The organism is Kaistia sp. MMO-174, assembly GCF_037147815.1.
Taxonomy (GTDB): Bacteria; Pseudomonadota; Alphaproteobacteria; order Rhizobiales; family Kaistiaceae; genus Kaistia; species Kaistia nematophila.
Genome location: NZ_JBBCUO010000001.1, coordinates 517,732 through 573,915, shown reverse-complemented (window position 1 = coordinate 573,915; position 56,184 = coordinate 517,732). Strand labels below are relative to the sequence as shown.

At 66.4% G+C, this 56,184-nt stretch carries 53 protein-coding genes (2 of these 53 cut by a window edge); 21 read left to right on the top strand and 32 right to left on the bottom strand.

Translation table 11 applies throughout. The features are described 5' to 3' along the window. From WFK98_RS02465 to WFK98_RS02435, 7 genes are all read right to left on the bottom strand, one after another. Positions 1-685, bottom strand: partial view of an NAD-dependent epimerase/dehydratase family protein gene (locus WFK98_RS02465; protein WP_336799164.1) — the 5' portion only. 146 nt of this gene lie to the left of the window's left edge; only the first 685 of its 831 coding nucleotides appear in the window; it begins with the start codon at positions 683-685; its stop codon lies beyond the left edge, outside the window. Between the two features lie 11 nt (positions 686-696). Further along, complete coding sequence (locus WFK98_RS02460; protein WP_336799163.1) at positions 697-1,659, bottom strand: mannonate dehydratase; 963 nt, start codon at positions 1,657-1,659, stop codon at positions 697-699. A 78-nt stretch (positions 1,660-1,737) separates the two neighbouring features. Beyond that, positions 1,738-2,745 carry an ABC transporter ATP-binding protein gene (locus tag WFK98_RS02455; protein WP_266339245.1) on the bottom strand — a complete coding sequence of 336 codons (1,008 nt, stop codon included), beginning with the start codon at positions 2,743-2,745 and terminating at the stop codon, positions 1,738-1,740. Position 2,746: 1 nt separating this feature from the next. Next, positions 2,747-3,778 (bottom strand): ABC transporter ATP-binding protein, encoded by a 1,032-nt coding sequence (locus tag WFK98_RS02450; protein WP_266339244.1) that lies wholly within the window; start codon positions 3,776-3,778, stop codon positions 2,747-2,749. 5 nt (positions 3,779-3,783) lie between these two features. Next, positions 3,784-4,692 (bottom strand): ABC transporter permease, encoded by a 909-nt coding sequence (locus WFK98_RS02445; RefSeq protein WP_266339243.1) that lies wholly within the window; start codon positions 4,690-4,692, stop codon positions 3,784-3,786. Positions 4,693-4,702: 10 nt separating this feature from the next. Then, positions 4,703-5,701, bottom strand: a complete 999-nt coding sequence (locus tag WFK98_RS02440; RefSeq protein ID WP_266339242.1) for an ABC transporter permease subunit — start codon at positions 5,699-5,701, stop codon at positions 4,703-4,705. 75 nt (positions 5,702-5,776) lie between these two features. Beyond that, positions 5,777-7,486 carry an ABC transporter substrate-binding protein gene (locus tag WFK98_RS02435; RefSeq protein ID WP_266339241.1) on the bottom strand — a complete coding sequence of 570 codons (1,710 nt, stop codon included), beginning with the start codon at positions 7,484-7,486 and terminating at the stop codon, positions 5,777-5,779. Positions 7,487-8,182: 696 nt separating this feature from the next. On the opposite strand from WFK98_RS02435, the gene WFK98_RS02430 reads away from it, so the two are divergent. Further along, positions 8,183-9,226 (top strand): mannonate dehydratase, encoded by a 1,044-nt coding sequence (locus WFK98_RS02430; protein WP_266339240.1) that lies wholly within the window; start codon positions 8,183-8,185, stop codon positions 9,224-9,226. A 137-nt stretch (positions 9,227-9,363) separates the two neighbouring features. Here the strand turns inward: WFK98_RS02430 and WFK98_RS02425 are convergent, their stop codons facing one another. Next, positions 9,364-10,083, bottom strand: a complete 720-nt coding sequence (locus WFK98_RS02425; protein ID WP_266339239.1) for a GntR family transcriptional regulator — start codon at positions 10,081-10,083, stop codon at positions 9,364-9,366. Between the two features lie 391 nt (positions 10,084-10,474). Between WFK98_RS02425 and WFK98_RS02420 the strand changes: the two genes are divergently transcribed. From WFK98_RS02420 to WFK98_RS02410, 3 genes are all read left to right on the top strand, one after another. Continuing rightward, positions 10,475-11,296 (top strand): alpha/beta fold hydrolase, encoded by an 822-nt coding sequence (locus tag WFK98_RS02420; RefSeq protein ID WP_336799162.1) that lies wholly within the window; start codon positions 10,475-10,477, stop codon positions 11,294-11,296. An 84-nt stretch (positions 11,297-11,380) separates the two neighbouring features. After that, positions 11,381-11,686 carry a UBP-type zinc finger domain-containing protein gene (locus WFK98_RS02415; RefSeq protein WP_266339237.1) on the top strand — a complete coding sequence of 102 codons (306 nt, stop codon included), beginning with the start codon at positions 11,381-11,383 and terminating at the stop codon, positions 11,684-11,686. 72 nt (positions 11,687-11,758) lie between these two features. Further along, positions 11,759-13,435, top strand: a complete 1,677-nt coding sequence (locus WFK98_RS02410; RefSeq protein WP_336799161.1) for an FAD-dependent oxidoreductase — start codon at positions 11,759-11,761, stop codon at positions 13,433-13,435. 85 nt (positions 13,436-13,520) lie between these two features. Here the strand turns inward: WFK98_RS02410 and WFK98_RS02405 are convergent, their stop codons facing one another. From WFK98_RS02405 to WFK98_RS02395, 3 genes are all read right to left on the bottom strand, one after another. Continuing rightward, positions 13,521-13,889: a response regulator gene (locus tag WFK98_RS02405; RefSeq protein ID WP_266339235.1), complete on the bottom strand. Its 369-nt coding sequence runs from the start codon at positions 13,887-13,889 to the stop codon at positions 13,521-13,523. A 92-nt stretch (positions 13,890-13,981) separates the two neighbouring features. After that, the gene (locus WFK98_RS02400) at positions 13,982-14,614 is read right to left on the bottom strand and encodes a response regulator transcription factor (RefSeq protein WP_336799160.1); all 633 of its coding nucleotides are present in this window, start codon (positions 14,612-14,614) and stop codon (positions 13,982-13,984) included. Next, entirely contained in the window at positions 14,614-16,125 is a 1,512-nt protein-coding gene (locus WFK98_RS02395) for a sensor histidine kinase (RefSeq protein ID WP_336799159.1), read from the bottom strand. Before WFK98_RS02395 ends, WFK98_RS02400 begins: the two co-directional genes overlap by 1 nt. A gap of 351 nt (positions 16,126-16,476) precedes the next feature. Between WFK98_RS02395 and WFK98_RS02390 the strand changes: the two genes are divergently transcribed. Then, positions 16,477-16,971, top strand: coding sequence for a Dps family protein (locus WFK98_RS02390; RefSeq protein ID WP_336799158.1), 495 nt, complete (start codon positions 16,477-16,479; stop codon positions 16,969-16,971). Between the two features lie 73 nt (positions 16,972-17,044). Here the strand turns inward: WFK98_RS02390 and WFK98_RS02385 are convergent, their stop codons facing one another. After that, positions 17,045-18,544 carry a CoA-acylating methylmalonate-semialdehyde dehydrogenase gene (locus WFK98_RS02385; protein WP_336799157.1) on the bottom strand — a complete coding sequence of 500 codons (1,500 nt, stop codon included), beginning with the start codon at positions 18,542-18,544 and terminating at the stop codon, positions 17,045-17,047. Positions 18,545-18,649: 105 nt separating this feature from the next. Here WFK98_RS02385 and WFK98_RS02380 point away from each other — a divergent pair, with 105 nt between their 5' ends. Then, a complete protein-coding gene (locus WFK98_RS02380; RefSeq protein ID WP_336799156.1) occupies positions 18,650-19,537 on the top strand; it encodes a LysR family transcriptional regulator in 888 nt (295 codons plus the stop codon). A gap of 3 nt (positions 19,538-19,540) precedes the next feature. Here WFK98_RS02380 and WFK98_RS02375 read toward each other — a convergent pair whose 3' ends face one another. The 7 genes from WFK98_RS02375 to WFK98_RS02345 form a co-directional block, all read right to left on the bottom strand. Continuing rightward, positions 19,541-20,167, bottom strand: a complete 627-nt coding sequence (locus WFK98_RS02375; protein ID WP_336799155.1) for an O-methyltransferase — start codon at positions 20,165-20,167, stop codon at positions 19,541-19,543. A 44-nt stretch (positions 20,168-20,211) separates the two neighbouring features. Beyond that, on the bottom strand, positions 20,212-20,511 hold the full coding sequence (locus WFK98_RS02370) for a DUF2218 domain-containing protein (RefSeq protein WP_336799154.1): 300 nt from the start codon (positions 20,509-20,511) through the stop codon (positions 20,212-20,214). Next, positions 20,511-21,110, bottom strand: a complete 600-nt coding sequence (locus WFK98_RS02365) for a PadR family transcriptional regulator (protein ID WP_266339227.1) — start codon at positions 21,108-21,110, stop codon at positions 20,511-20,513. The genes WFK98_RS02370 and WFK98_RS02365 overlap by 1 nt, the downstream gene beginning before the upstream one ends. Before the next feature lie 195 nt (positions 21,111-21,305). Further along, complete coding sequence (locus WFK98_RS02360; RefSeq protein ID WP_336799153.1) at positions 21,306-22,718, bottom strand: ABC transporter ATP-binding protein; 1,413 nt, start codon at positions 22,716-22,718, stop codon at positions 21,306-21,308. After that, complete coding sequence (locus WFK98_RS02355) at positions 22,709-23,473, bottom strand: energy-coupling factor transporter transmembrane component T family protein (protein ID WP_336799152.1); 765 nt, start codon at positions 23,471-23,473, stop codon at positions 22,709-22,711. The genes WFK98_RS02360 and WFK98_RS02355 overlap by 10 nt, the downstream gene beginning before the upstream one ends. After that, complete coding sequence (locus tag WFK98_RS02350; protein ID WP_336799151.1) at positions 23,473-24,072, bottom strand: hypothetical protein; 600 nt, start codon at positions 24,070-24,072, stop codon at positions 23,473-23,475. Before WFK98_RS02350 ends, WFK98_RS02355 begins: the two co-directional genes overlap by 1 nt. A 65-nt stretch (positions 24,073-24,137) precedes the next feature. Next, positions 24,138-24,569, bottom strand: a complete 432-nt coding sequence (locus WFK98_RS02345; protein WP_336799150.1) for a PPC domain-containing DNA-binding protein — start codon at positions 24,567-24,569, stop codon at positions 24,138-24,140. A gap of 381 nt (positions 24,570-24,950) precedes the next feature. On the opposite strand from WFK98_RS02345, the gene WFK98_RS02340 reads away from it, so the two are divergent. The 4 genes from WFK98_RS02340 (at position 24,951) to WFK98_RS02325 (ending at position 28,133) form a co-directional block, all read left to right on the top strand. Beyond that, a complete protein-coding gene (locus WFK98_RS02340; RefSeq protein WP_266339222.1) occupies positions 24,951-25,712 on the top strand; it encodes a FadR/GntR family transcriptional regulator in 762 nt (253 codons plus the stop codon). A 40-nt stretch (positions 25,713-25,752) separates the two neighbouring features. Next, positions 25,753-26,652 (top strand): polysaccharide deacetylase family protein, encoded by a 900-nt coding sequence (locus WFK98_RS02335; protein WP_266333464.1) that lies wholly within the window; start codon positions 25,753-25,755, stop codon positions 26,650-26,652. A 66-nt stretch (positions 26,653-26,718) separates the two neighbouring features. Next, complete coding sequence (locus WFK98_RS02330; protein WP_266339221.1) at positions 26,719-27,027, top strand: hypothetical protein; 309 nt, start codon at positions 26,719-26,721, stop codon at positions 27,025-27,027. Beyond that, a complete protein-coding gene (locus WFK98_RS02325) occupies positions 27,024-28,133 on the top strand; it encodes a CobW family GTP-binding protein (RefSeq protein ID WP_336799149.1) in 1,110 nt (369 codons plus the stop codon). Before WFK98_RS02330 ends, WFK98_RS02325 begins: the two co-directional genes overlap by 4 nt. A gap of 193 nt (positions 28,134-28,326) precedes the next feature. Here WFK98_RS02325 and WFK98_RS02320 read toward each other — a convergent pair whose 3' ends face one another. From WFK98_RS02320 to WFK98_RS02280, 9 genes are all read right to left on the bottom strand, one after another. Continuing rightward, entirely contained in the window at positions 28,327-29,307 is a 981-nt protein-coding gene (locus tag WFK98_RS02320; protein WP_266339219.1) for an asparaginase, read from the bottom strand. Between the two features lie 87 nt (positions 29,308-29,394). After that, positions 29,395-30,153, bottom strand: a complete 759-nt coding sequence (locus WFK98_RS02315; RefSeq protein WP_336799148.1) for an SDR family NAD(P)-dependent oxidoreductase — start codon at positions 30,151-30,153, stop codon at positions 29,395-29,397. Positions 30,154-30,167: 14 nt separating this feature from the next. Further along, positions 30,168-31,601, bottom strand: a complete 1,434-nt coding sequence (gene hydA, locus WFK98_RS02310) for a dihydropyrimidinase (RefSeq protein WP_336799147.1) — start codon at positions 31,599-31,601, stop codon at positions 30,168-30,170. Between the two features lie 45 nt (positions 31,602-31,646). Then, entirely contained in the window at positions 31,647-32,402 is a 756-nt protein-coding gene (locus WFK98_RS02305; RefSeq protein ID WP_336799146.1) for an SDR family NAD(P)-dependent oxidoreductase, read from the bottom strand. After that, on the bottom strand, positions 32,402-33,331 hold the full coding sequence (locus tag WFK98_RS02300) for an NAD-dependent epimerase/dehydratase family protein (protein WP_336799145.1): 930 nt from the start codon (positions 33,329-33,331) through the stop codon (positions 32,402-32,404). The genes WFK98_RS02305 and WFK98_RS02300 overlap by 1 nt, the downstream gene beginning before the upstream one ends. Then, a complete protein-coding gene (locus WFK98_RS02295; protein WP_336799144.1) occupies positions 33,328-35,001 on the bottom strand; it encodes an ABC transporter ATP-binding protein in 1,674 nt (557 codons plus the stop codon). Before WFK98_RS02295 ends, WFK98_RS02300 begins: the two co-directional genes overlap by 4 nt. Continuing rightward, positions 34,998-35,837, bottom strand: coding sequence for an ABC transporter permease (locus WFK98_RS02290; protein ID WP_266339213.1), 840 nt, complete (start codon positions 35,835-35,837; stop codon positions 34,998-35,000). The genes WFK98_RS02295 and WFK98_RS02290 overlap by 4 nt, the downstream gene beginning before the upstream one ends. Beyond that, positions 35,837-36,892: an ABC transporter permease gene (locus WFK98_RS02285; RefSeq protein ID WP_266339212.1), complete on the bottom strand. Its 1,056-nt coding sequence runs from the start codon at positions 36,890-36,892 to the stop codon at positions 35,837-35,839. The genes WFK98_RS02290 and WFK98_RS02285 overlap by 1 nt, the downstream gene beginning before the upstream one ends. Positions 36,893-36,965: 73 nt before the next feature. Continuing rightward, positions 36,966-38,666, bottom strand: a complete 1,701-nt coding sequence (locus WFK98_RS02280) for an ABC transporter substrate-binding protein (RefSeq protein ID WP_266339211.1) — start codon at positions 38,664-38,666, stop codon at positions 36,966-36,968. 844 nt (positions 38,667-39,510) lie between these two features. Between WFK98_RS02280 and WFK98_RS02275 the strand changes: the two genes are divergently transcribed. From WFK98_RS02275 to WFK98_RS02225, 11 genes are all read left to right on the top strand, one after another. Then, positions 39,511-39,684: a hypothetical protein gene (locus WFK98_RS02275; protein ID WP_336799143.1), complete on the top strand. Its 174-nt coding sequence runs from the start codon at positions 39,511-39,513 to the stop codon at positions 39,682-39,684. A 3-nt stretch (positions 39,685-39,687) separates the two neighbouring features. After that, positions 39,688-40,191 (top strand): RNA polymerase sigma factor, encoded by a 504-nt coding sequence (locus tag WFK98_RS02270; RefSeq protein ID WP_336799142.1) that lies wholly within the window; start codon positions 39,688-39,690, stop codon positions 40,189-40,191. Between the two features lie 104 nt (positions 40,192-40,295). Then, entirely contained in the window at positions 40,296-41,255 is a 960-nt protein-coding gene (locus WFK98_RS02265) for a FecR family protein (protein ID WP_336799141.1), read from the top strand. A gap of 147 nt (positions 41,256-41,402) precedes the next feature. Continuing rightward, complete coding sequence (locus WFK98_RS02260) at positions 41,403-41,918, top strand: RNA polymerase sigma factor (protein WP_266339207.1); 516 nt, start codon at positions 41,403-41,405, stop codon at positions 41,916-41,918. Positions 41,919-42,048: 130 nt separating this feature from the next. Next, complete coding sequence (locus WFK98_RS02255; RefSeq protein WP_336799140.1) at positions 42,049-43,065, top strand: FecR family protein; 1,017 nt, start codon at positions 42,049-42,051, stop codon at positions 43,063-43,065. Between the two features lie 112 nt (positions 43,066-43,177). Then, entirely contained in the window at positions 43,178-45,790 is a 2,613-nt protein-coding gene (locus WFK98_RS02250) for a TonB-dependent receptor (RefSeq protein WP_336799139.1), read from the top strand. 435 nt (positions 45,791-46,225) lie between these two features. Further along, positions 46,226-48,970: a TonB-dependent receptor gene (locus WFK98_RS02245; RefSeq protein WP_336799138.1), complete on the top strand. Its 2,745-nt coding sequence runs from the start codon at positions 46,226-46,228 to the stop codon at positions 48,968-48,970. Between the two features lie 48 nt (positions 48,971-49,018). After that, positions 49,019-49,621: a biliverdin-producing heme oxygenase gene (locus WFK98_RS02240; protein WP_266339203.1), complete on the top strand. Its 603-nt coding sequence runs from the start codon at positions 49,019-49,021 to the stop codon at positions 49,619-49,621. Positions 49,622-49,871: 250 nt separating this feature from the next. Then, positions 49,872-51,026 (top strand): tonB-system energizer ExbB, encoded by a 1,155-nt coding sequence (gene exbB / locus WFK98_RS02235; protein WP_442907357.1) that lies wholly within the window; start codon positions 49,872-49,874, stop codon positions 51,024-51,026. 5 nt (positions 51,027-51,031) lie between these two features. Beyond that, positions 51,032-51,511, top strand: coding sequence for a TonB system transport protein ExbD (exbD, locus tag WFK98_RS02230; RefSeq protein ID WP_336799137.1), 480 nt, complete (start codon positions 51,032-51,034; stop codon positions 51,509-51,511). Next, positions 51,508-52,443 (top strand): energy transducer TonB family protein, encoded by a 936-nt coding sequence (locus WFK98_RS02225; protein WP_336799136.1) that lies wholly within the window; start codon positions 51,508-51,510, stop codon positions 52,441-52,443. Before exbD ends, WFK98_RS02225 begins: the two co-directional genes overlap by 4 nt. Before the next feature lie 147 nt (positions 52,444-52,590). Here the strand turns inward: WFK98_RS02225 and WFK98_RS02220 are convergent, their stop codons facing one another. The 4 genes from WFK98_RS02220 to WFK98_RS02205 all read right to left on the bottom strand — a co-directional run. Beyond that, the gene (locus tag WFK98_RS02220) at positions 52,591-53,805 is read right to left on the bottom strand and encodes a trans-sulfuration enzyme family protein (protein ID WP_336799135.1); all 1,215 of its coding nucleotides are present in this window, start codon (positions 53,803-53,805) and stop codon (positions 52,591-52,593) included. A gap of 14 nt (positions 53,806-53,819) precedes the next feature. Further along, the gene (locus WFK98_RS02215) at positions 53,820-54,686 is read right to left on the bottom strand and encodes a carbohydrate ABC transporter permease (protein WP_336799134.1); all 867 of its coding nucleotides are present in this window, start codon (positions 54,684-54,686) and stop codon (positions 53,820-53,822) included. After that, positions 54,683-55,591, bottom strand: coding sequence for a carbohydrate ABC transporter permease (locus tag WFK98_RS02210; protein WP_336799133.1), 909 nt, complete (start codon positions 55,589-55,591; stop codon positions 54,683-54,685). The genes WFK98_RS02215 and WFK98_RS02210 overlap by 4 nt, the downstream gene beginning before the upstream one ends. Positions 55,592-55,688: 97 nt before the next feature. Continuing rightward, on the bottom strand, positions 55,689-56,184 hold the 3' portion of the coding sequence (locus WFK98_RS02205; protein ID WP_336799132.1) for an ABC transporter substrate-binding protein. 719 nt of this gene lie beyond the right edge of the window; 496 of the gene's 1,215 nt are visible here — the last part of the coding sequence; its start codon lies off the right edge, out of view; the stop codon is at positions 55,689-55,691.

Below are 56,184 nucleotides of genomic sequence, written 5' to 3'. Positions count from 1 at the left end.
CCGGCGCGACGATGTAGAACACCTCATGCCCGGTGAACGGCGCCTCGAGCGCCAGCAGGCATGCGCGCGCGGCCGCGTCGTAGAGGGTGTAGGCCCAGAGATGCTTCGACATCTCCTTGGTCACCGCCGAATAGACGCCGCTCGCCTTGGCCCGCTCGTCGACGACGAGATGGAACCGCATGCTGGCGATCCGGATGTCCTCGTAACGGCGGGCGAAGCTGTCGGCCTGCTGCTCGCAGATCCATTTCGAGAGGCTGTAGGGCTCCTCGCTATGGTTCGGGTGCTCCTCGTCGACGGGGAAATAGTCGAAGCGCCCTTCCCGGCTGAAGGAAAGGCCGATCGCGTTCACGCTCGACGCCTGCACGATGCGCCGGATGCCGACCTCGACCGCCGCCCTGAGCGCGTTGTAGCTGCCGACGACGTTGTTGTTGTGCACCACATGATCGGGATAGCCGATCGGCGCGGGGATGGCGGCCATGTGGATCAGCGCGTCGCAGCCCCGAAAGGCGGCGACCAGCGCCTCGTAGTCGCCGATGTCGGCCTGGACGAAACGGCAGTTCGGCCGCTCTTCCGGCTCGGCCGGCGCGACGCGATCGATCGTCACGACATGATGGCCCTGACGCAGCGCCTCGATCGTGATGGCGCGGCCGATCCTGCCCGTGGCTCCGGTGATGGCGATTTTCATGGGGCGTGATCCTATGCGGCGTAGACGGCCTGATGCAGGCCGCGGATGTAGCCAATGGCGTAGAGCCGCCCAAAGGCCGAGTAGCCGGCGTGCTCGTTGCTGTCGCCCTCGACCGTCGGGACATGGTCGGGACGCAGCACGCCCTCGAAGCCGATGTCGCGATAGGCCTTCATACAGGCGAGCATGTCGGTCTTGCCGGCGTCGTGCCACGCCTCCTCGAAGCGGGTCGGGACACCGATCACGTCGCGGAAATGCACGAAGGAAATCTTCTTGCCGAAGGAGCGGATGACGCCGGGCAGATCATCGGTCATCAGGGTGAAATTGCCCTGGCAGAGCGTGATCGTGCTCATCGGGCTCGGCACGAGCTCGACCAGCCGGCGATAGTTCTCGATCGAGCGCATGATGCGGCCGACGCCGCGGATCGGCGACAGCGGCGGATCGTCGGGATGCATCGAGATCTTCACTCCGGCCTTCTCGGCGACCGGCAGCACCTTCTTCAGGAAGTATTCGAGGTTGGCCCAGAGCGCCTCCTCGTCAATCGGCGGATTGCTCGTCAGATCCACCGGCACGTCGTTGATGTCGAAGCTGGTGACGACCGAGCCGCCGCGCGACGGGGTGGCGAGATTGGTGCGCACCCAGTTGAAGTCTGTCATCCACTCGTAGCACCAGACCGGGACGCCGAGCGTGCCCATGTTTTCGAGCAGCGTGCAGACGGTGGCGATCTCCTCGTCGCGACCCGGCAGGCCGCGCTTCGCCCGGTTGAGCGGCGGCCGCGCCTCGATCACGCGGAGTTGGAAGCCGTTCGCCTCGTAGTTCGCCTTCATCCGCTGCAGCGGCGCCAGGTCCCAGGGCGCCTCGCCGGGCCGGAGGTCGTCGGACGGCAGGCCGCCCACCGCCAGGTCAACGCCGGCCTGCTTCGCGAGCTTCCAGACCGGCGTCGGCGTCGGGCTGATGAATTCAGCAATCTCGAGCATCGTTGCAAAGTTCCTGTATTTCCAACCGGTCGCGCGACCGGCCTCATCGAACGGGTGGGCGTTGGGGGAAGAAGAGCGTCAGGCGGGCAGAAGCTCCGACAGGTTCTCCCGCGCGACCAGCGGCTGGCGGTCGTAGCGGAAGCAGGATGCGGTGTGACTGTCGCCGATCCGGTAGAGCGGCGGGTCGGTTGCGCAGATGTCCATCGCGACGGGACAGCGCGAACGGAAGCGGCAGCCCTCGCCGCCGCCGCCGCCGGCCTCGCGCACCTTGATCGGCTGCGCGCCCCAGCGCTGGTCGAGATTGGGCCAGGGGATCGAGTCGACCAGCAGCTGCGTATAGGGATGCTGCGGATCCTTGATAACCGCGTCGACGTCGCCCGCCTCCATCACCGCGCCCCGATAGAGCACGACGATCGATTTCGCGATGTGATAGGCAGTCGTCAGGTCATGCGTGATGTAGATGATCGAGACGCCATGGTCGCGCTGCAGGTTGCGCAGCGTTTCCAGGATCGTCGCGCGCAGCGACGCATCCACCATCGACACCGGCTCGTCGGCGATAAGCAGGCGCGGCTTCAAAAGCAGCGCGCGGGCGACGTTGATGCGCTGGCGCTGGCCGCCGGAGAGCTGGTGCGGGAATCGGCCGAGGATGTCCTCCGGCCGGAGGCCCACCGCGGTCAGCGCCTCTTCCATCTTGTCGCGGGCGTCGGCCTTCGATTTCGCCAGCTTGAAGTGCTTGATCGGCACGGAAAGCAGGTGGTCGACCGTATAGAACGGGTTGAAAACGGCGAACGGATCCTGGAACACGGCCTGCACCTCGCGGCGATAGGCCAGCCGTTCCTTGCCGTGCAGGCTGGCGACATTCTTGCCGCGATAGATGATCTGGCCGGCCGACGGCGTGATGAAGCCGAGCAGCAGCATGGCGAGCGTGGTCTTGCCGCTGCCGCTCTCGCCGGCGACGGTCAGGATGGTCGGCTCGTCTTCCTTCAGCGTCATCGAGAAATTGCGCAGCGCAATCGTCGAGCGCCCGCCGGTGAGCCCGCCCGTATAGACCTTGGAGACGTTTTCGAGCCGCAGGAGATCGGCCATGTCAGCCCTCGCTGTCATAGAGATGGCAGGTCACGCTGCGGCCGCTGGCCAGAACGCGCGGTTCCGGGCGCACGGAGCGGCAGGCGTCCATGACGCTGGAGCAGCGCGGATGGAACGCGCAGCCGGACGGCAGGCGCAGCAACGAGGGCGCGAGGCCCGGAATTCCCTGGAAGACACCCTTGTTGTCGAGGTTCGGCAGGCTGTCGATCAGCGCCCGCGCATAGGGATGCTTCGGGCTCGTGAACATCTCGCGCACCGTGCTGAACTCGACCAGCCGGCCCGCATACATCACCGCCACCTTGTCGACGAACTGCGCCATCAGGCCCATGTCGTGGCCGATCAGGATGACGGCGGCGTTGATCGCGTTCTTGACGTTGTCGATCGTCTCCATCACCTGGCGCTGGGTGACCACGTCGAGCGCGCTGGTCGGCTCGTCGGCGATGATCACCTGCGGATCGAGCAGGATGCCGATCGCGATGCAGACGCGCTGCTTCATGCCGCCCGAGAGCTCGTGCGGGTGCATGCGGAAGACCCCGGGATCGAGATCGACCGACTGCAGCGCCCGCCTGCAGCGCGCCTCGATCGCGCCGCGCGACTCGCGCGGCAGATGCGATTTCACCGCGTCCATCATCTGGGCGCCGATCCGCATCACCGGGTTGAGCGAGTTCATCGCGCCCTGCGGGATGTAGGCGATCTTGCTGAGGCGCGCCTTGCGCATGCCTTCCGAGTCGAGCGCCATCAGGTCCGTGCCGCCGACAACGACCGAACCGGCCTCGATCCGCCCCGGCGCCTTGATCATGCGCATCATGGCGAGCGCCATGGTGCTCTTGCCGGAGCCGGATTCGCCGACCATGCCGAGCTTCTCGCCCGGATTGAGCGTGAAACCGACATTGTCGAGCGCCTTGGCGCGGCCGGCATCGGTGTAATAGGTCACTTCCAGGCCGCTGACGCGCAGGACCGGCTCGACCTTGGCCGCGAGCGGCGGCATGGCGGCGCGCGCGCCGGGCGCGACCGAGAGGTTCGCGTAGTTCATGGCGGTCACTCCGTCCTCCGGATTCGGGGATTGGCGAGTTCGTCGAGCCCCATGTTGATGAGGGCGAGCGACCCCAGGATCAGGATCATCGCGACGGAGGGGATGATCGGCCACCACCACCAGCCATTGAAGAAGGCGCCCTGCGACTGCGCCGCCCAGATCAAATTGCCGAGGAGCGGCTCGCGCAGCGGGCCGAGGCCGAGAACGGCGAGGTAGAACGAGGCGAACACCGCCGCGAACACCTGGGCCACGAAGGCGGCCGCGATGAACGGCAGCAGGCAGGGCATGATCTCCTTGAAGATGATGCCGAGGTCGCTGACGCCGGAGAGCTTGGCGACGGCGACGAACTGCCTCTCCTTCATCGTCAGCACCTGCGACCGGATCACAAGCGTCGGGCCCATCCAGGCGAGCAACACCACGATCATCGCCATGGTCAGGATGGTCACGTCGCGTTTGTCGAGCGAGCCGGCGATGACGACCTGGATCATGAGGACCGGGATCGGCGTCAGGATCTGGCAGACGGTGCGTATCGTCGCGTCGACGCGGCCGCTGAAATAAGCCGAGATGAAGCCGAAGATGACGCCGATCACGGTGCCCACGCCGCCGGCAAGCAAGCCGATCACGGCCGTCTGCCACATGCCGACGACCATCGCTGCATAGAGGTCGCGACCGAAGAAGTCGGTGCCGAACGGATAGCGCCAGCTTGGCGGCTTCTTGAGCGCGGCCGAGAGCGGATAGGCGTGCTTCGGATTGATCGTCATCAGGCCGATGACGGTGAAGGCCGCCAGCCCGAGCAGGATCAGGACTCCGATCGCCAGGCCCTTGTTGCGGCGCAGGTAGCGCATGACGCGGATGGCGCGTCCCGGCTGTTCGATGCGGGTTGTCTCGGCTGGCGGCAGCGCGATGGTCGACATGCTGGCGCTCCTACGAATTCTTGATGCGGGGATCGAGCAGCGGATAGATGAACTCCACGAGCGTCATCAGCAGCGCGACCGCGATCGTGATGAACAGCACGATGCCGTAGATCGTCGGGAAGTCGTTGGCGCGGATGGCGAGGTTGAGCATGTTGCCGATCCCCGGCAGGCCGAACAGGCCCTCGACGATGATGGCGGAACCGATGACGGTGCCGAGCGCCAAAGCGAGGCCCGTGATCTGCGGCAGTAGCGCATTGCGGAGATAGTAGTCGCGGAAGATGCGGCCGCCGGTCAGCCCCTTGTGCTCGGCGAAGTTCACATAGTCCTCGCCCTGGATGGTGATGCCCATGCCGCGCATCGACAGTACCCAGCCGCCGACCGAGCCGAAGATGAGCGCCAGTGCCGGCAGGATCTGGTGCCTCAGCATGTCCAGGGCGAAGCTCCACGACCAGGTGGGCACGATGCCGACCGAATAGGCGCCGCCGAGCGGCAGCCATTTCAGGCGAAAGCCAATGAAGAAGATCAGCAGGATGGCCATGATCACCGGCGGCACGCCGGTCAGCAGGATGAAGGGCGTGGCGGTCATGCGCAGCCAGCGCGGCGCGCGCGGCCAGGCGGCGACGGCGCCGAGCAGATTGCCGATGATGAAGCTCAGGACGGTGGTCACCAGCAGCAGGCCGATCGTCCAGGGCAGCGACTGCGCGATCAGCTCCGACACGGTCGAGGGATAGCGGTACAGCGAATAGCCGAAGTCCATCCGCACGAGATTGCCCAAATAGGTCCAGTATTGATGCAGCAACGGCTGATCGAGGCCGAATTGCTGCTGCATCGAGGCAATGATCTTTTCGAGATCCTGCGGCGAGAAACCGCCGGTGCGGGCCAGTTCGCCGAAGCGCTCGCGGAGCGCGTTCCGGTTCGACAGGCGAGGGATGAAGAAGACGATGGTCGACGCGGCCCAGATAACCAGAACGAGGAAGAGCAGGCGCCGGATTGCAAGCTTAAGGGTCACTGGAAACGTTCCTGGGGGTCTCTTGCCAGCGGGAGAGCGCGCGCCCGGGGACGCGCGCCCTTGTGTTGCAAGCGGCTACTTCGCGCCGGTCGGCTGAAGCCCCGTGACGACCAGAAGGCCGGTATGCGCCCAGAACGCACCGTTGGTGCCGTCGGCGATGTTGGTCGAGCTCGGCCAGTTCTTCCAGTAGTGGTTGTTGTAGGGAATGCGGTGCAGCCACTGGATCACGGGCACGTCGATCACGTCGCGCCAGTAGATGCCGAGAGCCTTCGCGGCGCCTTCCTGGAACTTCGGATCGTTGGAATCGAGCGGCGAGATCTCGTCGAGGATCTTGTCGAACTCGGGGTTCTTGTACCGCGAGAAGCGGTTGTTGCCGGCAGCGGAACCGATGGTGCTGCTGTACTTGCCGTGGAAGAGGTTCAGGGCCTCGAACGGGTCGTACAGGCTGGCGCCATGGCCGAACAGATAGAAGCCCGGCTTGCCGTCGACCATGTTCTGGAAGGCGTCGGTGCCAAAGTTCACGTTCGAATCGAAGCCCGCCTGCCGCAGCATTTCGGCCAGCACCGGCGCCAGGTCGCCATGGATGGTGTCGAAAGCCTGGATGGTGGCGTCGAACGTCTTGCCGTCCTTCTCCCAGAGGCCGTCACCATTCTTGGTGAAGCCGGCTTCCTCCATGAGCTTGGCGCTCGCCTCGGGATCGAACTTGCCCGGCTCGTACTTCGCCTCTTCCGCCTTCACGGCTTCCGAATCCGCGAATTTCTGCAGATTCGGATAGAGCGGGAACGGATAGATGGTGGCGATCTTGGCGCCGTCGTAGAGCACCTCGTTGATGAGGTCGCGGTTGATGGCGAGGCTGACGGCCTTGCGGACGCGCGGGTCGTCATATCCGGGCAGCTGCGTGTTCATCCAGAGCGAGTTGGGCCACCAGTCGAGATAGCCAAAGGGCGACTCGTTGCCGGTCCAGGACTGGATGTCCTTGTTCTGCTCCAGGATGTTGCCGATCACCTGGGCGCGCATGTCGACCGAGGAATCGAACTCGTTGTTCACCAAGCGCTGGGCGACGGTGTCCATCGGCTGGTTCAGGATGTTGGCGACGATGACACGCTTCACCGCCGGCTCAGCCTTGACGCGGCCGGCCTTGACGGCCCACCAGTCCGGACGCAGGTCGAGGATCTTCTGGGTGGCGTTCCAGGCGACGATCCGGTACGGGCCGGAGCTCGGCATCTCGTCGAGGCCGACGGCGGCGACCGGATCAGGCTGGGCCGACATCCATTCCGCCGGAACGATCGGCAGGCCGGTGTCAAACTTCTCCGTCAGCACCTCGAACTTGAAGCGCGGTGCCGGCTGCTTGAACTTCATTTCGACGGTCAGGTCGTCCTTCGCCGTCACGCTCTCGACGAACTGCTGGAAATGCGCGTGATACGGCAGAGACTCCCGATTCATCTGGCCTTCGAACGTATAGATCACGTCCTTGGCGGTAACCGGCTTGCCGTCGCTCCACTTCGCATCCTTGTTGAGCTTGATCTCCAGCGAGGTGAAGTCCGGGCTGGTGTATTCCATGCTGTCGGCCAGCCACGGAATGAACTCGCTCTTGAAGATGCCGTAGTACATCAGCGGCTCGAACAGGAGATTGTTGCCCTCCTGGTGCGTGTAGCCGGGCAGCACCCACGGATTGGTGGTGCCGATCGACGTGCCACCAGAGACGCCCCAGCCGAGAACCAGCGATTGGTTGCGCGGAACTTCGGGCAGCGGGCCCTTGGGCTTGATCTCCTGGGCTGCGGGCAATCCCGCATTCTGCGCGAACGACGCAGAGGGCGCCAGAATCGCCGTGGCGATCAAAAGCGCGCCCGCAATACTTTTAAGATTTACCATATGACAGAATTCCTCCCTACTGCCGAATGGAACACTTTCAGTATTCGATTTCCTGTGCAGTCCCGCCCGGGCGTTTCTTTTTTTGCCTTGCGAGCGGCTTATTCTGTACGGACACAGTTCCTTTCCTGATTTTCCGCTTCGGAGACCTTGGCGCACTCCGGAACCGGCATCCGCATTCGATACAGCAATCCACCGCAACCGACGACCAGCAACGGCGCATGACAATTCTCGATCCAGATCGACCGGACCGAATAAGTCACAAGACGCCAATCCATGAAATCAGCGATAGAATGCTGACCTCAAAGAGAAATCTTTATAAATTTATCCAATTGTGAAATTTATATATTCCCTCCCGATGCGGACTTTTGTTTTTTATCTAGATCCGCCATTTATATATTTATTACCTTAGCGTTATGGCAGATTCTCCACCCGGTCAACCGCGAACAGGTCTTTGCCGCCTAAAACTTCCGAACGATTCCAGATTGCTGCGGACCGGTTCCTGGAGACCATTCGACGCCCCTTGCCGACCCTGCCCATCCATCTCCGGCCGACGCCCCGACGAACGGCGCCGACCGTTCCGATCCACGACAACAAGAGGAGGAAAGAGCCATGTCGGAACCCGCCATGCGCGTTGCCGTAGGCCAGTTTCACGAACTCTCGGACGAAAAACTTCGCTTCGCCGCCCAGATCGGCGTCACCGGCATCCAGATGAACAATCCGACACTTCCCGGCGACACCCATTGGGAAGAAGCGGACATCCGCAGGCTGGTCGAGCGGGTGGAGGCCGCCGGTCTCACCTTCGAGGCGATCGAGAACGTGCCGACCCATTTCTACAACAAGGCGATGCTGGGGCTGCCGGGTCGCGACGAGCAGATCGAGAACTACTGCCGCACGGTGCGCAATGTCGGCCGCGCCGGCGTGCCGATCCTCGGCCTGCATTTCATGCCGAACTCGGTCTGGCGCACCGAGCGCCGGGCGCCCGGTCGCGGCGGCGCCGGCAACACGCGCTTCGAGATGGCGAAGGTTGAGGCGGCGACGAAGACGGAATGGCGCGGCTTCATGCCGACGACGCTGGGCCGCGCCGATTCCATGCCGGTGTTCGACGCCGACGACGGCATCATCACCGCCGACATGATGTGGGACAACTACACCTACTTCATGGACGCCGTGCTGCCCGTCGCCGAGGAAGCGGGCGTCAAGATCGCCCTGCATCCCGACGATCCGCCGGTGCCGATGCTGGGCGGCGTCGCCCGCATCTTCAAGGAGCCGACCGACTTCAAGCGCGCCTATGCCCGCTATGCCGACAGCCCGTCCTGGGGTCTGGACCTTTGCCTCGGCTGCTGTTCGGAGATGCCGGGCGGCGCAGACAACGTGAAGGACTTGATCACCTTCTTCGCGCCGAAGGGGCGGATCTTCTACATCCACTTCCGCGACGTGCAAGGGACGGTGCCAGACTTCATCGAGTGTTTCATCGGCGAAGGCAATTTCAATCCTGCCGAGGTGATGACGCTGCTTTGGAAGAACGGCTTTACCGGCTTCCTGCTCGACGACCATGTCCCGCACATGGATGACGACACCGACTGGAACCATCGCGGCCGGGCGCACGCGATCGGCTACATGCAGGGCCTCCTGCGGATGGCGGAACTCGCCTGATCCCGGCGGCGCGGGGACGCGAACCATGTCCCCGCGCAAGCCGCTGGACGGCTGGGGCGCAACAGTGACGACAGCATTGACGCGTCTGGTCAATTCCAGCGGCAGGGCCGCATTCGTCATGGCGTTCCTCGACGGGCCTAGGTGTAGGGTGGCAATTCCGCCTTGCTGTTCTGGATATCGCGGCGCGCGGCGCGCATCTGCTCGATGATGTGACGGCCGGAACCTTCGACATGCCGCGCGATGATCGCGGCGGCGGCGTTCTCGTCCTGAGCCTTGATCGCTTCCAGAACCTCGGCATGCTCGCGCATCACGGCGGCCTGCCGTCCCAGCGAGATGCGGTGCCGGCGGCTGATCGCCCGCAGGATCTCGCGGTGCTTCCACCATAGATCGACGGCGTGGCGGTTGTAGTGGCGCTGGTACATGGTGTGGTGGAACTGCGTGTCGAGCAGGCCGTGCCGGACCGGGTCGGCATAGTTGAGCTCGATCATCTCGGCATGCAGCGCCTCGAGCGTCGCGATGTTCTCGTCGGTGGCGATGCCGACGAACCATTTCGTAAGCGCCGGTTCGATCAGCACCTCGATCTCGTAGATGTCGCGGATGAAGTCCTCGTCGATCGGCCGGACGCGGGCGCCGCGATTGGGCGCCATGATGACGAAGCCCTCGCCGCGCAGCTGATGCAGCGCCTCGCGGATCGGATTGGTCGAGGTGCCATGCCGCTCGGCGAGATCGGCGACGATCAGGCGGGCATTCGCGGGCAGCCGGCCGGAGATGATGTCCTCGCGGATCGCCTCATACACCGATGCCTCGCGGTCCAGCGTCTGCAGACCCGTCAAGTCGAGGCTCGGAACGAAGCTCATAGACCGCGCATCCCCCCGTTTTCGCTTGCACTTTCCGCCCACCGGCGGCCAGCGCACGCAATCTTTCGCAGATTATGTACGATTCATGCCGAAGTTTGCACGGAATGTCGAGTCGCATGGATGATCCGGGCGCCGTCTTTCGGCACGTGCCCGGCGGACGCCAGGATCTGCGCATCGCGGAGGCCACGAAGCCGTGACGGATCGGGGCCGTGGCTGCGGCATTGAACAGCCGTCCCGCCCTTCGCGGACGGCCCGGCATCAGATGCCCATACCCAAGTATGACCCGGACAACCCCACGTAGAATGGCTCGAAGGCGTGGCCTGTCCGATGTTGTGACCGTCAACCAGCCGGCAGGCGGCGGGGTTCCCCGAGATCACGATGGAGAGAGACGATGAGCACGTTCCAGGTCAAAGACGGCACCACGATCGCTTACAAGGACTGGGGCAAGGGTCAGCCGATCCTTTTCTCGCATGGCTGGCCGCTGGCGGGCGACGCCTGGGCGCCGCAGATGCTGTTCTTCGGCTCGCAGGGCTATCGCGTCATCGCCCATGACCGGCGCGGCCACGGCCTCTCCGACCAGACCTGGGATGGCAACAACATGGACCGCTACGCCGACGACCTGGCCGAGTTGATCGAGGCGCTCGACCTGCGCGACGTCGTGCTGATCGGCCATTCGACCGGCGGCGGCGAGATCGCCCATTATGTCGGCCGCCACGGCACCAGCCGCGTCGCCAAGATGGTGCTGGTCGGCGCCGTTCCGCCGCTGATGCTGAAGACCGAGGCCAACCCGGAAGGCACGCCGCTCGAGGTGTTCGACGGCATCCGCAAGGGTACGGCCGGCGACCGCTCGCAGTTCTTCAAGGATCTGTCGCTGCCGTTCTACGGCTTCAACAAGGAAGGCGCCAAGGTCAATGAGGGCCTGCGCGAGAACTTCTGGCGGCTCGGCATGATGGGCAGCATCAAGGGCGAATATGACTGTGTCCACGAATTCTCCGAGGTCGACTACACCGACGACCTGAAGAAGATCGACAAGCCGACGCTCGTCATCCACGGCGACGCCGACCAGATCGTGCCGATCGCCGCCGCCGGCCTGAAGACCGCCAAGATCGTCAAGGGCGCCGAGCTCAAGGTCTATCCGGGCGCGCCGCATGGCCTCGCCGAGACCGAGGCCGACAAGTTCAACGCAGACGTGCTGGCGTTCATCCGCGCCTAGGCGCGAAGTGCGAGGGCATCGCGGCCCCCCGCGCGGTGCCCTCGCACGCATTTCGTCCATTCCCCCCCCGCCAGGAGACGAGCCATGTCGATGCAGTGCCATCACGTAGACACCATCCGGGACGTCACCCCCGGCAGCCGGGGCTGCGAGGAATGCCTGAAGATTGGCCAGGCCTGGGTGCATCTGCGGCTCTGTCGCCAATGCGGCCATGTCGGCTGCTGCGACGATTCTCCGGGCCGGCATGCGACGGCGCATTTCCACGCAACACGCCACCCGATCATAGAGGGCTACGATCCGCCGGAAGGCTGGGGCTGGTGCTATGTCGACGAGATCATGGTGACGCTGCCGGACCAGACGCCGCAGCTCGGACCCATCCCGCGCTACTACTGACGCCCTCCTGTCGGCCCTTTTCCCCCCAGCAGACGGTGCGCTTGACCGGCGCCCTCACCCCATGAGGATGCGATGGCGGAGCCGCGCGATCTCCAGATGTTTCCCGCGCTCTCGCCGGCGCAGGTCAAAATTGCCGCGCGCTTTTCCGGCACGCCGGCCCAGCGCTTCGGCGCCGGCCAGTCCATCTTCAGCCTTGGCGCGCGAAATGCCCCGGCCTGGCTCGTCGTCGAGGGCTCGCTCACGGTCTTCAGCCGCGCCGGCCTTGCCGGCAGCGCCGCCATCACCACGCATGGGCCCGGCCAGTTCTCCGGCGAGATCAGCCAACTTGCCGGCCGACCGGCGCTGGCGGGCGGTCGCGCCGGCCCCGATGGCTGCCTCGCCATTCCCTTCGACGCCACCGAACTGCGCGCGCTAGTGATCGGCTCGGCCGAGATCGGCGAGATCGTCATGCGCGCCTTCATCCTGCGCCGGGTCGCCCTGATCGATGAAGGTTCCGGCGGCCCCGTGCTGATCGGCGCGCCGGACGGCGCCGAGATGGTGCGACTGCGCGGCTTTCTCACCCGGAACGGCTACCCGCATGTCGTCCTCGACGCGTCGCTCGACACCGAGGGCCACGCACTGGTCGAGCATCTCGGCGTCCAGCCTTCCGAGCTGCCGCTGATGGTCTGCCCGGCCGGCACGGTGCTACGCCATCCGAGCGAGGCCGAAGTCGGCCTCTGCCTCGGCACCGCGCCCGCCCTCGCGCCCGACAGGCTCTATGACGTCGCGATCGTCGGTGCCGGGCCTTCCGGCCTCGCCGCCGCCGTCTACGCCGCCTCGGAAGGGCTTGGCGTGCTCGTGCTCGACGAACGGGCCGTCGGAGGACAGGCCGGGGCCTCGGCGCGGATCGAGAATTATCTCGGCTTTCCCGCCGGCATATCGGGCCAGGCGCTTGCAGGCCGCGCCTTCGACCAGGCACTGAAATTCGGCGTCGAGATCGCCGTGCCGCTCGCCATCGCCCGGCTCGACTTCCCGCCAGCTACCAGCGGGACCCTCGCGCCCCTGAAGCTTGGCCTCGCCGATGGCCGCGAGATCCTGGCGCGCACCGTCGTCATCGCCTCGGGCGCGCGCTATCGCCGGCCCGATATCGCCAACCTTGCCGATTTCGACGGCGCGGGCGTTTCCTACTGGGCCTCGCCGATCGAAGCGAAACTATGCGAGGGCGAGGAGATCGCCCTGGTCGGCGGCGGCAATTCGGCCGGTCAGGCCGTCGCCTTCCTGGCGCCGCGCGTCAGGCGGCTGCATCTCGTCATTCGCCGCGACGGCCTCGAGGCGACGATGTCGCGCTACCTGATCGATCGCATCGCCGCCTTGCCGAATGTCGAGTTGCATGCGAATTGCGAGATCGTCGAACTGGATGGCGACCACGCCTCCGGGCTCACCGCTGCGGTCATCCGCAATCGCCTCACCGGAAAAGATATCCGCCACCCGCTCCGCCATCTGTTTCTCTTCATCGGCGCCGACCCGAATGCCGGCTGGCTCGAAGGCTGCGTCGATCGCGACGAACATGGCTTCGTACTGACGGGAACTGCCGTGCAAGGCCGTCCGGCGTCGCCGAAGCGCGCGGCCTTTCCGCTGGAAGCCAGCATCCCCCGCGTGTTCGCGATCGGTGATGTGCGGTCGGGCTCGACCAAGCGCATCGCGGCGGCGGTCGGCGAAGGCGCGGCGGTGGTGGCGCAGATCCACGCGGCGCTGGCGGACAACGCCTAGCGGCGCGGCCGCCCCCCCCGGCGAAAACAGACTTGCCAAGCAGAAGGACAAGGCCCGCACCCTGCGGGCTTTCGGCGTTGCGGCGTCAGGCCGTCAGCGCGATCTCGATGCAGTCGATCAGTGCCTGCCCCTCGAAGGGCTTGCCGAGGAAGCCTATGGCTCCCGCCGCCATCACGCGGTCGCGGATGCGGTCGTCCGGAAAGGCGGTGATGAAGATCACCGGCGTCGTGTCGCCGCGTTCGCGCAGGATCTGCGAGAGCTCGACGCCGCCGATGCCGTCCATCTGCACGTCCGTGATCAGGCAATCGACCGGCTGGGTTCCGAGCGCGGCGAGATATTCCTCGGCCGAGGGGAAGGTCGTCGCCTTCATGCCGAGCGAGCGGACGAGGCTTTCGGTGGCGATGCGGACGGAGGCATCATCATCGACGATGGCTATGGATTTTACGTGAGACACTGACGTTCCTTAGGAGCGGCACACGCCCCATGCGCCCGGTTCATGCTTTCCTTGATGCGCCGCGCCGCACCGGATTGGAATCATACTGGAGTTTAGCCGGGCTGAATTTCGAGCCCGGGCTGCAGCGCCTGGTACATCTTGACCAGTTCGGCCAGCGAGCGCGCCGCCATCTTCTCCATGACATGGCCGCGATGGATCTTGACGGTGATCTCGCTGACGCCGAGCTGTCCGGCCACCTGCTTGTTCATCAGCCCCGTGGTAACCAGCGCCAACACCTCGCGCTCGCGCGCCGTCAGCATGGCGTAGCGGGCCCGCAGCGAGGCGAGCTGCGCCTCGCCGGCGCGCCGCAGGCGGTCGTTGGCAAGCGCGGCGGAAACCGCGTCGAGCATGTCCTGGTCGCGGAACGGCTTGATCAGAAAGTCGAGCGCGCCGGCCTTCATCGCCCGCACCGACATCGGCACGTCGCCATGGCCGGTCATGAAGACGATCGGGATGTTGTTGCCGAGCTTCGCAAGCTGGCTCTGGAAATCGAGGCCGCTGACGCCGGGCAGCCGTATGTCGAGCACGAGGCAGCTTTCGCTGTCGACCGGGCCGCGGGCCAGAAACTCCGCTGAGGAGCCGAACAGTTCGACCCGCATGCCGACCGAGCGGAACAGGCTGCCGAGCGCTTCGCGCAGCGAGGCGTCGTCATCGACGACGAAGACCAGCGGGGCGATCTCGGGCATCAGGCGGCTTCCTTGTCGGCTGGCAGGTGGAATTCGAAGCTGGCGCCGCCGGAAGGCCGGGCGCTGGCGCGCAGCCGTCCGCCATGGGCCTCGACGATCGAGCGGCAGATCGAGAGGCCCATGCCCATGCCCTCCGGCTTCGTCGTGAAGAAGGCGGCGAACAGCCGGGCCTCGTCGGCCGGCGCGAAGCCCGGGCCGCTGTCGGCGATCTCCAGCGCGATGCCGTCCTCGGAGGCGCGGGAGAGGATGGCGAGCTGGCGCGCGCCCACCGGCATCGCGCCCATGGCCTGGATGGCGTTGACGATCAGGTTGATGATCACCTGCTGCAACTGCACGCGGTCGCCGGAAATGCGACCGAGTCCATCGGCAAGCGAGAGCCGCAGCGCCACGTGCTGGGACGCTATCTCGCGCTGCACCAGCGTCAGCGTATCCTGCACGAGGTCGTTGATGTCGACCAAGGTCGGCTGCGGCGTCGCCTTGCTCGACAGCGCGCGCAGCCGCTTGATGACCTCGCTGGCGCGGCGCGCATCGGCGATCATGCGCTCGATCGAGGCGGTGACTTCGCCGAGATCCGGCTCCGGCCGCTTCAGCCAGCGCAGGCCGGCCTCGCCATTGGTGACGACGCCGGCAAGCGGCTGGTTGACCTCATGCGCGATCGACACCGTCAGCTCGCCGAGCGTGGCGACGCGGGAGACATGCGCCAGTTCCTTCTGCGCCTGATGCAGGCCGTTCTCGGCCTCCCGGCGGGCGGTGACGTCCATGATGCTGACCAGCACGAGGTCGAGCGCCTTGCGATCGGTGGGCATCGCCACCGTATAGAGGATGTTGAGCCGCTTGCCGTCGATGGCATCCATGATCCCTTCCGCTTCGAAATGGCTTCGTCCCTGCCAAATTGCGTCGAGCAGCAGCAGGATCGAAGGCTCCATCTCGCGGGGGATCAGGCTTGGCAGCCGCGCCCGGAAGATATCGAGATCGGGCACCCTGAAGGTCGAGAAGGTGGTGTCGTTGGCATTGACCAGCTTCATCAGGCCGAGCGCCTCGCGAACAAAGCCCGGATCGCGACTGGCGATCTCCTCGATGCTGCCGAGGCCGTCGGACCGCCTGGCTTCGAGACGCGCCTTCAGCGCCGAAAAATCCATTTCGAGAATGGCGACACCGGTCGCCCGGAAGATGGTGCGATAGCGCCTTTCGCTCTCGCCCGTGATCGCGATGGTGGCGGCAAGGCGCAGCGCCAGGCCGGTGGTGATGGCGATCGCCGCGAGGCTGACGAGACAGCGCGCCACCGGGCCGGAACTCATGTCCGTGCCGTGCGTGACGCCGAAGCTGAGCAGAGTGAGGCCGATGCAGATCGCCGCCACCGCCAGCGTGCCGCGCCGGCCGGTGAAGTTCACCGAAAGCAGCACGACCGCGACGTAGAGAACCGCGATCGCCACGTCGAACTGCGTCAGCGTATCGAACAGGAAGATCGCGGCGGCGAGGAGGATCGCAGCAACCGGCGAATAACGCGACATGAGGCCCCCAGGCGCTTGATGCTGCATTGCCATATCAGATCGGCGCGATCCGCGAAGCCGGCACGCGAGAGCCCCGCGGCCGCGGCCGTGATCCCGATGGCGGAGACTAGCCGCGGCGATCCGTATCCGTCGCCCTATACCGACGTATGAGCCAACCGAAACATGCAGCCGATATTGCCGCAGCGGGCCCTGTGGCTAGATCAGCTCATCAGGAACCGATCCCCAGGCGGCCTTCCGTGACCACGACCGAAGCCAGATCCCGACACCTCCTCTCACCAGCCAGCCCGCTCACCCCGGCGCGCTGAAACCCGTCGTCCCCTGACCGATCCTTCAACCACGAGGAAATCCACCATGAGCCCACGCGCTGCCCTTCGCACCCCGACCGATCTCGGCGAAAACGCCACCAAGGACATCTCGGCCGCCCTGTCGGGCCTGCTAGCCGATACCTTCGCGCTCTATCTCAAGACCAAGAATTTCCACTGGCACATGTCGGGGCCGCATTTCCGCGACTATCACCTGATGCTGGACGACCAGGGCGACCAGATCTTCGCGATGACCGACGCCATCGCCGAGCGCGCCCGCAAGATCGGCGGCACGACGATCCGCTCGATCGGCCATATCGCCCGCCTGCAGCGTATCCCCGACAATGACGCCGAATTCGTCACGCCCGAGGACATGATCGCGGAACTGGCCAGCGACAACCGCGATCTCGTCGGCTTCCTGCGCTCGACCCACGCGACCGCCGAGGAACACAACGATGTGGCGACGACCAGCCTGATCGAGGTCTGGATCGACGAAACCGAGCGCCGCAGCTGGTTCCTTTTCGAGATCGGCCGCATGGCCTGAACCACCCTCGCCAGAAATGGAAAACGCGCCCGGCCATTCCCGGCCGGGCGCGTGCGTTTCGCGTCTCTGGAAATCAGCGCATCGTCGGCATGACGAAGTCGGCGCCGGCGCGGATGCCGGTCGGCCAGCGGCTGGTGATGGTCTTGAGCTTCGTATAGAAGCGCACGCCTTCCGGTCCGTGCATGTGATGGTCGCCGAACAGCGACGCCTTCCAGCCGCCGAAGGAGTGGAACGCCATCGGCACCGGGATCGGCACGTTGATGCCGATCATGCCGACCTGGATCTGGTGCGCGAACTCGCGGGCAGCGTCGCCGTCGCGGGTGAAGATGGCGGTGCCGTTGCCGAACTCGTGCTCGTTGATCCACTTCGCGGCGGTCGCGTAGTCCGGCGCGCGGGCCACGGCCAGCACCGGGCCGAAGATCTCTTCCTTGTAGATCTTCATCTCGGTGGTGACGTTGTCGAAGAGCGTCCCGCCGATGAAATAGCCGTTCTCGTAGCCCTGGCGCTTGAAGTCACGGCCGTCGACCACCAGCGTCGCGCCCTCGGCGACGCCGGCATCGACATAGCCGCGCACCTTGGCGAGGTGCTGGGAGGTGACCAGCGGGCCCATCTCGGCGTCAGGATCGGTGCCTGGGCCGATGTTGAGCGCGCGCACCTTCGGCTCCAGCTTGGCCATCAGCGCGTCGGCCGTCTTCTCGCCGATCGGCACCGCGACCGAGATCGCCATGCAGCGCTCGCCGGCCGAGCCATAGGCGGCACCCATCAGCGCATCGACCGCCTGGTCCAGATCGGCGTCCGGCATGATGATCATGTGGTTCTTGGCGCCGCCGAGAGCCTGGCAGCGCTTACCGGTGCGGGCCGCCGTCTCATAGATGTAGCGGGCGATCGGCGTCGAGCCGACGAAGCTGACGGCGGCGATGTCCGGGTCGGTCAGGATGGCGTCGACCGCTTCCTTGTCGCCATGCACGACGTTGAAGACGCCATCCGGCAGGCCGGCTTCCTTCAGCCATGCGGCAACCAGCAGCGAAGCGGACGGGTCGCGCTCCGACGGCTTCAGGATGAAGCAGTTGCCGCAGGCGAGCGCGACCGGGAACATCCACATCGGCACCATGGCCGGGAAGTTGAACGGCGTGATGCCGGCGACGATGCCGAGCGGCTGACGCAGCGAGTGGCTGTCGACGCGGGTGCCGACATTCTCGGTGACTTCGCCCTTCAGGAGCTGCGGCGCCGAGGTGGCGAACTCGACCACCTCCATGCCGCGCTGGATCTCGCCCTTGGCGTCGGAAAGCACCTTGCCGTGCTCGGCGGTGATGACAGCCGCGAGTTCGTCGGTGCGCTCTTCGAGAATGCGCAGGAACTTGTTCAAGATGCGGGCGCGGCGGAGCGGCGTGGTCGCGACCCAGCCGGGCAGCGCCTGCCGAGCGGCGGCGACCGCCTCGCGTACCTCGGCCGTCGAGGCGAGCGGCACGAGGCCGGTCTGCTCGCCGGTCGCCGGATTATAGACGGGCGACGTACGGCCGCTCTGTCCGGCGACCAGGCCGCCACCGATGAAATGGGAAATCAGGTTCGGCATTTCGCCCTCCACAAGCCGGTTCGGATGCCGGGTTTATGGGCTTCGCAGAATTGCACAGCAACGGCGATAATTGCGCTTCCGATGTGCGGAAATTATAGTCCAGCCATGGATTGGGATCGCATCCGCATCTTCCTCGCCGTCGCGCGCACCGGCCAGCTGGCCGGCGCCGCCAAGCGGCTCGGGCTGAACCACGCCACCGTCGGCCGCCAGCTGACGGCGCTGGAGGAGGAGCTTTCGACCAAGCTGGTCGAGCGACAGACGCATGGCTGCGTGCTGACGCCGGCCGGCGAGGCGCTGCTGGGGACGGCAGAACGGGTCGAATCCGAGTTCCTGCAGCTCGAGGCCGAGCTTTCCGGCACGGCGGAGGCGATCAGCGGCGCGGTGCGCGTCGGCGCGCCGGACGGGCTCGGCAATTATTTCCTCGCCGGCGCGCTCGGCGGCATGGCGGCGCGCTATCCCGACCTCGTCATCCAGCTGGTGCCGCTGCCCCGGACCTTCTCTCTGTCCCGCCGCGAGGCCGACATCGTCATCACGCTAGACCGGCCCAAGCAGGGCCGCATGCTGGTGCAGAAGCTGACCGACTACACGCTCAGCGTCTATGCCTCGGAGAGCTACCTCGCCGCGACCGGACCAATCGAGCGCGAGGCCGATCTCGCCGGCCGGCTGTTCGTCACCCATGTCGAGGACTTCGTCTACAGCCGCGCGCTCGACTATGCCGACAGGCTCGGCCAGCTGATGCATCGTCGCTTCGAATGCGGCAGCGTGATGGGGCAGATGGAGGCGGTGCGCGCGGGACATGGCATCGGCATCCTGCACGACTATGCCGCCCGCCCCTTCCCGGAGCTGAAGCGGCTGCTGCCGGAAATCCGCTTCACCCGCAATTACTGGCTGATCTCGCACCCCGACACGCACCGGCTGCGCCGGGTCGCCGAGGTGCAACGTCATATCGTCGCCAGCGTCCGCGCGGCCCGCCGCGATTTCGAGGCGGAATGAGCCTCAGTAGGCGCCGTTCGGCTCGTAGCGGCTGACCTCGATGCCCGAGCCGACCAGAAGCAGGACGCTGGTCATGCTGGGCAGAGCGCGGACGGCGCGGCCATAGCGGCGAATATCCTCGTTGCCGGGACGGATCATGTTGTCGGCGACGACGATCGCGCCGGGATTGAGCTTCGGATAAAAGGCCTCGAGGCAGGGCAGATAGAGATCCTTCCAGAGGTCGACCAGCACGAAATCGATCTTGCCGGCGAGGTCGCCGATCATCGCCACGGCGTCACCGACGCGGAAGTCGACATGCCCGGCCAGGCCCGCCTTCTCCACCATGTCGCGGGCATAGGCCGACTTGTAGCCATGCAACTCCATGGTGATCAGCCGGCCGCCGGTCGCCCGCGCCGCTTCTGCCAGCCAGATGCCGGAATAGCCGAACGACGTCCCCAGTTCGAGGATGGTCGGCGCTTCGAGGCTGCGGGCGAGGACGTTGAGCAGCCGGCCGGTGTTCGGGCCGACGGCGCGCATGCGCTGGTCCTGGCCGCCATCGCGACCGCCCGGCGCTTCCTCGCGCGGACTGTTCCGCTCCTCATCCATCCGCTCGTGATAGGCGTCGAGAACCAGGCTGATCCGGTCGTCCATGCGATTGTCTCCGTGGCGGTGGATGGTGGAGGAGCGTCCCCGCCTCAGGCGGGGCGCCAGTCGATGGCCAGTTCCTCGCGGAAGGCGAAGCGCACAAGGTGGCGCACGACGACATCCTGCAATTGCGGCATCTCGCTGCCGTCCGGCGCGGTGAGCGTCATGGTCAGCACGCCGTCCGCGGCCGCGAGCCGGCAGGAGCCGATCGAGAAATCGATCAGCCCCGCCGTCTCGTCGAAGGTGACGGGCAGCTTGTGAGCGAAATGCTTGCAGAGCTGCTGGAGGTAGCGGCTCGCATGCTCCGTCGCCACGGTGGCGACGGAAGTCTGCGGGTTCGGGCTGGTCATCAGCTGCGCTCCACGGTCTGGGCGGCCGCGTCGAGGGCGGCGGCGATGGCTTCGGCGGCAGCGGCATCGATCGAGCCGCGCTGGATGCGAAGGCGAAGGGCGAGCTTGAGGTTTTCCATGGCGCGAACCATGGGTGCGGGAACCGCATCGCCGCCTTCCCGCCTGCCGGCCGGACCGACGCGAGCCAGAAGCTCATCGGCGGCGGCGCGGTTGGCGGCGAGAAAGGCCTCGCCCTCGGCGGTGATGCGATAGCGCTTGCGGCCGGCCTCGACCGGCTCGATCGCCGCATAGCCCATGTCGTCGAGCCAGGCGAGCGTCGGATAGATGACGCCGGGGCTGGGCGAATAGGTGCCGCCGAAGCGCTCCTCGATCGCCTTGATCAGCTCGTAGCCGTGCCAGGGGCGCTCGGCGATCATCGCCAGCAGCAGCAGGCGGAGCTCGCCATAGTCGAAGAGCCGGCCACCGCCATGGCGCCCGCCGCCGCGACCATGCCGGCCCGGACGCTCGTGATGCGAATGCGGATGGAAGTGGGGGTGAGAGTGGCGATGCCCCGAGAAATCCTCGTGGGCGGCGAAGTGACGGTGATGGCCGTCGTCCATATGTCTGTTTTTCATACTGCCGATATAGATCACGATATATCGTAAATCAAGATATATCGAAAACTATCTTGATATGTATCGGAAGCCACGAAAAGGCGAGCGGCCAGCGCGCGATCCGGCGCGGATCGGCGTTGATGTGGGTGACAGGAAAGAGAGAGCCAGCCCGGCTCCCGCATTCGTGAAGGCGCAGACGAGCTAGCGGATGCCGAGATCGAGGATGGCGGTGGCGTTGCGGGCGACGAATTCGAGATCGTGGCTGATGATCACCGTCGCCGTGCCGGTTGCCCGTTCCGCCGCCAGGATCGTTTCCAGCCTTTCGGTATGGAGGGCATCGAGCCCGCGCTGCGCCTCGTCGAGCAGCAGCAGCTTCGGCGCGTTGGCGAGCACCGAGGCGATGGCGACGAAGCGCTGCTGCGCATGGATCAGGTCGAGCGGATGCCGCCCGGCCGCGGCGGCGAGCCCGGTTCGGGCGAGAACCCTGTCGCGCCGGCTGTCGATCTCGGCCCGGGCGAGACCGAGCTGCCTCGGGCCGAACTCGACCTCGCGCCGGACCGTCGGTTCGAAGATCTGGTATTCCGGCTCCTGGAACACGGTGCCGACATGCTGCGCCAGTTCGTCGACGCGCAGTTTTCGCGTGTCGCGGCCGTCGATGGCGATCCGGCCGCCTTCCGGCTTCAGCAATCCATTAATCAATCGCAGCAGCGTGCTCTTGCCGGCGCCGTTCGGACCGATCAGGGCGAGAACCTCCCCTGCACCTACGCGAAAGCTGAGATCGGCCAAAAGCCGCGGCGCGCCGGCATAGCCGAAGGACAGGTTCTCGACAGCCAGAATCGTTGGCGCCGCCGCAGCACCGAGCGACACGGCCGCAGGCTCCGTCGCAGCGGCGCGGAACGTCGGCAACGCGGCGAGCCTTTCCTCGGTCGCAACGCTCCCGGCGTCCGGCGCCAGCTCGCCGGGTTCGACCTCGTGCAGCCTGCCGCCCTCCAGCCGCATTTGCCTTCCGCCGAGCCGGCGCAGCAGGGCCAGCGAGGTGTCGAGCCAGACCAGAGTCACCCGCCCGGCCAGTTCGGCGAGGATATCGAGCACCTCGCCGCGCGCCTCGGGATCGAGATTGGAGACGGGCTCGTCGAGCACGAGGATTTCCGGCTCCATCGCGAGCGCGGCCGCCAGCACCAGCCGTTGCTGCTCGCCGCCGGAAAGCGTGAACGGATCGCGCGCCGCAAGGGCGACGAGCCGCGTCCGCACCAGCGCCGCCTCGACGCGGCGGGCAATTTCCTCGCGCGGCAGCAGCAGGTTTTCCGGGCCGAAGGCGATCTCGTCGCGCACGCTGAAGGCGCGGCCGGAGAGATGCCGGCCCGGCACCTGGCCGACATACTGGATCAGGCTGGCGCGCTCGGCGATCGAGCGTTCGGCGAGCGCCCTGCCGTCGATCCTGACCGCGTCGCTGCCGCTCCAGCCGGAGAGATGGCGGGCGAGTGTCGTCTTGCCGGAGCCGTTGCCGCCCAGAACGGCGAGCGTCGCGCCTGCCTCGACGGAGAGATCGAGCTGGTCGAGGACGGGGGCATCGCCGAAGGCGGCGGAAAGCCCCCGGATTTCAATCAGGGCCATAGGCGGACTGCGATCTGGAGAAAGGCGAGCGCGAGGAGGAACGGGCGAAGCGGACGCTCGAACGGCGCCTCGGCGACCGGCTCCAGCGTGGCCCGCCGGTTGTGCGCGCGGAAGCCGCGGCCGGCCAGCACATGGGCGCGTTCGTCCGCCTCGATCAGCGCGGTCGTGACCAGGGGCGCCACCAGCGCGGGAAGGCTCTTGAAGCGAGCGAGGAAACGGCCCTTCAGCCGCAGGCCACGCGTTGCCTGCGCGTCGCGGATCGCCTTGGCGCGGCTGCCGAAGGTCTCGATCATCAAGAGCGGGCTCGCAAACAGATAGGCGAGCGCCGGCGGCCAGCCGGCGGCGTCGAAGGCGCGCAGCAACCGCGACGGATGGGTCGAGGCGACGAAGACCAGCGAGGCGGCGATGATGGCGGCGACCCTGCCGCCAATCGAGGCCGCATGGGCGAGGCCGATATCGCTGATCGACAGCGGGCCGATCAGCGGCCGCGCGTCGGGATGGACGATGAAGAGCGCCTGCACGATCGAGATCGAGGCGACGAAGGGCAACGCCGTCGCCGCGAAGCGCGTCAGCACTGCGCGCCCCATGCCGAGCGACCACGCCCAGAGCAGGATCAGCCCGACCAGTCCCCAGACCCAGGCGGGCGACAGGACAAAGGTCAGGCTGACGATCCAGACGAGGCCGGCGAGCTTGGTCAGCGGATTGGCCCGGTGGGGCCACGACTCCACCGGGCTGTAGAGAACGCCTGTAGCCATCAGGCGCGGCTGAACTTCAGATACTCATAGCCCGAAACCAGGCGCTGCGGCAGCTGGCGGACCAGCAGCCAGACGACCAGGGCGGTGACGACCTTGTCGATGATGTTGGAGCCGAACACGGTCAGCGCGACGGAGCCGAACAGCGACTGGCCGACCTGCGACAGGTAGGCGACGGCGAAATCGGACCCGGCGCCGGTGACGCCGCCGAACAGGTAGACCTGGATCGGCACGGCGACGAGGGTCAGGAAGAAGGCGATGACGACGCCCGAGATCGCCGCCTGCCAGATCGTGCGGAACCAGCCGAGGCGGGCGAGCACGCCGGCGACGACGCCGATCACCAGCGCCACCGGCGCGAAGGCGGCGGCGACGGGATTGGTCAGAAGCCCCCAGATCAGGTTGGTGAGAAGACCGGCGAGGCCGCCGGCGATCGGCCCGGCCAGCACGGCGACCAGCACCGTGCCGATCGAATCGAGGAAGATCGGCAGCCGCAGCGCGTCGTTGATCTGGCCGCCGACGATGTTGATGACGATCGCCGCCGCGATCAGGACGAGGACGCGCGTGCTGATCAGGCTCGCGGTATTGGCCGTTTGGGTCGACATGGTTGGATAGCCCCCAGCTTGGTGGTGGGACCGGCGCCCGATCGCCCGATCCCGTTCAATGCGGTTCAGCCGCGCGGCTTGACGATCAGTTCCTCGTAGCCGGAGAGCGCACAGGGCTCGCGGGTGAAGTCGAGATCGGTCAGCTCGGCCAGCACGATCTCGGCGGTGGTGTAGACCGAGGAGCCGGGGCCGAAATGCGCGCCGGTGGTAACACCGTGCCGGTCGGAAAGCGCGATATGCAGATGGTCGCCCTTGGCGTCGACGGTGCCGACCAGCGAGACGATCTCGAAATGGCCCTCGCGCTCGACCCAGACGCCGGTATTGGCGAAGCGCAGCGACGCCTTGGTCAGGCTGCCGACGACGGTGACGATGCTGACCGCCTTCAGGCCGTTGTCGTCGACGAACTTGCGCAGTTCGAGCGCGACGTCCTGGCCGGGCTTCAGCCGCAGCGCATAGAAACGGGCACCGCTCGAAGGGGCGACAGTGGAAGAGCTCATGGGAATGTCCTGTTGACTGCGCGTTCCGGGGCTCGCGATGGCGTCGCGGACCTCCTGCGAGCAGGCGTAGGAGAGCGCCAAGGCGGCTGTCAATTTAAACCCGACAAGATCGGTAGAGTATTTCTCTTGCCGTATTGGCCTGAGAATGACGTGACGCCGAGGGCTCTCCCGCAGCAATGACTTACCTCGCGAAATGGATCGATCCGGCCGCCCTGCGGCATGTCCGGCCACGCGCGGGCGGACTTGGCGCGCCCCTTGACCGTGCCGTCAATCGCGGCAACTGCACAGGCGGATGCACAAAGGAAAGTCTGGTCGGACCAATCCGAAGCTGCAATGATCGCTCCAGACGGCAAGACCGCTGAAATCGACCAAAACGCGCCCATGACTGAGCAATCCCAGGACACTCCCCTCGCCTCCGGTCAGACCGGAGCTCCGGCCGAAGACAGCGCCGGTTCGGTCGCGACCGTCGCCCAGACGGCGGTCGAGCGCCTGCGCAGGATGATCGAAGCCGGTGAATTCGCCGTCGGCGAAGCGCTGATGCCGCAGCGCCAGCTGGCGCGCGAACTGAATGTCAGCCGCGCGACCTTGCGCGAGGCGCTGTCGATCCTGGCGACCGTCGGGCTGGTGTCGATCGAGCCTGGGCGCGGCACCTTCGTGCGCGACCCGAGCGCGGTGGCGGAATCCGGCTCGGCGATGTCGTGGCGCTTTTCCGCCCGCTACAGCCCGGCCGAGGTCTACCAGGTGCGCTACATCGCCGAGAGCCAGGCGGCGCAGCTGGCGGCGATGACGCTTACCGCGCCCGAGATCAACCTGCTCAAGGACAATCTGCAGGCGTTTCGCTCGGCGGCGCAGACCTTCGATGTCGAGGCGTTCGCCAGGGTCGATTTCGAATTTCACGCCATGATCATGCGCTTCTCGCGCAACCGCCTGCTTTGCGACATCCATCACAGCTTCGCCAAGGTGCTGATCGAGAGCACCAAGCTGCCGATCACCCGCGAGAAGCTCTGGGATCCCGTCGCCGAGCACGAACGCGTCATCGAGGCGTTCGTGATGAACGACCCGGAAGGCGCGGGCTACTATATGCGACGCCATCTGAGCCGGACGGCTCACCGCGTCGGCATCTCCATCGTTGAACTGGTCTGAAAGCGGGCGCGCGCCGCCCCGACAAGCGGAAAGGAACGACATGCCGAAAGAGATCTTCGTATCCTACGGGATCGACGTCGACGCCGTGGCCGGCTGGCTCGGCTCCTATGGCGGCGAGGACAGCCCCTGCGATATCTCGCGCGGCGCCTTTGCCGGCCATGTCGGCAGCGCCCGCCTGCTCCGCATGTTCGAGAAGTGGGGCATCCAGACCACCTGGTTCATTCCCGGCCACTCGATCGAGAGCTTCTGGACCGAGATGAAGGCCGTCGCCGACGCCGGCCACGAGATCGGCATGCACGGCTACAGCCATGAAAACCCGATCGCCATGACGCCCGAGCAGGAAGAGGCGATCTTCGACAAGTGCGTCGAGCTGATCACCAAGCTCTCCGGCAAGCCGCCGCGCGGCTACGTCGCGCCGTGGTGGGAATTCGGCTCCAAGACCAACGAACTCCTGAAGCAGAAGGGCATCAAGTACGACCACTCGCTGATGCACAACGACCATCACCCCTATTACGTGACGGTCGGCGACGAATGGACCAAGATCGACTATTCGAAGCATCCCTCGACCTGGATGAAGCCCTATGTGCAGGGCGAAGAGACCGACCTGATCGAGATCCCTGCCTCCTGGTATCTCGACGACCTGCCGCCGATGATGTTCATCAAGGCCTCGCCGAACAGCCACGGCTTCGTCAATCCGCGCGATATCGAGCAGATGTGGAAGGACCAGTTCGACTGGGTCTACGAGAACTATGACTACGCCGTCTTCCCGCTGACAATCCATCCGGACGTCTCGGGCAAGCCGCATGTCCTGAAGATGCATGAGCGCCTGTTCGAGTACATGAAGGGTTTTGAGGGCGTGAAGTTCGTGACGATGGAGACCATCGCCGAGGACTTCGCCAAGCGCTTCCCGAAGAGCGGCACGGCGCGGCCGCAGTCCTGATCAAGTTTTTGGCGCGGCGACGGTTTTCGGATCGCCGCCGCGCCCCCCAGCCTGAAGGACGAGACGATGTGCGGATTGTGCGGCGCCTTTGGCGGCAGTGACCACTGGACCGGCGGCAGCGCGGCGACGGCGACCGGACTGACGCCGGCGGCCGAGCGGCAGGCGCGCGCCCGCATCGCCAACCAGATCCTGAAGCCCTATGGCCTGACGCTCGACGAATGGGCCGGCCGCTTCACGCTGCGCGCCCGCAACGGCAAGACCGCCATCATCGATCATTTCGGCGCCATCTGGCCGGAGGCGGAAAAGCTCACCGGCCGGACCTTCGACCCGCTCGACCCGGCCATCCTCGACCGGATGGAGGGAGTTTCGCCATGACCGCCCCGGACGATGGCGACAGCCGGATCACCGCCAATGTGCTGACCGGCTTTCTCGGCGCCGGCAAGACGTCGCTGCTGAAGCGCCTGCTCGCCCTCCCCTCGCTTTCCGGCACGGCGGTCATCATCAACGAGTTCGGCGAAGTCGGGCTGGATCATCTCCTCGTCGAGGCGATCGACGACGACATCGTGCTTTTGAAAAGCGGCTGCATCTGCTGCAACATCCGCACGGATCTGAAGGATGCGCTGCTGTCGCTGTTCGAGCGCAGCCGGAACGGCGAGATTCCTCGCTTTTCGCGCATCGCCATCGAGACGACCGGCATTGCCGATCCCGCGCCGATCGTCGCCACCCTTTCGGCCGACCCGATGCTGCGCCACCACTTTCGCGTCGGCAACATCGTCACCGTCGTCGACGTGCCGAACGGGCAGAGCAATCTCGATGGCTTCGTGGAATCGCAGCGCCAGGTCGCCGTCGCCGACCGGATCATCGTCTCCAAGAGCGATATTTCGCCGGCCGAGGACACGGCCCGCCTGCGCGCGCGGCTCGAGGCGCTGAACCCGGCTGCGGAGATCCTCGAACTCGACGAGACGATGCAGCCAGACGACGCGCTGTTCATGCGCGACATCCACGACAGTTCCGCGCGTGGCGCGGAGGTCGCCCGCTGGCTCAAGGCCGAGACGCGAGCGCTCGATGCTCACGGCCACCACCATCATCACGGCCATGATCACGGTCATTCGCACCACCAAGCGCATGAGCATGATATCAACCGACATGGTGACATCCGCGCCTTCGTGCTGAAGGGAGACGCGCCGCTCTCCTGGGCGCGCTTCGGGCTCTGGCTGTCGATGCTGCTCAACCGCCATGGCGGCGAGATATTGCGACTGAAGGGCCTGCTCGATATCGAGGGCAATGACAGCCCGGTCGTCATCCAGGGCGTGCAGCACCTGATCCACAAGCCGATGCATCTCGACCACTGGCCGGCGGGCGTCAACGGCACGCATCTCGTGGTGATCGCCAAGGGGCTGGACCCGGCTTTGGTGGAGCGCTCCTTCCGCGCGTTCAACGGCCTGTCGCCGCTGTTGGGCGGCCTGGCGAAGAGCGCCTGAGGACGGGCTGGCATACTCCTGGATCGCGCTCCACCCTCACCTCTCCCATGGGGAGAGGTCGACGGCGAAGCCGGCGGGTGAGGGGTTAGGGAATCATCCGGAGGGGCCGTAAACCCTCACCCGGACCTGCGGTCCGACCTCTCCCTCAGGGAGAGGTGAGCGGAGCCTCGACCACCCTTCAACGAAGCCACCCCTACCCGCCAAGCACCTCGAATTCCGTCCGCATCGCTTCCCTGTCGAGGCCCAGTCCAAGCAGCACCGAGGCGAGGATGCGCGACTTGATGCCGGTGAGGTCGCCGGCGAAGATCGCCCCCGCCCGCTCCAGGTCCTTGCCGCCGCCATTGCCATAGACCGGCTTGACCCGGCCTTCCGGGCAGCGCGAGGTGACGATGACGGGAAGCCCGCTCGCGGCCAGTTCCTCGACCGCGCGGGTGACCGCCGGCGGCGCGTTGCCGCGACCGAACCCTTCCAGCACGATCGCCCTGGCGCCGCTCGCCGCGGCGAAGCGGATGGCGCGATCGGAAGCGCCCATCACCATCTTGATCAGCTCGACATCCGTCTCGACGCGACCGGGCGCATAGGTCTTGCGCAATAGCGGTTTGCGATGGACGAGGACGCGATCGCCATCGACCTCGCCGAGCTTGCCATGCTCGCCGGAGCGGAAGGTGTCGACGCGCGAGGTATGGGTCTTGGTGACGTCGCGGGCAGCGTGAAAATCCTGCTCGAAGACGATGACGACGCCGAGGCCGCGCGCCGCCGGGCTCGCGGCGATACGGATCGCCTCGGCGATATTGCGCGGGCCGTCCGTGTCAGGCTCGTCGGCGCTTCTTTGCGCGCCGGTGAACACCACCGGCTTGTCGCTGGCAACAAGGAGATCGGCCATCCAGGCGCTCTCCTCCATCGTATCGGTGCCATGGGTGACGACGACGCCGTCGCAGGCCGGATTGGCGAGATGCTCGGCGATGCGCTTGGCGAGATCAAAGGCAAGCGGCAGGTCGATCGCATAGCTGCCGATATTGCTGAACTCGTCGACGGTGATCTCGATCCCGTCCAGCGGATCGTGCAGCGTCTCGCGCAGCGCCGCGCCGGTGACGCTCGCGACGACGTCCCGGCCGTCGGCGTCAAGGCGGGAGGCGATGGTGCCGCCGGTGGTGATCAGGGCGATCTTGGGCATGGGTTCCCTTTCCGCGGAGACGCGGGAGCCGCCGCCGGAACGAGGTCGGCGCGCGGCTCGGGTTTGGAATGGAGGCGGAATGCGCCGTCAGTAGCGGCCGACGAGCAGGCCGCCATCGACGACGATCACCTGGCCGGTGATATAGCGCGAGCCCGGCGAGGCGAGGAAGAGGATGACGTCGGCGATGTCCTCCGGCTCGCCGACACGGCCCATCGGGATGAAGGACGCCGCCTGCTCCAGCCCTTCGGGCCCAAGCGAATGCTCCTTCGACAGCGCCTGCGCCGTGCGGATATAGCCGGGCGCGATGCCGTTGACGCGGACGCCGTCCGGGGCAAGCTCGACGCCGAGGCCGCGCACCAGCCCGACCACGCCGGACTTGGCAGCGGAATAGTGGACGTGCTCGTCCCAGCCATAGGCAACGCCCATGATCGAGGACAGCGCGACGATGGCGCCGGACTTGCGGCGGCGCATACCGGGGGCGGCGGCGCGGATGATGCGCAGCACGCCCTTCAGGTCGACGTCGAGCGTGCGGTCCCATTGCTCGTCGGAGAGATCGGCGAGCGGCACCTTCTTGGCGATACCGGCATTGGCGATGATCGCGTCGATCTGGCCGAAGCGCGCCTCGACATCGGCGACCAGCGCATCCGTGCGCTCGGTCGAGGTGACGTCGAGAAACTGGAACTCGGCGCTGCCGCCTTCCGCGCGGATGCCTTCGGCAACAGCACTGCCTTCGGCTTCCAGAACGTCGGTCACCACGACATGATAGCCGGCGCGGGCGAAGGTGAAGGCGGTGGCCCGGCCGATGCCGATGCCGGCGCCGGTGATGATGGCGATTGGCTGCGTCATGAGAATTCCAATCCTTACAGGGCGGGTGCGCCGTTCGGCACAGCGTAGGGCGAAAGCGAGCGCTTGAGGAAGCCGCCATCGCCGGGCTCGCCGAGGACCTCGCCGTCCTGCATCACGACCTTGCCGCGCAGCACGGTCATTACCGGCCAGCCGGTAACCTCCAGCCCCTCATAGGGCGTGTAGTCGGCGCCGTGATGCATCAGCTCCTGGCGGATCGTCTCCTTGCGGTTCGGATCCCACAGCACGATGTCGGCGTCGAAGCCGGGCGCGATCGAGCCCTTCTTCGGATAGAGGCCGTAGATCTTGGCGTGGTTGGTCGAGGTCAGCGCGACGAATTCGTTGACGGTGATCCGCCCCTCGACGACGCCCTTCTGGTAGAGGATCTGCAGCCGCGTCTCGACGCCCGGAATTCCGTTCGGCACCCAGCGGAACGAGGTGCGCGCCTTCGGATTGAGCTTGCCCATCTCGCCTTCGTAGAAGAACGGGCAGTGGTCGGACGAGAAGGTCTGGAACACGCCGGTGCGGATGCCCTCCCAGATCGCGTCCCAGCTGGCATGGTCGCGCGGCGGCGGCGAGCAGACATATTTGCCGCCGCTCTCGTCCATGTTGAGGCCCTTCAGGTCGTCCGCCGTGAGGGCGACATATTGCGGGCAGGTCTCGGCGTAGATCTTGAGGCCCTTGTGCTGGGCCCAGCGGATCTGCTCCATCGGCTCGCGACCGGAGACATGCACGACCATGATCGGGACGTCGGTCAGCTCGGCATGGCTGATGGCGCGGTGGGTCGCCTCGCGCTCGACCGATTGCGGCCGCGACACGGCGTGGTAGTAGGGCGCCGTCTTGCCGGCGGCCTCGAGGCGCTCGGCCATGAAGCGGATGGCGTCATAGCCTTCGCAATGGACCATGACGAGCGCGCCGCAGCCGCGGGCGCAGTCGAACACCTCCAGCAGCTGCCGGTCGTTCAACACCAGGTCGTCATAGGTCATGAAGACCTTGAACGACGAGTATCCGTCATCGACCAGCGAAGGCAGTTCCTGGCCGAGCACGCTCGGGCTCGGGTCCGAGATGATCAGGTGGAAACCGTAGTCGCAGTAGGACTTGCCGTCGGCTTCCTTGTGATAGTCGACGACGCTGGTGCGCAGCGACGCGCCGCGCGGCTGCAGCGCGAACGGGATCACCGTCGTGTTGCCGCCGGCGATCGCCGAGCGGGTGCCGCTCTCGAAGCCATCGGCCATGGCCGGGCCGCCGAAGGCCGGCTGCGCCAGATGGACATGGCTGTCGATGCCGCCCGGCATGACCAGCAGGCCAGTGGCGTCGATGATGCGGTCGGCATCATCGAGCTTTTCGGCGACGGCGATGATGCGGCCGTCGCGGATGCCGACATCGGCACGCAGCGTATCGGACGCGGTGACGACGGTGCCACCGCGGATGACGAGATCATATTCGCTCATGGAGCCCTCTTGCGGATCGTCGGTCGGGGGGAAGCGGCGGCGGGATCAGACCATCACGTCGCCGCCATTCGGCGACAGCGTCTGGCCGACATAATAGGCGCCCGCTTCCGAGGCGAGCATCAGGATGGTCGGCGCGATTTCAGAAACCTTGCCGAAGCGGCCGATCGGCAGCTGCGCCTTCTTCATGTCGCGCCATTCCTGGCTGAGGCCGTTCAGCAGCACCGTCTCGGTGGCCCCGGGCGCGATCGCGTTGACGGTGACGCCATGCGGAGCCCCCTCATAGGAGAGAGCGCGGGTGAAACCGACGAGTCCGGCCTTGGCGGCGCAGTAATGCGCGAGGCCCGGCGCGCCCTTGTAGGCGAGCTGCGAGGCACAGTTGATGACCCGGCCATAGCCGCGCGCCAGCATGTCGCCGAAGAAGTGGCGCGTGACCAGGAAGGTACCGCGCAGATGCACGCCGAGCATCTGGTCCCAGTCGGCGACAGAGATGTCGACGAAGGCCTTGTCGCCACCGATGCCGGCAAGATTGACGAGGATGTCGACCTGGCCGAGCTTTTCCTTGGCCCAGGCGGCCATGGCGTCGACCGAGGCTTCGTCGGCGACGTTGCACTCGGTCGCGTGGACCTTGTAGCCCTCGCCGGTCAGGCGCGTGGCCAGCGCCTCGGCATTGGCCGCATCGCCATAATGGCAGAAGGCCACCTCGGCGCCGTAGCGGGCGAAAAGCTCGACCGTCTCGCCGCCAATGCCGCGGCTGCCGCCGGTGACCAGGGCCTTGCGGCCCGCAAGCGAAAACTCGTTCATCAATGGGCTCCTGCAATCGACTTTCGGCTGGCGATCCAGCCGGCATAGGACCGAATTCCCGCCTCGAGGTCGAAGCCCGGCGCGTAGCCGAGGTCGCGTTCGACGGCGGAGATATCAAAGCGCCGGTGGACCTCGTCGACCGGATCGGGGCCGGGCTGCATCTCGATATCGGCCTGCGGCAGGACCTTCTTCACGACATCGCCGATCTCGCGAAGGGTCAGGTAGGTGCCGCCCGTGACCGTATAGATGCGCCGCGGCAGGTCGCCGGCATCGAGCGCCAGGATCAGCGCGCCGGCGGCGTCCTCGACATGGATGAACTGGCGATGGAAATCGGCGCCGAACGGCACGCGCGTCGGGCGCTTCGCCAGCGCGTCCTCGATCATGGTGCGGATGATGCAGTCGGTGGTGCGGCCGGGGCCATAGACCCAGGAGAGCCGCAGCGCCACGGCATCGACGCCGAACTGGCGGAAATAGGTCCAGACCAGCTGCTCGCTGGCCGCCTTGCTTCCGCCATAGACGGAGGTCGGATAGAGCGCGACGTCCTCCGGCACCGGGCCTTCCGGCGTGTTGCCATAGGCGCTGGTCGAGGAGCAGAACACCATCCGCCGCATTTTGTGGACGCGGGCCAGCTCCAGCATGTTGGCGGTGCCGACGATGTTGACCTGCACCATCGAATAGGGATTGTCGCGCGCCACCATCGGGCCGGAATAGGCGCCGCAATGGACGATCGAGTCGATGTCGTGGTCGGCGACGACGGCATGCAGGCGGTGGATGTCGGTGACGTCACAGGGGATGATCGGCTGGCCGTCGGAGCTGCGGTCCGTGCGGTCGATGGCGACGACGGCGCGCCCCTGCGCCTCCAGCTTCCGGCGCACGACATTGCCGACAAGACCGGCCGCGCCGGTGATGAGAACTGCCTTGCCGCTCATGCCGCCACTCCCGCCATGCGCCGCATCTCGGCGCGGTCCCGTTGCGCGGCGCCCTGCTCGACCGGAAGCTCGGCCGCCAAAAGCGCCTTGGTGTAGTCTTCCCTCGCGGCCGAGAAGATCGTCTCGGTCTCGCCCTCCTCGACGATCTTGCCATGACGCATGACCGCGACGCGATGGGCGAGCGAGCGCACCGAGTTGAGGTCGTGCGTAATGAACAGCGCCGACATGCCCATCTCCGACTGGAGGTCGCGGACGAGGTCGATGATCTGGGCGCGGACGCGGATGTCGAGTGCGGTAGTAGGCTCGTCGAACACGACGAAGTCCGGCCGCGTCGCCAGCGCCCTGGCGATGCCGACGCGTTTCTGCTCGCCGGCAGTCAACTGGTGCGGATAGGCGTCGGCGATCGACGCCGGCAGCCGCACGAGATCGACCAGCTCGCGCACGCGCCTCTCAACCGCATCCCGGCCCAGCGTCGGGTCGAGCCGGAGCGGCTCGGCGACCAGCGCCCGGACCGGCCAGCGCGGATTGAGGGCTACATAGGGCTCCTGGAACACCATCTGGATCCGGCGCCGCATGACGCGGAACTCGGACGACGACATGGTCGTGACATCGACATTGTCGAAGGTGATGCCGCCGCCATCGCTGTCGAGCAGGCGCACGAGGCACTGGCCGACCGTGGTCTTGCCGGAACCGCTTTCGCCGACCAGCGCCAGCGTCTCGCCGCGCTTGACCGAGAAGGACACGTCGTCGATCGCGCGCACCACGTCCTGCGTGCCGGCGATCGGGAAGATCTTGAGCAGGCGGCGGACGTCGAGCAGCGGCGTCTCGTGCTGCGCCTCGGGCGCCGGGTCTTCGACCTTGGCGACCATCGGAGTCGGCCGGACGCGGGCGGCGTCGAGCAGCGCCTGGCCATAGGCCTCCTTCGGCGCATCGAGGAAGGCCCCGACCTCGGCGAGCTCGACGATCCTGCCCTCCTTCATGATCGCAACGCGGTCGCAGTAGTGCGCGACGATACCGAGGTCGTGAGTGATGATCACCGCGCCAGCGCCGAGCTCGCGGCAGCGCTTTACCAAAAGGTCGAGCACCTGCACCTGGATGGTCGCGTCGAGGCCGAGGGTGGCGTCGTCGGCGAGCACCACTTCGGGATTGGTGACCATCGCCATGGCGATGACGATGCGCTGCGCCATGCCGCCGGAGAGCTGGTGCGGATAGGCCTTGGCGCGGCGCTCGGGATTGACGATGCCGACCTGCGCCATCAGGTCGACGGCGGCCTTCCAGGCCTCCTTGTGGCTGCAGGAACGATGGGCGCGCAGCACGCGAGCGATCTGGATGCCGACCGTCTCGACCGGCGACAGCAATGCCTTGGCGTTGGTGCCGATCAGCGCGACCCGGCCGCCGCGGACCTTGCGCTGCTCGGCGGCGTCGATGCCGAACAGGGTCTTGCCCTCGAGGCGGATGTCGCCCGCCGTGAAGCGGCCGCCCTCCGGCAACAGGTTGAGCAGGCTGCGCGCGAGGAGCGACTTGCCGGCGCCGGTCTCGCCGACGATGCCGAGAATCTCGTCGCGGCCGAGGCTGAAGGTGATGTCGGAGAGCGCTCTCGCCGTGCCCTCGCCGAAGTCGACGGAAAGGTTCTCGACCTCGAGAAGCGGCTTCGTGTTTGCGTCGCTCATTGGCGTTCCCTCGTGGTCGGGTCGGAAAGGTCCTTCACCATGTCGCCGAGCAGCGCGAAGCTGAGCACGGAGACGACGATGGCGAGGCCGGGGAACAGCGCCACCCACCAGACGCCGAGGATCATCTGCTGCGCGCCGGTCGAGACCATCAGGCCCCATTCCGGCGTCGGCATGCGCACGCCGGCACCGACGAAGGAGAGGCCGGCGGTAAGCAGGATGGCGAGGCCGATGCTGATCGAGACCTGGACGATGGCCGGCGTCAGCGCATTGGGCAGGATATGGCGGAACATGATCGAGCCGTCCGTGGCGCCGCTGCAGCGCGCGGCGCTGACATAGGGCCGCTCGCGCAGCGACAGCACCTCGGCGCGGATCAGACGGGCGAACATCGGGATGAACAGTACCGCCAGCACGATGGCGACGTTCCAGATCTCCTGCCCCATCACCGACACCAGCGCCATGCCCAGCACGAAGACCGGAAAGGACTGGATGAAGTCGAAGACGCGCATGACCAGCGCGCTGATCCAGTTGCGATAGAAGCCGATCAGAAGGCCGATTGGCACGCCGACGACGAAGGCGAAGGCGACAGCGGTGATGCTGATCAGGAGGTTGATGCGCGTCGCGTAGACGATGCGGGTGTAGATATCCATGCCGGAGACGTCGGTGCCGAACCAGTGCGCCGCGGAAGGCGGCTGCAGCGACATCAACGGATCCGCCTCCTCCGGCGCGTAGAAGGTCAGCCAGGGCGCGAACAGGATCGAGGCGATCTGCAGGGCCAGCAGGGCAAGCCCGACCATGGCGCCCGGATGGGTCGAGACATAGCGGATGAAGCGGGTCATCAGACGCGAATCCTCGGATCTGCGAGTTCGTAGAGGATGTCCACGATCGTGTAGACGATCAGGATGAAGGCGGCGGCGACGACCACGAAGCCCTGCAGGGCCGGATAGTCGCTGTTCACGACCGACTGGACGGCATACTGGCCGAGCCCACCCCAGGCGAAGATCGTCTCGACCAGCACGGCGGCGCCGAGCAGGAAGCCGAACATGAAGCCGACGAGGGTGATGATCGGCGGCAGGCTGTTGCGGAGCGCGATCCGCCGGATGGTGCGTTCCGGCAGGCCCGAGGCGCGGGCATGGCGGATGAAGTCGCTGCGATAGATGTCGGCGAACGTCGTCTTGGTCATCTTCATCAGCGCGCCGGCATTGACGATGGCAAGCGTCAGCACCGGCAGGATCAGGCGCCCGACCGAGGAGAAGAAGGCGTTGAGATCGCCGGCGAGCAGGCTGTCGATCGTGTAGAAGCCCGTGATCGTGTCCGGCGGCGACACGAAGGTGTCGATCCGGCCGAAGGGCGCCGGGGCCCAGCCGAGGATGAAGAAGAAGAAGTAGATCAGCAGCAGGCCGACCCAGAAATCGGGGATGGCGCCGGCGGCGAGGCCATAGACGCGGCTGCCGATATCGACGACTCCGCCGGCCTTGACCACCGAGATGACCGCCAGCGTCACGCCGATCAGGATCGTCAGCAGCATGGCGTAGCCGATCAGCTCCAGCGTGGCCGGCGCGCGTTCCATGAGATCGGTGACGACGGGATTGGAGGTGAGGATGGAGACGCCAAGGTCGCCATGCAGCGCGTTGCCGATATAGTGGATGAACTGCTCCCAGAGCGGCAGGTGCAGGCCCAGCTTCTCGCGGAAGGCGGCGATCGTCTCGGGCGTCGCCATGTTGCCGAGCAGCAGCAGCGCGGGATCGCCTGGCAGCAGCCGCACCAGCAGGAACGTCACCATCATGACGCCGAACATCTGCGGCACCAGCATGGCGAGCCGGCTGGTGATGATGCGCAACGGCCGGGGTATCGCCCGCCAGTAGACGCCAAGATTGGCAACGGCCAGGGTCATCGGGGGTCTTTCCTGTCTTCGTACCCGGAGAAGGAGATGCGGCCCCGCCCGGAGGGCGAGGCCGCGACGGCGACTACTCTTTCGAGAGGTCGAAGAAGGCGTTGCCGTTCGGCGTGTACCAGGAGTAGCCCTTGACGTTGGCCCGCGTGGCGAGCTGGTAGCCGGGGTTCATCAGAAAGACCCAGGGGGCCTGCTCCATGGTGATCTGCTGCACGCGCTTCATGTCGGCGAGGCGCTTCGGCTCGTCCGTGCTCTTCAGGCCGTTGTCGATCAGCTGGTCGACCTCGGCGCTCTTGAACTTGGAGTAATTGATTGCCGAAGCGCTATTCAGCCACAGATTGGCGACGTAGGCGGCGTCGGGGACGATCGCCATGTCGCGGAAGAAGTACATCGGCACTTCGCCCTTGGTGTAGCGCTCGACCAGGGTCGAGGCCGGCAGCTTCAACAGTTCGACCTCGACGCCGGCCTTGGCGAAGGCCGACTTCAGGATGACCGCCATTTCTTCTTCAAGCTGGTCGCCGGTGCGATAGGCGAGCTGGGTCTTGAACCCGTCCGGCAGACCGGCCTCGGCGAGCAGCGCCTTGGCCTTGGCCGGATCGTTCGAGAAGGCGAAGTATTCATCCGTGAATCCCGGATAGATCTCCGAGATCGGGCTCTTGGTGAAGCGCGCGGTGTTGAAGTAGACGCTCTTCAGGATCTCGTCGCGCGGCACCAGGTAGTTCAGCGCCTGGCGGACCTTGACGTTGTCGAAGGGCGGCATCGCGTTGTTCATCTCGACGCGATGGATGAAATTGCCGAACACCTTCTCGACCTTGACGCCCGGCGCCTTCTCCAGCAGCGCCAGTTCGCGCGGCAGCAGGTATTCGGCGACGTCGACCGAGCCGGCCTGGATGGCCGCGACGCGGTTGGCGGAGGTCGGCATCTCGCGCAGGATGACGCGCTTCAGCTTCGGCTCGCCGCGATAGTAGTTCGGATTGGCGTCGTAGACGACTTCCTGGCCGGGCTTGTACTTGCTGATGAAATATGGGCCGAAAGCGGCCGTGTTGGTGGCGAGCCAGGTCGCCGCCCACGGATCGGCATCGGTCAGGTGCTTCTTGACCTCGACGGCGTCGAGAATGCCCAGATCGCTGTTGATCCAGATGCGCTCGATCAGCGGCGAGGCGTTCGGCAGCGTGACCTTGACGGTGTAGTCGTCGACCTTCTGGAAAGCGCTGTCGAAATCCTCGATCTTGAAGATCTGCGTCATGTACCAGTGGAAGTTCGACTTCATGTTCCAGCCGCGCAGGAACGACCACATCACCGTATCGGCGTTGAGCTCGTTGCCGAGCGCCGACTTGACGCCCTTGCGCAGGTGGAAGGTGATCGACTTGCGATCCTCGGAGACTTCCCACGTCTCGGCGAGCGCGCCGTCGATGGTGTCGAAGTCCTCGTAGAAGACGCCGTCCTCGCCCTGCTTCTGCTTGTAGGTCAGCAGGCGCTCGAACACGTTGCGGCGCACCTCATGGCCGGCCTCGGTCGGCGGATATTCCTGGTCGAGCGATTCCGGCGTGCGCGGCGCGGCGACCACGAGCGTGGTCTTGGCGTCCTGCGCCGAAGCGCCGACCGTGCCGAGAATGGTGGTGACCATGAAGGCGCCGACCAAGCCGGCGAAAAGGCTCTTCAGCGGCGTCTTGCGCAGCCAGCGGTTCCGCGCGGCGCCATGGCCGTCGGACAGACGTTGGCCGTCCGGCAGACGTTTCGTCATGCCGATGGAGGTATGAGGGAAGGTCTGCACGCTAGTCTCCTTGAGATGGGAGGAACACCGCAGGACTGGTCTGACCACTGCGAGTGCCCAAGTATCCTCGCGGCACCCGCGCGAACCGACAATGACAAATTTTCGGCGCAATTTGCCCAAGAGTCGGACACGCCGAAATTTCGGGCAGTATTGCCTATACCGAACAAAATTTCTCAAATAACGGCCATATACGTGACCATTCTTCGCTGAAATCAGCTGATCACAATGTGATCAATAAAATAGAGTACGCATTCGTTATCTTTGAAATCGACAATCGATCAAAATTTTACGATCGATACAAAAACATCAATAGGAACAACGTCGGATTACCCGAGCGAACCCATCGCATTTTCCGACTTGATTATACATCACTATAGGAAAGCGCTTCGTCAGCAGCGAACGACCCGGCGCCCCGCCGATCCTCTCGCGAGGCAGGATCGCGTTCCCGTCTGCCTGCTTTTTGGTCTGACCGATGTGATCAAACTGGTCAGGCGCGCCAGGACGGTTCCACTGGATTCCGGCCGTGCCCAAATCCTCGGCAACCCCAGGTCGAAACCGGCCGAGCCGCTCTCCGCGCCCCTCTCCAGGCCTGTCCCGATGCAGGTGCGTTTGTTAGGTCGGCGGCCCGCCGCGGCGAGCGGCAACCGGTCAGACCACATGGGGTAAGCCATCCCATATCGGCCGACCCAAGCCCTGACACGGCCGACATCCGCGAGAGGCCAGTTAGAAACCCTCTAAATCATTGTTGTTGCAACGCTTTTCTATTCGGCCTATCCGGGCAGCAGGTTGAACCCACTCGCCGTTTCGCAGGCGCGCGAGCTTCATCTCTCACCTGTGCAGCCCCATGACCGCGACGTTCACGACCGACAGCCCGGAAAATCCCGCGCCGATCCGCCTGCGCCACTGGCATCCGCCGATCGTGACGGCCCCGATCGCGCGCGCCGGCCGCCGGCTGCAACGGCCCGACCGGGTGGCCGCCTCGCTCGAACGGCTGCAGCGCCGCGGCGGCGGGTGGTAGCGCATGTCCTGGGACATACAGAGCCTGTTCCGGCGCCATGCCAAGGAGATCACGCGGGCGCTCCGGCGGCGCGGACTGACCGAGGAAACGGCCGCCGACATCACGCAAGACACGTTCCTGCGCGTGCTGGCCTCGCCGCCGCGGGACGGCACGCTGAACCACAATCCCCGCGCCTATCTGCACCAGGTCTCGCGCAATCTCAGCATCAACCATGTCCAGCGCATGCGCCGGTCGGGGATCGTCGAGATTGCCGACGTCATCCTGACCCAGGTCGCCGATCCGACGCCTTCGCCCGAGGTAGTGGTCCGTGACCGCCAGCGGCTGCGCCAGGTCGAGGCGGCGCTGGCGGAACTGCCCGAGCGGACGCGGCTCGCCTTCGAACGCCACCGCCTCGGCGGACAGACCATCGCCGCCATCGGCCAGGAGCTCGGCCTGTCGACGACCCGGACCTGGGCGCTGATCCGCGAGGCCTACCGCCACATCGTGCTGCGTACCGGGAGCCTTTGAGCGAAAATTCCGCCCGCGAGAGAAAAATCGCCCGCGCCAAGGGTAATAGAGGGCGAGAACGACAGGAGGCGGCCGCCGGGCCGCCCGATCGCGGGAGGGGCAGCATGCGCGACTTGACGCCGGAGACGGATCGGCTGCTCGACGAGGCCATCGATCTGGTGATCCGCCTGCAGGCCGCTCCCGACAATCCGGTGGCGATCAAGATGGTCCGCGCCTGGCGGGCGCGCAGCCCGCAGCACGAGCATGTCTGGACCCAGGTCGCCGAAGTGCACGGCATGAGCGGCCAGGTGCTGACCGAGCAGGCAAAGGCCGCGCGCCGTCGCGGCGGTGCGCCGTCGCGGCGCAACTTCATGCTCGGCGGCGCGGTCGGACTCGGCGCGCTGACGGCCGGCTCGCTGTTCGGGCCGGACGCGATCCTGCGCGCCCGCGCCGACTATGTCACCGACAAGGGCGAGATACGCCGCGTTCCCCTCCCGGACGGCAGCGTGGCGACGCTCGGCCCCGACACCGCGATCTCGATCGCCTTCAACGGGGCGACGCGCGACGTCGCGCTGCTCCAGGGCATGTCGTTCTTCGCCGTCGCCGCGGATTCCGGGCGCCCGTTCCAGGTCAAGAGCGGGCCGATCGCCGCGATCGCGCAGCAGGCCGCCTTCGACATCACGAGCGATGCCGGCATCGTCAGCGTCTCGGTCGACACCGGCGAGGTCGAGACGCGTATCGACAGGCCGGCCATCCCCGCGCTTGATCTCGCGGCCGGCGACTGGATGAGCTTCGACGCCGCCGCCCAGCTCGTCGAGCGCGGCCGGCGAGAGCCGGGCCAGATCGGCGGCTGGCGCGACAAGCTGATCCTCGCCGAGCGCGAGCCCGTCGCGGCGCTGGTGGCGAGGATCGGCCGCTGGGTGCCCGGCCGGATCGTCATCGCCGACCCGTTCGTCGGCACCCAGAGGGTGAGCGGCCTGTTCGACCTGAGCGACCCGCGCCGGGCGCTGGAAGCGGTCGTCCTGCCGGCAGGCGGCCGCGTCCGCCAGGCCTCGTCCTTCCTGACGGTGATCTCGCCGATCTGACAGAAACGACCGGAACACAGTCTAGAGACAGTCTAAATCATTGACGTTGCGTGATCTTTTTCTCTGGACTATTGGACGCCGCAGGTAGCCCCCACTCGCCGTATCGACGATGCGCGAGCCTGCTCTTGCCCCGCGCCACTCCGTTTCATGCCGCCTCTCCTCCACGACGCATTTCAACTGCATCGCCGTTCCTTGACCTGGAGCGTGATGCGGATCGTGCGCGATCCGCAGATCGCCGAGGACCTGGCGCAGGAGACCTATGTGCGGGCGCACAAGGCGATCGAGGCGGGTCCGATCGAGCATGTCGAGGCGTTCCTGCACCAGACGGCGCGCAATTTGGCGCTCGACTATCTGCGCCGCCGCAAGACGCGGTCGCGCGTCGAGACGGATGGGCTGAGCGACGAGGCGCTGGAGAACATTCCCGCCGATACGCCGTCGCTGGAAGCCGAACTGATCGAGCGCGAGCGGCTGCGACTGTTCCAGGCGGCGCTCGCCACCTTGCCGGAACGGGCGCAGCAGGTGGTTGTGCTGAGCCGGATGGAGGAATGGACCAACGCGCGGATCGCGCAGCATCTCGGCGTTTCCGAACGCACCGTCTTCAATGATTTGAAGCTCGCCATGGCGCATTGCCGCGACGCGCTGGCACGGAGCGACCGGCGTTGATCCCCTCCCCGCGACGTCCCCTCCGGAGCCGGAAAACTATTTTTGCCGAATTCCAGACTGCCGGACGTCAACTCTATAAAGACCCGAAGGCCCGGACGATCGGATGAGTTGCGTGGGACGAGAACGCTCGATGGACGATGCCTCGCCGATCCCGGAAGGGACGGACAAGATCGCATCCGATCGCATCGCCGACGAGGCGCTCGACTGGTTCACGCGGCTGCGCAACGCCACGCCGGAGGATGCCGGCGAGGCCGAATTCGCCGCCTGGCTGCGGCAGAACCCGCGCCATGCCGAGGCATTTGACGATCTCGAGGCGATCTGGGGATCCCCCGCCTTCCTCGGCGCCGTGCGCAGTCTGCCGGTCGCAACGCCGGCGGCAGCGAGCGCCCGCCGTGCCGTCGAGCCCCGCCCGCATGCGCGTCCATCGCGAAAGCTCCCCGTCCGGTTCGGCGCCATCGCCGCCATGCTGCTGCTCGCGATCGGCGTCTGGCAGGCGCCGGCGCTTATACTCCGCTGGCAGGCCGACTACGTCACCGCCGTCGGCGATCGCGCCACCATCGCGCTGCCCGACGGGTCGAGCATGATCCTCAACACGGCCTCGGCGGTGGCGCTCGATTTCGAGAACGGACGGCGCGACGTACGTCTGCTGCAGGGCGAGGCCTTCTTCGACGTGCGGCATGACCCGGCCCATCCGTTCCGCGTCGCCGGAAGGTTCGGCGCCATCGAAGTGAAGGGCACGGCGTTCTCCGTCCGCGAAGACGGGGCGCGGGATACCGTCATCCTCGAACGCGGTCGCGTCGAGGTCCGCCTCGTCGCCGATGAGGCCGCGCAGGCGACGCTGGAGCCGGGCCAGCAGGTTGTCGCCAGCGCCAACGCCCTTTCCGCCGTCGAGCCGGCCGATCCGGTGACGGCGCTCGCCTGGCGACAGGGACGCATCGTCTTCGACGACCAGCCCTTCGAGACCGTGCTCGCCGAACTGCGCCGCTACCGCAGCGCCCCGGTCGTCGTCACCACTGGCCTCGCGGAAGACTTCCGCGTCAGCGGCAATTACCGCACCACCGACATCGACGGCGCGCTGCGTTCGCTCGCCGCCGCCGCCGGCGTCGACGTCACGACCCTGCCCGGCGGCATCCTAATCCTTCGCTGAATATTCAACTTTTCTTTTCCGGTTTCGCCCACCCCGAACGTCGGATGTGTGAGAGGGCGATTTCAGCACGACGCCGGACGGCCTCTTCGATCTGGAAAAGGGGCTTTGCGGCATGACGAACGGGATGTTGACCACCGGGACCGGGGCGAGCGCACAGGCGGGACTGCGCACGAAACGCCGGCTGGCCTCGCTGCTCGTCACCTCCGCCCTGCTTGCCGTGACGACGAGCCTTGCCGCCCAGCCCGCGCTGGCCCAGCCGGCACCGGCGAACGCCGCCAACCAGGCCGTCGCCTTCTCCATTCCCGCGCAACCGCTTTCCGCCGCCGTCAACGCCTTCATCGGCGTCACCGGCTGGCAGATCAGCTATTCCTCGGCGCTGGCGCGCGGCAAGAATTCTGCCGCCGTCGTCGGCACGATGACGCCAGCGCAGGCGCTGCAGCGACTGGTGGCCGGAACCGGCCTGCAGGTCCGTATCGGAGCGCCCGGCTCGGCAGCCCTGGTCGACGCCAGCGCCGCCGCCGCAGTGCCGGCGGACGGCACCACGGTCCTCGACGTCATCGACGTGACGGCGGGCGGCACGATGGCGGCGTCGGATCTTCCCTTCGCCTCGCCCGGCTCTATCGCTCACATCTCGGAAGCACAGATCCAGCGCACGCCGCCGACCTCGGTCGGCGACATCTTCCGCAATACGCCCGGCGTCAATGCCGTCGGCAATCGCGTCGGCGCCTCGATGGATCTGAACATTCGCGGCCTGCAGGGCCAGAGCCGCGTCAACGTCATGGTCGACGGCACGCGCCAGACCAACGGCTCCTATCGCGGCTATCGCGGCAGCCGCAACGAGGTCTATGTCGATCCGGACCTGCTGGCCGGCGTCGACATCAACAAGGGCCCCTATAGCGGCGCGGGCGGCACCGGCGCGATGGGTGGCGTCGTCAACATGCGGACGATCGACGCGCGCGACATCGTCAAGGAAGGCCAGACCTATGGCGCCCGCCTGCGCGGCAGCCTCGGCACCAACACGCAAAGCCCTCCGACGGAGGGAACGGAGACAATCCGCAACGGCCCGCCCGGATTCAACGGCGATGCCTGGAGCGGCAACATCGCCGCCGGCCTGGTCGAGGACAATTACGAGTTCGTCGCCGCCCTCGCGCGTCGCCAGCAGGGCAACTACTTCGCCGGCAAGAACGGCGCCGCGACCTTCGACACCAGCCGAAACGGCTCGAAATTCCCGACGGACAAGAAGTTCTCGCCCTTCGGTCCCGGCGACGAGGTTCTCAACACCTCGCAGGACACGACGACCTTTCTTACCAAGGGCAAGGTGAAATGGGGCGACGGTCATTCGCTGGAGCTGGGATACACCTATTACAACAACCAGTATGGCGAGAACGACGAGACCCTTCTCGGCTTCGCGACCAGCCCCACCTTTCCGCTTCCGGCGACGCAGAAAGGCCTCAGCGAGACGACGACCAACACCTTCCGCTCTACGTACCAGTATGATCCGGCCGATAATGACTACCTCAACGTGACGGCCAATCTCTGGGCCACCGACATCGACACCTTCAGCCAGACGCTGCGCTCGAATACCTATGGCCTGGGCGCCGACGGCAGGACGCATGTGCGGACCTATGGCGGCGATGTCTCGAACCGCACGACCCTCGAGACGGGCCTCGGCCTCCTGACCCTCAACAACGGCCTCGAATTCGTCGAGGAGCGCGCCCGTGAAAGCGAGACCCGCGTCTACTCCCCCTCGGCGCCGGACGTGCCGATCTATATCAACTCGAACCCCAATGGCGACCGCCTGCTCTGGAGCGCCTTCAACCAGACCCGGCTCGACGTGACGGACTGGCTGCGGCTGGAGGGCGGCCTCCGCTACGACAGCTACGAGGCGAAGGGGACGAGCGAGGGCCTTTCCGCCCTCCCGACCGGCAGCGGTTCCCGCATCAATCCTTCGGCCACGGTCACGGTGATGCCACTCGACGGCCTGCAGCTCTTCGCCTCCTATACGGAGGGCTGGCGGCCGCCGAGCCTGCGCGAATGGTCGGTGATCGGCATCGGCGCCATCGTCCAGAACCCGGACCTGCAACCCGAAATCTCCAAGAACGTCGAATTCGGCTTCAACGTGAAGCGGGACAGCGTGTTCACCGCCGGTGACGCCCTTCGCTTCAAGGCCGTCTATTTCGACAACAATTACGACGACTACATCGTCCGCGTCCGCGCGCCCTATTCGACTTACACCTGGTCCAACATCGACCAGGCCGAGTTCCGCGGCTACGAGCTTTCCGCGCGCTACGATACCGGCAAGTTCTTCGTCGAGGCCGGTTTCACGAAGTACGACGACATCGAATTCTGCGGCAGCAACGGAGTCTGCGGCAACGCGGCGGCCGCCGGCGACTACGGCATCATGAACGTCCCGCCGAAATATTCGGGCACCGTGACGGTGGGTGCGCGCCTGTTCGACGAGCGGCTGGAGATCGGCACGCGTGTCTATTCCTTCGGCGAGCGCCTCGGCGGCTACGGACTTGTGACCGGCGCGGTGAACCCGCCGACCGTCTGGAACAAGTCGACGATCGTCGACGTGTTCGGCAGCTACAAGGTGAGCAAGGACGTTACGCTCGACTTCAGCGCCGAGAACATCGGCGACCGCTACTACATGGACGCCATGTCGACCGGCCCGATCCCGTCGCCTGGCCGGACGGTGCGCGCCGGGCTGACGGCGAAGTTCTAGGCATCCGGTCCCCCGAAAAACGTGCCGGCGGGAGAAAATTCCGTCGGCCCGTTTGTATCCATCACGGGGACGGAACAACCCAGGTTTTCACGCCCGGCATTCCGCCCGCAGGCAAGCAGCGGGAACAGCCGGGCCCCAGACACCCCGTTCCTCCCCCGAGGCGGGGCGATCCGGCTTCCCATAGGTCGGGTCGCCCTGAAACAAGGTTCCCTCGACGTGCGCCCGCTCCCGAGTCCTGCCTGCCATCGGCACGATGCGACCGCTCCCGCGCGGCGCGGATCGGCGGGCCGGCATGCGCAGATCGCGCGGCACGAGAAAATTTTCACTCGAGGGAGAAAAATCCGGCGGCCCGTTTGTAACAGCCTTCGGGACGGCACTACCCAGTATTCAGGCACGGCATCCCGCTCATATGCAAACAACGGGAATTGCCGAGCCATGATGCGGAATTCGGGGAATACGGCGCGCGGACGAACCGCGCGCCGGGCGCTGGTCGCGACGCTGATGCTGACGACGACGATCGGCGCCGGGACGGCGATGGCTCCCGCGGCCCAGGCCCAGGCTGCGCAGGCCGTCGATTTCAGGATTCCGGCCGGCCCGCTCAGCCAGGCGCTGGCGGCGTTCGGCCGCCAGTCCGGCCTGCAGGTGACCTATCTGGCCGCCTCGGCCGCCGGCAAGACCTCGCCGGGCCTGACCGGCCGCGCCACCCGCGACGAGGCGCTCGCGCGCCTCCTCTCCAGCTCCGGCCTGGTCTACTCGTTTCCGAATGCCGGCACCGTGGCGATCGGCGCGGCCGGATCGCCGGGCGTCCAGGGCTCGACCGAGGGCACGACCGTGCTCGACATCATCGATGTGACGGGCGGCAGATCCTATGGCGGGCTCGGCAGCCTCGCCAGCCCGGACGCGAAATATGAGGTGGCGCAGAGCGTCGAATTCCTGTCCGAGCGCCAGATCGAGCGCTTCCGCGGCTCCTCGGTCGGCGACTTCCTGAAGGGCATGCCGGGCGTGCTGACCGGCGACAACCGCAACAGCGGCGCCATCGACGTCAATGTGCGCGGCATGCAGGGCTTCGGCCGCGTTCCCGTCGTCGTCGACGGCACGCAACAGCAGAACACCGTCTATCGTGGCTATTCCGGCGTCGCCTCGCGCAACTATGTCGATCCCGATTTCATCGGCGGGGTGGTGGTCGAGAAGGGTCCTTCGGCCGGCGTCTACGGCGTCGGCGCGACGGGCGGCATCGTACGGATGGAGACAATCAACGCCGACGACATCATCGTCGGCGACAAGGCCTGGGGCGTGCGCGTCAAGGGCAGCCTGATGACCAATACGGCGAGCCCGCCGCCGGTCGGCACGCCGGGCGGCTATGCCACGACCGGCTTCGGCCGCTACCGCACCGGCTGCGACTGGAACTGCGTGATCCAGACGGTGCCGACCGAGCCGATCACCGGCAGCGCCTATGGCATGGACCGGCCGGCGACCCTGCTGCCGACCTCCGGCGCCGGCAGCGTCTCGTTCGCCGCACGCAACGACACGGTCGAGTTCGTCGCCGGCTATTCGCGCCGCAAGAACGGCAACTATTTCGCCGGCACCAATGGCCGCACGCCGGAAGTGACGATCACCGAGACGACCGAGATCACGCCCGCCGCACCGCCGCGCATCCCGGTCGACCGCGTCACCGAATACACGACGATCTCGCTCAACGCCCTCAACCGCTATCGCGGCGGCGAGGAGGTTCTGAACACCTCGCAGGACAACACCTCGTATCTCGCCAAGGCGAAGCTGGAGCTGGATGGCGGCCACGTCTTCGACGCCAGCTTCATGCGCTACGAAAGCAATTTCGGCGAGATGATGCCTTCGGTGATCCTCCGCTTCGACGGCGCGACGCAGGCCGAACTCAGCGACGTCGCCGTCAACACCTATCGCGCCGGCTACAAGTACGATCCCGAGAACCCGTGGATCGACTTCAAGGCCAATGTCTGGATGACGGATACCGAGACCCATATCCGCACGCCCTACGCTTTCAGCTTCAGCAACGGCACCACCCTGGATGTGCCGCAGGGCTATTGGGACGTCGCCAAGCGCTACGGCACCGACGCGGTCAACACCTCCACCTTCGAGACGGCGGCCGGCAAGGTCGAGGTCGCGGCCGGCGGCTCGTACATCTACGAAACCATCGCGCCGCCGTCCGGCGTCGTGAACATCGATTCCAACGACCGGCTCGCCTCGCGCGACGGCTGGCGCCAGGAGGCGAGCGGCTTCGTTGCAAGCACCTGGAACCCGACCCAGTGGCTGAAGTTCGACTCGTCGCTCCGCTACACCTGGACCGAGTCCTACGACAACGGATCCAACTATGGCTCGACGCTGCACAATCACGAGGTCAATGACGGCTTCGCGCCGATCATCGCGGTGACGATCGAGCCGATCCAGGGCATCGAGTTCTATGCCCGCTATGCGGAAGCCATCCGCGCGCCGAGCCTGTTCGAATCGACAACCGGCTTCTCGTTCAACGTCGATCCGCTGACGGCGGTGAAGCCGGAGCACGCCAAGAACACCGAGTTCGGCTTCAACGTGCTGCGCGACGACGTCCTGACCGCCGGCGACAAGCTGCGCCTGAAAATCTCGCACTTCGACAACAAGGTCGACGACTACCTGACGCGCACCAACTATCCGGCCGTCACGGTCCGGAACATCCCCGGCGCCCGGTTCGTCGGCTGGGAAGGCAATATCGGCTACGATGTCGGCTGGGCCTTCGCCGAGTTGTCCGGCACCTACTACGACCAGATCGAGTTCTGCGCCTATGAGACCGGCGGCCAACTGGCCTGCCGCCCCGCAGGTGTCCAGAACGGCTATGCACAGCTGCATGTTCCACCGAAGAAGAGCGGCACGGTCACGGCCGGCGTGCGCTTCCTCGACGGCGACCTCGAGGTCGGCGGGAGGCTCACCTACATGGGCGACCGTGGCACCACGACCACCAACGCCGACACCGGCGGCTACACCACCGTCATCAACTGGGACAAGTACACGCTGGTCGACCTGTTCGCCTCCTACAAGGTGAACGAGCACGTCACGGTGGACGCGGCCGTCGATAACCTGACGGACGCCTACTACATGGACGCGCTCACCCTCGGATTGATGCCTTCGCCGGGCAGAACCATCCGAGCCAGCTTGACAGCAAAGTTCTGAGCTATACCAAGGCGAGAAAGTCAACTTTATGGAAAGACTCACCCGGCCATGAGCGCAACGACGGAACAGGCAAAGCCCATCGAAGCGAGCCGCGCTAAGCTTCTGAAGGCGGAGACCACCGATACCCATAGCCGGCTGGACAAGTCGATCATGGCGGGACGACCGTTCGAAAGCCGCGAGCGCTATGCGATGTTCCTGACGGTGCAGCACCAGTTCCACCGCGACATCGACGCGCTCTACTCCAACCCGGATCTCGACCGCATTCTGCCGGACCTTGCCGGCCGCCGCCGCTTCGGCGACGTCGAGCAGGATCTTGGCGATCTCGCCGTCGCGGCCCCTGCCCCGGCGACGGCGCCCGCCTTCCATGGCGAGGCCGACATCCCGACCGCGCTCGGCTGGCTCTATGTCGCCGAGGGCTCCAATCTCGGCGCCGCCTTCCTGATCAAGGAAGCCGCCAAGCTCGGACTGTCGGAAGAATTCGGCGCCCGCCATCTCGCCGGCGCGCCGGAAGGCCGCGGCCTGCACTGGAAGACGTTCACCGCCGCGCTCGACGCAATCGAGCTCGACCAGGACGAAGAAGCACGCATGGTCGAGGGCGCCCGGGCTGCGTTCCGCCGCGTGCAGGGCCTGGTGAGCGAAGTCTTCGCCTGAAGGCAACCGATACCGGTCGCGTGAATTGAGCGCGATCGCGAAAAGAACGGCCGCCGGGGACAACGCGCCACGGCTTTGAAGATCGGAAGCGGCGGGCTGCTCAGCCTGCCGCCGCCACATGTACAGGCACCCAGGGCGAACGCGTCCACCGGCACCCAAATCGACTGTCGTCTCGGATCGCGACGACCCGGCCGCAAGGTCCGGGTCCGTCGTCGTCCATAGCCTGTACATATGAGCAAGAGATACCGACATGCCCCACCTGATGCAGCCCGCCGCCGCCATTGCCGCGCCCCGAGGGAAACGCAAGGTGGGTCTTCTCGCCGGACTGGCGCTGGCGACGACGCTGATGCTCCCAAGCCTGGCCATCGCCCAGAATACCGGCGCCGAGACGCCCGCGACCCTAGAAGCCCCGGCCGCTCCTGCTGCCGCCCCTTCCGTCAATGCGGACGCGCCGCCGGCTGCCAGCCCCGCCAATGCCGCCCCGGCAGACACGGCACCAGCCGCCAATAATGCAGCGCCAGCCACGGCCGACCCGGCCGCTGCGCCGGCCGTCAACGCGCCAGGCGCTGCGACGCCTGCCGATGCCGCCCCGGCAACCGCCGAGACAACGGCTCCGGCCGCGCCCGCCAAGCCCGTCACCGCCGAGCCGGCCTCGCCGACCGAGATGCTAACCCAGCTCCTGACGCCCGAGCCGCGCAGCGACCTGCCGCACAATCTGTCGCCCTGGGGCATGTTCATGGCGGCCGACTGGGTGGTGAAGGCGGTGATGATCGGCCTCGCCGTCGCCTCGCTGATCACCTGGACGATCTGGCTGGCGAAGACCATCGAGCTCGCCTGCGCGCGGGCCCGCATCCGCCGGGCGCTGACCACCATCCTGTCGTCATCGGGCCTGTCGGAAGCCAGTCGTTCGCTGTCCGGACGCGGTGGCCCGGCCGCCTTCATGGTCCGCACGGCCGAGGATGAGCTGCGGCAATCGGCGATCGTGCTCGACTACGCCGGCGATGGCGGCGTCAAGGAACGGCTCGTTTCCAGCCTCTCCCGCATCGAGGCCCAGGCCGGCCGCCGCATGTCGAAGGGCACCGGCGCGCTGGCCACCATCGGTTCGACCGCGCCCTTCGTCGGCCTGTTCGGCACCGTCTGGGGCATCATGAACGCCTTCATCGGCATTTCGGAATCGCAGACGACCAACCTCGCCGTCGTCGCCCCCGGCATCGCCGAGGCGCTGCTCGCCACCGCCATCGGCCTGGTCGCGGCCATTCCCGCCGTCGTCATCTACAACGTCTTCGCCCGCTCGATCACCGCCTACCGCCAGCTGCTGACGGACGCGGCGACCGGCGTCGAGCGCCTAGTCAGCCGCGACCTCGACTATGCCAAGGTGCCGGCCTCCGCCCGGCAGGCGGGGTAACGGCCATGGCCGGAGGCATCCGTCAGCGCGACAATGGCGAGCTGGAAGAAAACCACGAGATCAACGTCACGCCATTCATCGACGTGATGCTGGTACTGCTCATCATCTTCATGGTGGCGGCGCCGCTCGCCACCGTCGACATCGACATCGACCTGCCGGCCTCGACCGCGCAGCCGAAGGAGCGCCCCGACGAGCCGCTCTACCTGACGCTGAAGTCGGACCTGGCGCTGCATGTCGGCAACGATCCCGTCCAGCGCGAAGACCTCGCCGCCGCGCTCGATCGCTTCACCTCCGGCGACAAGGAAGCCCGCGTCTTCCTGCGGGCCGACGAAGCGGTCGCCTATCGCGAACTGATGGACGTGATGAACCTGCTGCGCAAGGCCGGCTATCTGAAGATCGCGCTGGTCGGGCTGGAAGTGCTTCCCGAGGCGCAGGCCCCGACCGGAGAAGCACCGCCGCCAGCGGCCGGGCCGGTCGTGCCATGACCGACTGGAGCCGCTCGGTCGGCCGGGGCGCGCGGGTCGGCGAGACACTGCTGTGGGCCTCGGCCGGCCTCGTCGTACTGACCGCCCATGTCGGCGCGGCAGCCTGGCTGATGCAGGAGCCGCCGATCGTAGCCGCCGACTCCTCGCCGCCGCCCGCGATCATGATCGAGCTGGCGGCGGAACCCGAAGCCGCCGTCACCGAGAAGACGGAAATCTCGCAGGAAACCACCAGCCAGTCGGAGATCGCGCCGAACATGGCCGAGCCGATCGACGAGCCGACGCCCGAAGAGGTGCAGCCGGTCCAGGAAGTCGCCGAGGCGGTGCAACCGGAGGAGATCCTCGAAGAGACAACGCCACCGGTGCAGGAAGTTGCGGAGATTGAGCCCGTGGTCGACGAGATCGAGCCGGTCGATGACGAGACCGTAGAGATCGAGAACATCGCCGTGCCCCTCCCCGCCCCGCGCCCGAAGCCGCCGGAGCGCAAACTGGTCGAGGAAACCCGTCCGAAGCCGCCCAAGGAACAGGCCAGGAAGCCGGCGCGTGCGGCGCCCTCCGCCTCGTCGAAGGCCAGCGTCGAGGCGGCGGCGCAGGTGAAGCCATCCAACCGCACGGCGGCGCGCCAGTCGACGAGCGGGCTGTTCTCCTCGTCGATGACGCCGGCCAAATGGCAGTCGCGGCTGATGGCGCATCTCGAACGGCGCAAGCGCTATCCGTCCGGCGCCCAGTCGCGCGGCGAGGTCGGCACGGCCACGGTCCGCTTCAGCATCGACGACAGTGGCAACGTGCTGACCGTAGTGCTCGCCGGCTCTTCCGGCTTCCCGGAACTCGACCAGGAAGTGCTGGCGCTTGTCCGTCGCGCCTCGCCGGTGCCGGCGCCGCCCCCCGGCGCCAACAAGACCATCACCGCGCCGGTGCGCTTCCGGCCGCTCTGATCGCCCGCCGCAGATGCGGGCCCTGCCCCGGTCGGCGAGCAACCCCAGCTCCGCCTGGCCGGGAACTAGAAACGGGCGGCCCCTGACCTCGGGCCGCCCGTTTCTGTTTCCGTGCCGCACGCGCGCCGGAGCGCGCGAATCCGTCGCTCAGAGGTCGATATGCATCTGCGCGATCGCCTGGTCGACGTCGGCGATGATGTCGTCGATGTGCTCGATGCCGACCGAGAAGCGCACCAGCCCATCGACCACGCCCATCGCCTCACGCTCCTGGCTCGGAATGTCGAGGAAGGCCATGGTGGCGGGCATCTGGGTCGTCGTGCGCAGGCCGCCGAGGCTGGCCGCGAAGGAGCAGAGCTTGAGCCGCTTCAGCAGCCGCACGCCCGACGCCTCGTCGACGACGCAGAACGACAGCATGGCGCCGCCATCCTTCAGCTGCTCCTTGGCGGAGGCATAGTTCGGGTGCGATTCGAGGCCCGGATAGAACACGCGCTTCACCTGCGGGTGCTTCTCCAGGTACTCGGCCAGCTTGCGGGCGTTGGCGCACTGCTTCTCGAGGCGCAGCGCCAGCGTCTGCGCGCCGCGCAGCAGCAGCCAGGCGTTGAACGGTGACAGCGGCGCGCCCAGCTTGTTCAGCGTGTTCCAGCGGACGTCCTCGAGCCAGTCGGCCGGCAGGATGTCCGACTTCAGCGTGATCACGCCGCCGACCGCGTCGTTGTGGCCGCCAATGAACTTGGTCGCGCTCTCGACGACGACGTCGACGCCGAAATCATGCGGGCGGCAGACGGCGGGCGAGGCGAAGGTGTTGTCGCAGATCACGACGATGCCGCGCGCGTGCGCCAGCTCGACGAGGGCCTTCAGCGGCGGCACCTTCATGGTCGGGTTGGCGATCGACTCGACGTAGAGCACCTTGGTCTTCTCGGTGAACGCCGCCTCGACGGCCTTCACATTGGTGCAATCGACCAGATTGACCGAAAGGCCGAAATCCTGCGCGCGGTGATCGAAGAACTCGTGCGTGCTGGAATAGGTGGTGAGGTCGGCGACGACATGGTCGCCCGCCTTCAGGATGCCGAACAGCGCATGCGAGATCGCCGCCATGCCCGAGGCGGTGGCGAGGCATGAGGTGCCGCCCGTCAGCTTGGCGACATGCTCCTCGAGCTTGTACTCGGTCGGGTTGCCGCAGCGCGAGTAGATGTTCACTTCCTTGCGCGCGCCCGCCACGATCTGGTCGTAGATGTCGCCGCCATACTGGAAGTTGGCCGACATGTAGATCGGGTAGCTGATCGACTGCGAATGCTCCTCGGGATCGTAGAAGACGGCCTGGCTGGCGAAGTTCAGGTCCGAGAGCGGGGGCTTGGACGACATGGGGAAGCTCCTGGTTATTCCTTCACGGCGCCACCCAAGAGGGCGGACGTGATCTGGCGTTCGAAGAAGACGAAGAGGACCAAGGGGGCGATGGCGGCGATCAGGATCGCGGCCAGCATGACGGGATAGTTGGTGATGTGCTCGCCGACGAAATCCGTCAGGCCGACCGGCAGCGTCTTGCGCGCCGGGCTGTTGATGAACACGACCGGGAACAGGAAGTCGTTCCAGACCCAGATCATGTTGACGACCGCGACCGTGAACATGGCCGGCCAGGCGATCGGCATGGCGATATGGCGGAAGATCCCGAACTCGCCGGTGCCGTCCAGCCGCGCCGCGTCGAAGAGCTCGCGCGGCAGCGTCACGAAGAAGGCGCGCATGATGAAGATCGAGACCGGGATGTTGAACGCCGCCGTCGGCAGGATGACGCCGAGATGGGTATCGAGCAGGCCGGCCTTGCGCAGCAGCACGACCAGCGGCACCAGCGCGACATAGGCGGGAATCGCCATCGCCGCCATCAGGCTCAGCTCCACCCCGGCCATCCAGCGCGGCTTGTAGACGGCGAGCGCATAGCCGGCGAGCGTCGCGACGATCACGGTGAGGAGGGTCGCGCCGGCCATGATCCAGAGCGAGTTCATCGCATAGGTGCCGAGCGCGCCGCCGCTCCAGGCGCCGACATAGGCGTCGAAGGAGAAGGAGGTTGGCAGCGCCCAGACGGAGCGCATGAACTCCTTGTTGGTCTTCAGCGTGCTGTAGCCCATCCAGACGAACGGGAAGATCACCATCAGCACATGCGCGGTCAGCACCGCCAGCACGACGATGGTGGTCGGCGTGACGCGGCGGACGGGGCCGGAGGCCGGCAGGGTCGAGGCGCGCATTCTCATCGCTCGCTCCCTCCGCGCGCCCGCTTCAGATAGCGGAAGATGACGAAGGCGCCTGCCGCCGTCAGCACCATCTGGGCAAAGCCGATCGTCGCGGCGTAGCCCATCTCGAAGCTGCTGAAGCCGGCCTTGTAGAGATAGGTCGAGACGACCTCGCTGGCGTGGTTGGGTCCGCCATTGGTGAGCACGAAGACGAGCGAGAAGGTCTTCAGCGAGCCGATGATGGCGAGCAGGGCATTGGCGCGCACGGCGTCCCAGACCATCGGCACGGTGATCGAGAAGAACTTGGTGAAATGGCCGGCGCCGTCGATTTCGGCCGTCTCGTAGAGGCTTTCGGGCACGTTGCGCACGGCGGCGACGAAGAGCAGCACGTAGAGGCCGAGATAGGTGAAGCTCATCACCACGACGACGGCCGGGAAGGCGGTGGCGGAATCGCCCAGCCAGCCGCGCTGCAGCCAGCCGAGGCCGAGCGCCTTCAACGACGCGTTCACCAGCCCGAAATAGGGATTGTACAGGAAGCGCCAGAGCAGGCCGATGCAGATCTCGCTGACCATCACCGGCACGAGATAGAAGAACAGGAACAGCCGGCTGACGAAGGGAACGATGCGGACCAGGCAATAGGCGATGAGGAGCGCCAGGAACACCTGCAGCACGATCGCGGTCGCGGCGATCAGGATGTTGCGGCCGAGCGACTTCCAGAAGATCGCGTCGGCGGCGAGACGCAGGAAATTGTCGAGGCCGATGAAGGCCGGGGCCGAGGCGCCGTCCCAGCGGAAGAAGGAGAGCCAGCCCGCATAGACGATCGGATAGGCGACGAAGACCGCAATCAGGACGAAGGCCGGCAGCAGGAACAGGAGCGCCGCGCGGGTCTGCTCCTTCGGCGCGACGTCGCGCGAGCTCGATGTCATGGGCTGTCCTTGGGACTTTCCTCGGGTCTTTCTCGGGCTTTGCCCGGAAACGCACGCGGCGGGGTCGCCCCCGCCGCGCGATATCGGATAGCGGTCGTTACTGGCCGGCCTTGAGCGCGTCCTCGACCTTCTTCGCCGCGTCCTCGGGCTTGACCGAACCGTCGAGCACGCCCTGCAGGCTGGTGTAGTAGGCGTTGGTGGCCTTGGGCGGCATCGCCGTGTCGTAGAACGGGTCAAGATGGCCGGCCGACTTCATCAGGCCGTTGCTGATGCCGTAGAGGACCGGACCGGCGGCCGCCTCGGTGGTCGCGTCCTTGACGGTGACCATCGTCTTGCGCAGCTCGACATACTTGGTCATCACCTCGGGCGAGGTCAGGAAGCGCAGCAGCGTCACCGCGTCGGCCTTGTTGGCGGCCTTCTCGGAGATGCCGAACGCCGCCGCCACGCCGGCGAGCACGTCCGTCTGGTCGCCCTTGCCGCCGGCGACTGCCGGGAAGGCGAAGGAGGCGAGCTCGAAGCCCTCCGGCGCGTCCTTGGAGGCACCGATCTGCCAGGTGCCGTTCAGCAGCATCGCCGCCTGGCCGTTCAGGAAG

Bases quoted from the DNA above. Each gene is read 5' to 3' on its own strand.
- WFK98_RS02415 (WP_266339237.1), top strand. From the start codon at position 11,381: ATGTCGATGCAGTGCCATCACGTAGACACCATCCGGGACGTCACCCCC.
- WFK98_RS02250 (WP_336799139.1), top strand. From the start codon at position 43,178: ATGACGAACGGGATGTTGACCACCGGGACCGGGGCGAGCGCACAGGCG.
- exbD (WP_336799137.1), top strand. From the start codon at position 51,032: ATGGCCGGAGGCATCCGTCAGCGCGACAATGGCGAGCTGGAAGAAAAC.
- exbB (WP_442907357.1), top strand. From the start codon at position 49,872: ATGCCCCACCTGATGCAGCCCGCCGCCGCCATTGCCGCGCCCCGAGGG.
- WFK98_RS02320 (WP_266339219.1), bottom strand. From the start codon at position 29,307: ATGCCCAAGATCGCCCTGATCACCACCGGCGGCACCATCGCCTCCCGC.
- WFK98_RS02290 (WP_266339213.1), bottom strand. From the start codon at position 35,837: ATGACCCGCTTCATCCGCTATGTCTCGACCCATCCGGGCGCCATGGTC.
- WFK98_RS02330 (WP_266339221.1), top strand. From the start codon at position 26,719: ATGTGCGGATTGTGCGGCGCCTTTGGCGGCAGTGACCACTGGACCGGC.
- WFK98_RS02305 (WP_336799146.1), bottom strand. From the start codon at position 32,402: ATGAACGAGTTTTCGCTTGCGGGCCGCAAGGCCCTGGTCACCGGCGGC.
- WFK98_RS02285 (WP_266339212.1), bottom strand. From the start codon at position 36,892: ATGACCCTGGCCGTTGCCAATCTTGGCGTCTACTGGCGGGCGATACCC.
- WFK98_RS02420 (WP_336799162.1), top strand. From the start codon at position 10,475: ATGAGCACGTTCCAGGTCAAAGACGGCACCACGATCGCTTACAAGGAC.
- WFK98_RS02260 (WP_266339207.1), top strand. From the start codon at position 41,403: ATGCCGCCTCTCCTCCACGACGCATTTCAACTGCATCGCCGTTCCTTG.
- WFK98_RS02430 (WP_266339240.1), top strand. From the start codon at position 8,183: ATGTCGGAACCCGCCATGCGCGTTGCCGTAGGCCAGTTTCACGAACTC.
- WFK98_RS02340 (WP_266339222.1), top strand. From the start codon at position 24,951: ATGACTGAGCAATCCCAGGACACTCCCCTCGCCTCCGGTCAGACCGGA.
- WFK98_RS02365 (WP_266339227.1), bottom strand. From the start codon at position 21,110: ATGGACGACGGCCATCACCGTCACTTCGCCGCCCACGAGGATTTCTCG.
- WFK98_RS02380 (WP_336799156.1), top strand. From the start codon at position 18,650: ATGGATTGGGATCGCATCCGCATCTTCCTCGCCGTCGCGCGCACCGGC.
- WFK98_RS02375 (WP_336799155.1), bottom strand. From the start codon at position 20,167: ATGGACGACCGGATCAGCCTGGTTCTCGACGCCTATCACGAGCGGATG.
- WFK98_RS02315 (WP_336799148.1), bottom strand. From the start codon at position 30,153: ATGACGCAGCCAATCGCCATCATCACCGGCGCCGGCATCGGCATCGGC.
- WFK98_RS02425 (WP_266339239.1), bottom strand. From the start codon at position 10,083: ATGAGCTTCGTTCCGAGCCTCGACTTGACGGGTCTGCAGACGCTGGAC.
- WFK98_RS02400 (WP_336799160.1), bottom strand. From the start codon at position 14,614: ATGCCCGAGATCGCCCCGCTGGTCTTCGTCGTCGATGACGACGCCTCG.
- WFK98_RS02350 (WP_336799151.1), bottom strand. From the start codon at position 24,072: ATGTCGACCCAAACGGCCAATACCGCGAGCCTGATCAGCACGCGCGTC.
- WFK98_RS02275 (WP_336799143.1), top strand. From the start codon at position 39,511: ATGACCGCGACGTTCACGACCGACAGCCCGGAAAATCCCGCGCCGATC.
- WFK98_RS02390 (WP_336799158.1), top strand. From the start codon at position 16,477: ATGAGCCCACGCGCTGCCCTTCGCACCCCGACCGATCTCGGCGAAAAC.
- WFK98_RS02265 (WP_336799141.1), top strand. From the start codon at position 40,296: ATGCGCGACTTGACGCCGGAGACGGATCGGCTGCTCGACGAGGCCATC.
- WFK98_RS02240 (WP_266339203.1), top strand. From the start codon at position 49,019: ATGAGCGCAACGACGGAACAGGCAAAGCCCATCGAAGCGAGCCGCGCT.
- WFK98_RS02245 (WP_336799138.1), top strand. From the start codon at position 46,226: ATGATGCGGAATTCGGGGAATACGGCGCGCGGACGAACCGCGCGCCGG.
- WFK98_RS02450 (WP_266339244.1), bottom strand. From the start codon at position 3,778: ATGAACTACGCGAACCTCTCGGTCGCGCCCGGCGCGCGCGCCGCCATG.
- WFK98_RS02355 (WP_336799152.1), bottom strand. From the start codon at position 23,473: ATGGCTACAGGCGTTCTCTACAGCCCGGTGGAGTCGTGGCCCCACCGG.
- WFK98_RS02300 (WP_336799145.1), bottom strand. From the start codon at position 33,331: ATGAGCGGCAAGGCAGTTCTCATCACCGGCGCGGCCGGTCTTGTCGGC.
- WFK98_RS02210 (WP_336799133.1), bottom strand. From the start codon at position 55,591: ATGACATCGAGCTCGCGCGACGTCGCGCCGAAGGAGCAGACCCGCGCG.
- WFK98_RS02270 (WP_336799142.1), top strand. From the start codon at position 39,688: ATGTCCTGGGACATACAGAGCCTGTTCCGGCGCCATGCCAAGGAGATC.
- WFK98_RS02335 (WP_266333464.1), top strand. From the start codon at position 25,753: ATGCCGAAAGAGATCTTCGTATCCTACGGGATCGACGTCGACGCCGTG.
- WFK98_RS02410 (WP_336799161.1), top strand. From the start codon at position 11,759: ATGGCGGAGCCGCGCGATCTCCAGATGTTTCCCGCGCTCTCGCCGGCG.
- WFK98_RS02295 (WP_336799144.1), bottom strand. From the start codon at position 35,001: ATGAGCGACGCAAACACGAAGCCGCTTCTCGAGGTCGAGAACCTTTCC.
- WFK98_RS02225 (WP_336799136.1), top strand. From the start codon at position 51,508: ATGACCGACTGGAGCCGCTCGGTCGGCCGGGGCGCGCGGGTCGGCGAG.
- WFK98_RS02445 (WP_266339243.1), bottom strand. From the start codon at position 4,692: ATGTCGACCATCGCGCTGCCGCCAGCCGAGACAACCCGCATCGAACAG.
- WFK98_RS02360 (WP_336799153.1), bottom strand. From the start codon at position 22,718: ATGGCCCTGATTGAAATCCGGGGGCTTTCCGCCGCCTTCGGCGATGCC.
- WFK98_RS02215 (WP_336799134.1), bottom strand. From the start codon at position 54,686: ATGAGAATGCGCGCCTCGACCCTGCCGGCCTCCGGCCCCGTCCGCCGC.
- WFK98_RS02325 (WP_336799149.1), top strand. From the start codon at position 27,024: ATGACCGCCCCGGACGATGGCGACAGCCGGATCACCGCCAATGTGCTG.
- WFK98_RS02370 (WP_336799154.1), bottom strand. From the start codon at position 20,511: ATGACCAGCCCGAACCCGCAGACTTCCGTCGCCACCGTGGCGACGGAG.
- WFK98_RS02385 (WP_336799157.1), bottom strand. From the start codon at position 18,544: ATGCCGAACCTGATTTCCCATTTCATCGGTGGCGGCCTGGTCGCCGGA.
- WFK98_RS02460 (WP_336799163.1), bottom strand. From the start codon at position 1,659: ATGCTCGAGATTGCTGAATTCATCAGCCCGACGCCGACGCCGGTCTGG.
- hydA (WP_336799147.1), bottom strand. From the start codon at position 31,601: ATGAGCGAATATGATCTCGTCATCCGCGGTGGCACCGTCGTCACCGCG.
- WFK98_RS02255 (WP_336799140.1), top strand. From the start codon at position 42,049: ATGGACGATGCCTCGCCGATCCCGGAAGGGACGGACAAGATCGCATCC.
- WFK98_RS02395 (WP_336799159.1), bottom strand. From the start codon at position 16,125: ATGTCGCGTTATTCGCCGGTTGCTGCGATCCTCCTCGCCGCCGCGATC.
- WFK98_RS02220 (WP_336799135.1), bottom strand. From the start codon at position 53,805: ATGTCGTCCAAGCCCCCGCTCTCGGACCTGAACTTCGCCAGCCAGGCC.
- WFK98_RS02345 (WP_336799150.1), bottom strand. From the start codon at position 24,569: ATGAGCTCTTCCACTGTCGCCCCTTCGAGCGGTGCCCGTTTCTATGCG.
- WFK98_RS02455 (WP_266339245.1), bottom strand. From the start codon at position 2,745: ATGGCCGATCTCCTGCGGCTCGAAAACGTCTCCAAGGTCTATACGGGC.